Source organism: Labrenzia sp. ATLA3, assembly GCF_057180185.1.
Map to the genome: position 1 here is coordinate 454,958 of NZ_JBXUKV010000007.1, position 52,266 is coordinate 507,223.

46 protein-coding genes and 2 pseudogenes (1 of these 48 running past the window's edge) are annotated in these 52,266 nt (G+C 57.5%); 21 read left to right on the forward strand and 27 right to left on the reverse strand.

The features are described from left to right. The 3 genes in view from AC2A6O_RS21265 to AC2A6O_RS21275 are tightly spaced (at most 1 nt apart) and all read left to right on the forward strand, a layout consistent with a single transcriptional unit that may run on beyond the window. On the forward strand, positions 1 to 186 hold the 3' portion of the coding sequence (locus tag AC2A6O_RS21265; RefSeq protein ID WP_498930055.1) for a tripartite tricarboxylate transporter permease. 1,302 nt of this gene lie to the left of the window's left edge; only the last 186 of its 1,488 coding nucleotides appear in the window; its start codon lies beyond the left edge, outside the window; its stop codon occupies positions 184 to 186. Next, positions 179 to 991, forward strand: coding sequence for an amidohydrolase family protein (locus AC2A6O_RS21270; RefSeq protein ID WP_498930057.1), 813 nt, complete (start codon positions 179 to 181; stop codon positions 989 to 991). Before AC2A6O_RS21265 ends, AC2A6O_RS21270 begins: the two co-directional genes overlap by 8 nt. 1 nt (position 992) lies before the next feature. Continuing rightward, the gene (locus AC2A6O_RS21275) at positions 993 to 2,129 is read left to right on the forward strand and encodes an alpha-hydroxy acid oxidase (protein ID WP_498930059.1); all 1,137 of its coding nucleotides are present in this window, start codon (positions 993 to 995) and stop codon (positions 2,127 to 2,129) included. 5 nt (positions 2,130 to 2,134) lie between these two features. On the opposite strand, the gene AC2A6O_RS21280 is transcribed toward AC2A6O_RS21275, so the two are convergent. The 11 genes from AC2A6O_RS21280 to AC2A6O_RS21330 form a co-directional block, all read right to left on the reverse strand. Continuing rightward, positions 2,135 to 3,088: an SMP-30/gluconolactonase/LRE family protein gene (locus tag AC2A6O_RS21280; RefSeq protein WP_498930061.1), complete on the reverse strand. Its 954-nt coding sequence runs from the start codon at positions 3,086 to 3,088 to the stop codon at positions 2,135 to 2,137. A gap of 5 nt (positions 3,089 to 3,093) precedes the next feature. After that, entirely contained in the window at positions 3,094 to 4,386 is a 1,293-nt protein-coding gene (locus AC2A6O_RS21285; protein WP_498930063.1) for a TRAP transporter large permease, read from the reverse strand. Then, positions 4,386 to 4,904, reverse strand: coding sequence for a TRAP transporter small permease (locus AC2A6O_RS21290; protein ID WP_498930065.1), 519 nt, complete (start codon positions 4,902 to 4,904; stop codon positions 4,386 to 4,388). Before AC2A6O_RS21290 ends, AC2A6O_RS21285 begins: the two co-directional genes overlap by 1 nt. A gap of 1 nt (position 4,905) precedes the next feature. Then, positions 4,906 to 5,880 (reverse strand): TRAP transporter substrate-binding protein DctP, encoded by a 975-nt coding sequence (dctP, locus tag AC2A6O_RS21295; RefSeq protein ID WP_498930067.1) that lies wholly within the window; start codon positions 5,878 to 5,880, stop codon positions 4,906 to 4,908. Positions 5,881 to 5,938: 58 nt separating this feature from the next. Then, entirely contained in the window at positions 5,939 to 6,883 is a 945-nt protein-coding gene (locus tag AC2A6O_RS21300) for a tripartite tricarboxylate transporter substrate binding protein (protein WP_498930069.1), read from the reverse strand. An 18-nt stretch (positions 6,884 to 6,901) separates the two neighbouring features. Next, positions 6,902 to 7,924, reverse strand: a complete 1,023-nt coding sequence (locus AC2A6O_RS21305) for an amidohydrolase family protein (RefSeq protein WP_498930071.1) — start codon at positions 7,922 to 7,924, stop codon at positions 6,902 to 6,904. A gap of 3 nt (positions 7,925 to 7,927) precedes the next feature. Beyond that, the gene (locus AC2A6O_RS21310) at positions 7,928 to 9,436 is read right to left on the reverse strand and encodes a tripartite tricarboxylate transporter permease (protein ID WP_498930073.1); all 1,509 of its coding nucleotides are present in this window, start codon (positions 9,434 to 9,436) and stop codon (positions 7,928 to 7,930) included. 6 nt (positions 9,437 to 9,442) lie between these two features. Next, positions 9,443 to 9,895, reverse strand: coding sequence for a tripartite tricarboxylate transporter TctB family protein (locus tag AC2A6O_RS21315; RefSeq protein ID WP_498930075.1), 453 nt, complete (start codon positions 9,893 to 9,895; stop codon positions 9,443 to 9,445). Positions 9,896 to 9,964: 69 nt separating this feature from the next. After that, positions 9,965 to 10,921, reverse strand: coding sequence for a Bug family tripartite tricarboxylate transporter substrate binding protein (locus AC2A6O_RS21320; protein WP_498930077.1), 957 nt, complete (start codon positions 10,919 to 10,921; stop codon positions 9,965 to 9,967). Between the two features lie 22 nt (positions 10,922 to 10,943). Then, positions 10,944 to 11,624 (reverse strand): RraA family protein, encoded by a 681-nt coding sequence (locus AC2A6O_RS21325; RefSeq protein WP_498930079.1) that lies wholly within the window; start codon positions 11,622 to 11,624, stop codon positions 10,944 to 10,946. Between the two features lie 19 nt (positions 11,625 to 11,643). After that, a complete protein-coding gene (locus AC2A6O_RS21330) occupies positions 11,644 to 12,639 on the reverse strand; it encodes a hydroxyacid dehydrogenase (protein ID WP_498930081.1) in 996 nt (331 codons plus the stop codon). Positions 12,640 to 12,825: 186 nt separating this feature from the next. On the opposite strand from AC2A6O_RS21330, the gene AC2A6O_RS21335 reads away from it, so the two are divergent. Continuing rightward, a complete protein-coding gene (locus AC2A6O_RS21335; RefSeq protein WP_498930083.1) occupies positions 12,826 to 13,722 on the forward strand; it encodes a LysR family transcriptional regulator in 897 nt (298 codons plus the stop codon). 295 nt (positions 13,723 to 14,017) lie between these two features. On the opposite strand, the gene AC2A6O_RS21340 is transcribed toward AC2A6O_RS21335, so the two are convergent. Then, positions 14,018 to 14,974 carry a DMT family transporter gene (locus AC2A6O_RS21340; protein ID WP_498930085.1) on the reverse strand — a complete coding sequence of 319 codons (957 nt, stop codon included), beginning with the start codon at positions 14,972 to 14,974 and terminating at the stop codon, positions 14,018 to 14,020. Between the two features lie 78 nt (positions 14,975 to 15,052). Here AC2A6O_RS21340 and AC2A6O_RS21345 point away from each other — a divergent pair, with 78 nt between their 5' ends. Both AC2A6O_RS21345 and AC2A6O_RS21350 read left to right on the forward strand, forming a co-directional pair. Then, positions 15,053 to 16,447 carry an aminotransferase-like domain-containing protein gene (locus AC2A6O_RS21345; protein WP_498930087.1) on the forward strand — a complete coding sequence of 465 codons (1,395 nt, stop codon included), beginning with the start codon at positions 15,053 to 15,055 and terminating at the stop codon, positions 16,445 to 16,447. A gap of 688 nt (positions 16,448 to 17,135) precedes the next feature. Beyond that, a complete protein-coding gene (locus AC2A6O_RS21350; protein WP_498930089.1) occupies positions 17,136 to 18,284 on the forward strand; it encodes a polysaccharide biosynthesis/export family protein in 1,149 nt (382 codons plus the stop codon). A gap of 7 nt (positions 18,285 to 18,291) precedes the next feature. On the opposite strand, the gene AC2A6O_RS21355 is transcribed toward AC2A6O_RS21350, so the two are convergent. The 14 genes from AC2A6O_RS21355 to tssA form a co-directional block, all read right to left on the reverse strand. Then, positions 18,292 to 19,182, reverse strand: a complete 891-nt coding sequence (locus tag AC2A6O_RS21355; protein WP_498930091.1) for a serine/threonine-protein kinase — start codon at positions 19,180 to 19,182, stop codon at positions 18,292 to 18,294. Continuing rightward, complete coding sequence (gene tagF / locus AC2A6O_RS21360; RefSeq protein ID WP_498930093.1) at positions 19,179 to 20,570, reverse strand: type VI secretion system-associated protein TagF; 1,392 nt, start codon at positions 20,568 to 20,570, stop codon at positions 19,179 to 19,181. Before tagF ends, AC2A6O_RS21355 begins: the two co-directional genes overlap by 4 nt. Before the next feature lie 12 nt (positions 20,571 to 20,582). Then, entirely contained in the window at positions 20,583 to 24,038 is a 3,456-nt protein-coding gene (gene tssM, locus AC2A6O_RS21365) for a type VI secretion system membrane subunit TssM (RefSeq protein WP_498930095.1), read from the reverse strand. After that, positions 24,035 to 25,558 carry a type VI secretion system protein TssL, long form gene (gene tssL, locus AC2A6O_RS21370; RefSeq protein WP_498930097.1) on the reverse strand — a complete coding sequence of 508 codons (1,524 nt, stop codon included), beginning with the start codon at positions 25,556 to 25,558 and terminating at the stop codon, positions 24,035 to 24,037. Before tssL ends, tssM begins: the two co-directional genes overlap by 4 nt. Before the next feature lie 13 nt (positions 25,559 to 25,571). Next, complete coding sequence (gene tssK / locus AC2A6O_RS21375) at positions 25,572 to 26,912, reverse strand: type VI secretion system baseplate subunit TssK (RefSeq protein WP_498930099.1); 1,341 nt, start codon at positions 26,910 to 26,912, stop codon at positions 25,572 to 25,574. Between the two features lie 23 nt (positions 26,913 to 26,935). After that, positions 26,936 to 28,105 carry an FHA domain-containing protein gene (locus AC2A6O_RS21380; RefSeq protein ID WP_498930101.1) on the reverse strand — a complete coding sequence of 390 codons (1,170 nt, stop codon included), beginning with the start codon at positions 28,103 to 28,105 and terminating at the stop codon, positions 26,936 to 26,938. Positions 28,106 to 28,118: 13 nt separating this feature from the next. Next, positions 28,119 to 29,117 carry a type VI secretion system baseplate subunit TssG gene (tssG, locus tag AC2A6O_RS21385; RefSeq protein WP_498930167.1) on the reverse strand — a complete coding sequence of 333 codons (999 nt, stop codon included), beginning with the start codon at positions 29,115 to 29,117 and terminating at the stop codon, positions 28,119 to 28,121. 23 nt (positions 29,118 to 29,140) lie between these two features. Beyond that, positions 29,141 to 30,919, reverse strand: coding sequence for a type VI secretion system baseplate subunit TssF (gene tssF / locus AC2A6O_RS21390; protein ID WP_498930103.1), 1,779 nt, complete (start codon positions 30,917 to 30,919; stop codon positions 29,141 to 29,143). Then, positions 30,912 to 31,421, reverse strand: a complete 510-nt coding sequence (tssE, locus tag AC2A6O_RS21395; RefSeq protein WP_498930105.1) for a type VI secretion system baseplate subunit TssE — start codon at positions 31,419 to 31,421, stop codon at positions 30,912 to 30,914. The genes tssF and tssE overlap by 8 nt, the downstream gene beginning before the upstream one ends. Next, positions 31,414 to 32,241 carry a type VI secretion system accessory protein TagJ gene (locus tag AC2A6O_RS21400; RefSeq protein ID WP_498930107.1) on the reverse strand — a complete coding sequence of 276 codons (828 nt, stop codon included), beginning with the start codon at positions 32,239 to 32,241 and terminating at the stop codon, positions 31,414 to 31,416. The genes tssE and AC2A6O_RS21400 overlap by 8 nt, the downstream gene beginning before the upstream one ends. Before the next feature lie 11 nt (positions 32,242 to 32,252). Next, entirely contained in the window at positions 32,253 to 33,635 is a 1,383-nt protein-coding gene (tssC, locus tag AC2A6O_RS21405; RefSeq protein ID WP_498930109.1) for a type VI secretion system contractile sheath large subunit, read from the reverse strand. Between the two features lie 78 nt (positions 33,636 to 33,713). Beyond that, positions 33,714 to 35,195, reverse strand: a complete 1,482-nt coding sequence (gene tssC, locus AC2A6O_RS21410; RefSeq protein WP_498930111.1) for a type VI secretion system contractile sheath large subunit — start codon at positions 35,193 to 35,195, stop codon at positions 33,714 to 33,716. Between the two features lie 26 nt (positions 35,196 to 35,221). After that, positions 35,222 to 35,737 (reverse strand): type VI secretion system contractile sheath small subunit, encoded by a 516-nt coding sequence (tssB, locus tag AC2A6O_RS21415; protein WP_498930113.1) that lies wholly within the window; start codon positions 35,735 to 35,737, stop codon positions 35,222 to 35,224. Between the two features lie 107 nt (positions 35,738 to 35,844). Continuing rightward, positions 35,845 to 36,945, reverse strand: coding sequence for a type VI secretion system protein TssA (gene tssA, locus AC2A6O_RS21420; protein ID WP_498930115.1), 1,101 nt, complete (start codon positions 36,943 to 36,945; stop codon positions 35,845 to 35,847). A 277-nt stretch (positions 36,946 to 37,222) separates the two neighbouring features. On the opposite strand from tssA, the gene tssH reads away from it, so the two are divergent. From tssH to AC2A6O_RS21475, 11 genes are all read left to right on the forward strand, one after another. Then, positions 37,223 to 39,985 (forward strand): type VI secretion system ATPase TssH, encoded by a 2,763-nt coding sequence (gene tssH / locus AC2A6O_RS21425; protein WP_498930117.1) that lies wholly within the window; start codon positions 37,223 to 37,225, stop codon positions 39,983 to 39,985. A 43-nt stretch (positions 39,986 to 40,028) separates the two neighbouring features. After that, positions 40,029 to 40,505 carry an Hcp family type VI secretion system effector gene (locus AC2A6O_RS21430; RefSeq protein WP_498930119.1) on the forward strand — a complete coding sequence of 159 codons (477 nt, stop codon included), beginning with the start codon at positions 40,029 to 40,031 and terminating at the stop codon, positions 40,503 to 40,505. A 118-nt stretch (positions 40,506 to 40,623) separates the two neighbouring features. Next, positions 40,624 to 41,127, forward strand: a complete 504-nt coding sequence (locus AC2A6O_RS21435; protein WP_498930121.1) for a hypothetical protein — start codon at positions 40,624 to 40,626, stop codon at positions 41,125 to 41,127. Between the two features lie 93 nt (positions 41,128 to 41,220). Beyond that, positions 41,221 to 43,620: a type VI secretion system tip protein TssI/VgrG gene (gene tssI, locus AC2A6O_RS21440; RefSeq protein ID WP_498930123.1), complete on the forward strand. Its 2,400-nt coding sequence runs from the start codon at positions 41,221 to 41,223 to the stop codon at positions 43,618 to 43,620. Positions 43,621 to 43,729: 109 nt separating this feature from the next. Then, on the forward strand, positions 43,730 to 44,749 hold the full coding sequence (locus AC2A6O_RS21445; protein ID WP_498930125.1) for a DUF4123 domain-containing protein: 1,020 nt from the start codon (positions 43,730 to 43,732) through the stop codon (positions 44,747 to 44,749). A 60-nt stretch (positions 44,750 to 44,809) separates the two neighbouring features. Then, positions 44,810 to 45,340: a hypothetical protein gene (locus tag AC2A6O_RS21450; RefSeq protein ID WP_498930127.1), complete on the forward strand. Its 531-nt coding sequence runs from the start codon at positions 44,810 to 44,812 to the stop codon at positions 45,338 to 45,340. Beyond that, complete coding sequence (locus AC2A6O_RS21455; protein ID WP_498930129.1) at positions 45,340 to 46,110, forward strand: hypothetical protein; 771 nt, start codon at positions 45,340 to 45,342, stop codon at positions 46,108 to 46,110. The genes AC2A6O_RS21450 and AC2A6O_RS21455 overlap by 1 nt, the downstream gene beginning before the upstream one ends. After that, positions 46,103 to 46,960, forward strand: a complete 858-nt coding sequence (locus AC2A6O_RS21460; protein ID WP_498930131.1) for a hypothetical protein — start codon at positions 46,103 to 46,105, stop codon at positions 46,958 to 46,960. The genes AC2A6O_RS21455 and AC2A6O_RS21460 overlap by 8 nt, the downstream gene beginning before the upstream one ends. 171 nt (positions 46,961 to 47,131) lie before the next feature. After that, the gene (locus AC2A6O_RS21465; RefSeq protein ID WP_498930133.1) at positions 47,132 to 47,434 is read left to right on the forward strand and encodes a PAAR domain-containing protein; all 303 of its coding nucleotides are present in this window, start codon (positions 47,132 to 47,134) and stop codon (positions 47,432 to 47,434) included. Positions 47,435 to 47,886: 452 nt separating this feature from the next. After that, entirely contained in the window at positions 47,887 to 48,168 is a 282-nt protein-coding gene (locus AC2A6O_RS21470; RefSeq protein WP_498930135.1) for a hypothetical protein, read from the forward strand. Then, on the forward strand, positions 48,165 to 48,335 hold the full coding sequence (locus tag AC2A6O_RS21475) for a hypothetical protein (RefSeq protein ID WP_498930137.1): 171 nt from the start codon (positions 48,165 to 48,167) through the stop codon (positions 48,333 to 48,335). Before AC2A6O_RS21470 ends, AC2A6O_RS21475 begins: the two co-directional genes overlap by 4 nt. Here the strand turns inward: AC2A6O_RS21475 and AC2A6O_RS21480 are convergent. Then, a pseudogene (locus AC2A6O_RS21480) lies at positions 48,274 to 48,471 on the reverse strand (hypothetical protein); the annotation flags it as partial. The gene AC2A6O_RS21475 and the pseudogene AC2A6O_RS21480 overlap by 62 nt on opposite strands. Before the next feature lie 116 nt (positions 48,472 to 48,587). Between AC2A6O_RS21480 and AC2A6O_RS21485 the strand changes: the two are divergent. From AC2A6O_RS21485 to AC2A6O_RS21500, 4 genes and pseudogenes are all read left to right on the forward strand, one after another. Further along, positions 48,588 to 49,268 carry a GAD-like domain-containing protein gene (locus AC2A6O_RS21485; RefSeq protein ID WP_498930139.1) on the forward strand — a complete coding sequence of 227 codons (681 nt, stop codon included), beginning with the start codon at positions 48,588 to 48,590 and terminating at the stop codon, positions 49,266 to 49,268. Positions 49,269 to 49,558: 290 nt separating this feature from the next. Further along, positions 49,559 to 50,239, forward strand: a complete 681-nt coding sequence (locus tag AC2A6O_RS21490) for a GAD-like domain-containing protein (RefSeq protein WP_498930141.1) — start codon at positions 49,559 to 49,561, stop codon at positions 50,237 to 50,239. 191 nt (positions 50,240 to 50,430) lie between these two features. Next, positions 50,431 to 51,255, forward strand: a complete 825-nt coding sequence (locus tag AC2A6O_RS21495) for a hypothetical protein (RefSeq protein WP_498930143.1) — start codon at positions 50,431 to 50,433, stop codon at positions 51,253 to 51,255. Continuing rightward, positions 51,252 to 52,266: pseudogene (locus AC2A6O_RS21500) on the forward strand (hypothetical protein); the annotation flags it as partial. The gene AC2A6O_RS21495 and the pseudogene AC2A6O_RS21500, both read left to right, overlap by 4 nt.

The following is a 52,266-nucleotide window of genomic DNA, read 5'->3' on the forward strand; positions in this document are numbered from 1 at the left end:
ATCGGTCTGATTCTGGGGCATCCTTTTGAACAAAGCGTACGTCAGGCGTTGCTGACCAGCGGCGGAAGCTTCCGGATTTTTGCGGACTCGCCGATTACGCTCATTCTGCTTGCCCTGATCGTGGCCTGCACCGCTGCGAGCACTTTCTTCCATTTTAAAAACGGGACCGACGACAGCAATGGATGAAACGGAAAATCTTGGCATGATCTGTGATTGCCACATCCATTCCTTTTCCAAAGTTCCGGAGCCCACCCGTGGAGCCTATGCACCGCCACCGGTGGACATCACCGACTATGCGCAGGAAGCAACGCCGTTCGGGGTCAGACGCGCAGTCATAATCCAGGCCTCCGTCGACGGAACCGACAACAGCAGACTTGTCGGCACATTGGGACAGAAAACGGACCTTGCGCTGCGCGGTGTTGCAAATGTCGATCCCGGCAACGCCGATCTGCAAGCGCTACATTTGGCAGGCGTCAGGGCCATCAGGATGCAGGATCGGGTCAGACTTGGAAAAAGCGAGCTAGATAAGCTGCAGGATCTTGCCCGGTGTGCCTCATCCGTTGGCTGGCATCTGGAACTGAACACAGAGCCGGCGAGTTTGGACGAAATCTCCAGACAACTGGCTCATCTGCCGGAAACCGTGCAACTGGTTCTCGATCACATCGCGCATATTGACCCGGCCAGGCCGGACGATTTTTTCAGGCTGCGCCGGTTGATGGATTCAGGACGGGTCTGGGTCAAGCTTTCGCCGACACGCGTCAGTCATAGGATCGGGCACTATGATGACCTGACATCCATTGTGGAGCAGATCGCACAAGACTATCCCGCGCAATGCATCTGGGGCAGCGACTGGCCGCATGTGATGACACAATCGCCCCTGCCCGAGATTCCACCCATGCTTGACCTTCTCAGGCGCGCGATGTCCGCGGAGCAGTTTCATGCCTGCACATGGTTGAATCCCGAAAGGCTGTACGGCTTCCAGAGGCCATGACATGTTCCTGAACCTGGATGACTTCGAAGCTGCCGCGCGCCGCCGTCTACCAAGACCATTGTTCGGTTATGTGGCCGGGGCTTCGGAAACATCCTCGGCCTATGCCGACAATCGGGACGTATTTTCCGAGTTTCGGCTGGTGCCACAGGTGCTTCGGGGCGTCGAAGGACGCACGATCGCACGCCCGCTTCTGGGTCAGACATGGCAGGCGCCCTTCGGTATTGCTCCGATGGGTATCTCCGCGTTGATTGCGCTGGACGGCGATGTGGTCCTGGCGCGCGCCGCTGCTGATGCCCAGATACCTTTTGTCCTCAGCGGATCTTCGCTAACGCCCATGGAGCGGGTGCTGGAGGTCAATCCCGAGGCCTGGTTTCAGGCCTACCTCCCCGGTGAGGCGGATCGCATTGGCGCGCTGGTCGGCCGGGTGGCACACGCCGGATACGGGACTCTCGTCCTGACCGCCGACACAGCGGTTCTGGCAAATCGGGAAAACATTCTGCGTGCAGGTTTTTCCACCCCGTTGCGGCCGTCACCGCGCATGATCTGGGATTTCGCCCGGTGCCCACGCTGGGTATTCGGCACGTTCGTGAGAAGCCTGATGGCGCGCGGCATGCCGCATTTCGAGAACTCCTATGCCGAACGCGGAGCGCCAATCATCTCGAAAAAAGCGGTGCGGGATTTTGGCCGCAAGGATCACCTGAACTGGGAGCATGTGAAGCTGATCCGCGACCTCTGGAAAGGCCGGCTGGTGATCAAGGGGCTCCTGGCCGCCTCAGATGTTGCACGCGCCCGCAAGCTCGGCTGCGACGGTGTCATCCTGTCCAATCACGGTGGCAGGCAGCTCGATTTTGCAATCAGTGGCGTGCGGGCGCTGAAGGCCGCCCTGCCGGAAGCAGGCCGCATGGCCCTGATGGTCGACGGCGGTTTCCGGCGCGGTACGGACGTCTTGAAAGCGCTGGCACTGGGGGCAGACTTTGTCTTCGTCGGCCGCCCCATGCTGTTTGCGGCCTCCGTCGGAGGTCAGCAGATGGTCACCAGAGCAATCGACATATTGAAGACCGAGGTCCACCGCGACCTCGGGCTTCTCGGTTTGCGGGCTTTGGACGAGGTCAGCAAAGATATTCTTGACCCGACCTGAGCGCCTTATCCGCAAGCGCCCGAAAACATCGGCGCCCCGGAGATACCCAGTTTTTCGGGAAAATCGACTTTAAGAATGCTCCCGCTATCGGACTCCGTGATGAAGAGCGAGCGGCCGCCAGGTCCGCCGAACGCACAGTTCGTGGTGCCGAGGCCGCGCGGCGAACGCACAACGGCTATCGGCCGCCCAAGAGCGTCGTGTACCCAGACCAACCCCATGCCGGTCTGGCAAACGACGACCCCATTCTGTGAGGTTAGCGCCAAACCGTCCGGCCCGGCCCGGCCACCGGAAAACTGGATGAACAGGCCGGCCTTGTTGACGCGGCCGCTGACCGAAAGCGGCAATCGCCAAACGGCGTTGGCCCGGGTGACAGCCAGAAAGAGCGTGTGTTCAGCGATATCGAGCACCAGCCCGTTGGGGCTCGGCACCTTGTCGATCAGGCAGGTCAGCGCACCGGTTTCGGGCTGCCAGCGATAAACCCGGCCCGTTGGATCCTGCAGCCCGGTTTGACCCTGATCCGTGAAATAGAGCGCCCCATCCTTGCCGAAATGCAGGTCGTTGCAGCCCTTGAAACCTTCCGTATCACAATCGCGCAGCGCATGGGTGACCTTGCCGCTGTTTGGGTCGAGTTGCATGATGCCGTTCTGGAAATCCGCGATGAAAATCCTGCCGTCTTCATGGATCTTCAAGCCGTTCGGCTGGCCGTCATACTCCGCGACCTGGCTGATTTCCCCTTCAGGGGTGGCGCGGAAAATCCGTCCGAAGGGAATATCGACGAACCACAGATTTCCTTCCCGGTCGAAAGACGGCCCTTCCAGAAAGCTGTCCGCCGTCTGCCCCCGGCGATTGCGCTCCGCCCAATAGGACGAAACGCCGGTGCACCGAAGGGTCGGCGGAAGTTCAGTGAAAACCTCGGCGTCAAGGACCGCAGGTTCTGGAAAGGGGTACGTTGCAGCCATGACCTTTATCCGAATGTCAGCGTTGGCAGGAAGAGCGCGATTTGCGGGAACGCGATCATCAGCAGCATGAAGAAGAGAATGATGCCGAAGAAGGGAATTGTGCCCATGATGACATCTTCCACTTTTACCTTCTCCGATGAGCTGGCAACCACAAACAGGATGACGCCCAGGGGCGGCGTGAGCTGCCCGAGTTCCACCAGGATCACAACGAAAACGCCGAACCAGATCGGGTCCACGCCAAGTGCCATCAGTGCCGGAAAGATGACCGGGACAATGATCGCGATCATGCCCAGACCTTCCATGAAGCATCCCAGGATGGCAAAGGTCACCATGATGATGAGCAGGAAGGTTAGCCGCGAAACTTCCGCGTTGTTCAGGGCCTCGACGAGGTCCTCGCCCACACCCGAAAGCGCTGTTGCGTAGGCAAAGATCATCGAGGTGAATACGATAAAGAGGATATTGCCGCTCATGGAGGCAGTGCGGACTAGGGAATCCGAAAGCAGAGACCAGCTCAGCCGCTTGTATATCCCGGCAATGGCGATCGCTCCGACGACACCGACCGCACCGGCTTCCGTGGGCGTTGCAAATCCGCCGTAAATGCTTCCAAGCACAATGAAAATCAGCAAGAGGAACGGCACGATATCAAGAAGAGAACGGACAAGCTCCCCTGGTGTGCTTCGCGTCGTATCCTTTGGTGCGAGGTCGGGGTTGAGCAAGACGCGCAGAATAATGAAGCCCATGTAGAGCCCTGCCAGCACGATGCCCGGTACCAGGCCGGCGGCGAACAAGCGCGCAATCGAGGTTTCCGTAAACGTGGCGTAGATGATCATCGTGATCGAAGGCGGGATGAGAATTCCGAGCGTGCCTCCGGCGGCCAGTGAACCGGCCACGAGCCGCGTGTTGTAGCCGCGCGCGGAGAGCTCGGGCAGCGCGACGGTGGACATGGCTGCTGCCGTCGGTGCGCTTCCCCCTGAAATGGCCGCGAATATGCCGCTGCCGGCAATGTTTGTGTGCAACAGCCCACCGGGCAGACGGCGCATGAAAGGCGCCACACCGTTGTAAAGCCGCGTTGAAAGACCGGAGCCCAGAAGGATTTCAGCCATCAGCACGAAGAGCGGAATAGCCGCCAGCGTGAAGCTGTTGGCCGCGCCCCAGCTTACAATGCCGAGCGCCTTCCATCCGGCGAACCCCTTGAGCAGCCAGATATAATACAGCCCGGCCCCGGCGACAGCGAACTGCACCCACATGCCGCCCACGATGAGGCCGATAAGAAGCCCGAATGCAAGGATCACCTCCATCACTGCCTCGCCTTGAAACTGTCGAATGTAAGAAGAAGTTTTTCCACCAGAAAGACGCTGATGAGCGTGAAACCGGCCGGTATCAGCAGCTGGGGAACCCACAAGGGTGTGCGCAGCACTGTGGGTGCAAATTTGTTCCGGCCGAACGAACTGAGCACCTGATCGCTTGTTTTCCAGATCAGAACCAAACAGATGATCAGGGCCACGGAAACAAAAAGACGCATGATCCAGGTGCGCAAGGTTTCCGGAAAACTGTCGAAGAGAAAATTCACCTGGAACAGCACGCCGAAGCGCAAAGCGAGCGCGGCACCGAAGAAGGTCAGCATCACGACGCTATATCCCGTCAACTCCTCGGCGAAACCCAACGAGTAGTTGAAGACGCTGCGCAGGAACGCCTCCGTGCACACGAGAACGACCAGTGCCGAAAGAACGATACCGGTTGCGATCTTCGTGCCCTGTGCGGCCGCTTCAAATATGGGACCGGCCGAAGCCGATCCCTTGGTTCCATCGTCTCGCATCTTATTTGCCGATTGCCTGGCGCACGGTTTTCAGAGCTTCCACATATTCCGGGCCGTTTTCTTCCGCCCAGGCTTCCCAATAGGGAGCCAGCTTTTCTCGTGCCACGGCCAGGTCGCCGTCAGAAATGTCAACCAGTGTCATTCCGGCTTCAGCCTGTGACTTCTTCTGCACTTCCTCATCTTCGAGGAAAGCGGCGGTCGTCTTCGGGCCTTCTTCGGCAACGATGCTGCGCAGTGTTTCCTGCGTCTCCGGAGAGAGCGCTTCGAAGCTGTCGGCATTGGCGATGATCATCGAGTTCCCGTAGTTCACCGGGAAGCGGTAGTTGTAGGGAAGGAATTCATGCCAGTTCTTGGCACCACCCGCGCTGGCGGTCAGCACGCCCTCGATCACGCCACGCTCCAGGGCGGTCGGCACTTCGCTGCCTGACAGCGTGATCGGCGCACCGCCGAACTCTTCGATGAAATGTCCCTGTTCAGGAGAGGTCACACGGATCTTGTGGCTTTCGAGGTCCGCCAGACTGTTGATCTCGAACGTGGTGAAAATCGTCTGTTCCGGATAACGATAGCCTCCCAGCAACACCACACCCTGTTCCGCGAAAGCCTCGACCAGGGTCGGTTCAATCGCCTCGTAGGCTTTCGCCCATTCTTCATCGTTTTCGATCAGCATCGGCAGGTTGAGAACCCGTGCCACCGGAACGTTGCCGGAAAAGAAGAAATCGGCCCCCATGTCGATGATCCCGTCGCCAACGGCCTGGGTGATGTCTGACGATGCGATCTGCAGGGTCTTGCCAAGGTGCAGATCAATGTTCAGATCACCGTTGGTTTCCGCAGCAGCACGCTCGGTGATACGCTTCATGCCCTTGACGGCGGATGTCGTCGAAACCGACGAATAGGTGTACGCGGTCCAGTCAGTGGCCTGCGCAATCGCCGTGGATGCAAGCAGTGCGGCTGCGGCGGCGAGAGTTGTGAGTTTCATGATTTTACTCCTCCTTCGAGTTCTTATGGGTTCAGGGCGTGCATTCAAGGCAGGCCCGTCATTTCCAGGGGGTTTCGTCCCAGATTGCCTGCGCAACGTCGCCCTGCTTCTTCGCAAGCTGTTCGAAGGCATCTCCGGAAATGAAGGCGATGGGGTTACCCTGTTTGGCCATCATCTTCTGAAAGTCCGGGTTTTCGTTAACGGCATTCAGCGCGGCCCGGAGTTTGTCAGCGGCCTCGGCGTCCAGTCCTGCCGGAGCGACGATGCCGCGCAGTGACGACATCTGGACGTCATAGCCGAGCTCCTTTGCCGTTGGAACTTCGGGGCGGAAAGGCGAACGCTCGTCCGACAAAACGGCAAGGACACGCAAGTCGTCCTTGAATTTTGTGGTCTGGCTCAGCGCCATTGTGCCTGCCGACACGTGTCCGCCGAGCAAAGCTGTCCGTGCCATGGCAGCTCCCTTGAAGGGAACGAGCGTGAACTCAGCCCCGGATGCCGCGGCCATCATGTTGGCAGAGAAGTGGTCATTGCCGCCAAGCGAGGAAAGTCCGAAGGTGGTTGCTCCCGGATTTTCCTTGGCCCACGCCAGGAATTCGTCAAGCGTCTCGAAGTTCGACGAAGCGCTGACAACAACCGTGTTTGGATCTTCCACGAAATTGGCCAGATAGGTAAAGCTCGTGACGTCGTAGTCAGCCTCCCGATCCTTGGTCAGCGCCAGGGCCGCCGGCAGGTTGAAAGTTCCCAGCGTGTAGCCGTCGGGATCGGCCTTGGACACTTCCGTAAAGCCGATCTGCCCCCCTGCCCCCGGCATATTCTTCACGACGACAGATGCGCCGTCACCCAGTTCCTTTTCGAGAAACTGCGCCACCGTGCGGGCCATCACATCCGTTCCGCCGCCGGCCGAGTAACCGACAATGACCTCGATCGGCTTTTCAGGAAATTCGGCAAGAACCGGCGATGCCGTGAATGTCGTCACCACAAGAGCTGCAATTAGTTTCTTCATGACATATTCCTCCCAGTGTCATTTGAAAAAAATCTGTTCGTTGATGCCGTAACAGCGCGCGGCCGTTCGCCAGAACAGGTCGTCGCGCTCCTCCGCGCCAAGACCGCCGGCAAGGCGTTTGAATGCATTCCAGAGCGTCCTGTAGCCGAACTGCCCCTTGTCGACGGGAAAGTTGCTCTCAAACATGGCCCGTTGCGGGCCGAAGCTTTCCAGGCAATGGTCAAAACAAGCGGCCCAATCGGAGGCAAGCATCTGGGATGACGGAGGCATCGGCGCGTCGGCATAGCGATGTCCAAGAACCGTCAGCCCGAAGCCGCCGATCTTGATCCTCGTGTTCGGCAGCTTCGCCAGAGACGTAATATCGTCCCGCCAGCTTGCGAAAACCTCCGGGTCTCCGGGGCGATAGGGCCCGACGCCAAGAGGCCCGCCGCAATGGTCGATGACGACAGTCAGATCCGGCACTGCGGCCGCCAGGTCGAACACCTCACCGAGCTGCGTATGATAGGCCCATATGTCGAGGTTCAGACCGTGGTCCGCGAGTGTCCGTGCACCAGCAAGAAACGCGCTACTTCGAAGCAGCCCGTCGGGTGGCGGCTTCGGGTTGGAGCGGACCGCAGGATGGGCATGATAGGCGGTTGTGTTGCGTATGCCGCAAACCCGGCCTTGTCCGGCTTCGATCAGTCTGTCCAGGACTTTGCGAACGTCGCGACCCAACTGCAGATCTGCGAAAGCAACGATTGCGGCCGGATAATTCGGCTGGCGTTCACACCAGGCCAGTATCGTTTCAACCTCACCGACCGGTTGCAGCGGGGGCTCCAGCTCTGTCCGGTATCCGGTGCGGCACTGAACATAAATGCTGGCCCTGACGTCATGGCCGGACGACACGTCATCCAGCAATTCCCGGGCACCGTAGCGCCCTTCAGGCCTGTCCCACAGGTGGTGGTGTGCATCGAGGATCGGCTGGTCGGGGGAAATGATGTCTTCCTGCACCATTGCCAGCCAATCCTCACGGACCACGAAATGCGGGTTGAGCTGCGTCATCGGTCAGCTCTCTTTGCCGGCATTGTTTTTTCTTTCAAGGCGGCGCTTGATGATCGGACCGATGATCACGGAAACCGTGAGCGCAACAAGAACGAGGCTTGTCTTGTTTGCAAACAGGATCGTCCAGTCACCCCGGCCGATGCGCAGTGCCAGCCGCAGATTTTCTTCGGCAAACCCGCCAAGTATCAGCCCCAGAACGACCGGTGGCAGTGGGAATTTCAGCTTGTCCATGACATAGCCGATCGCCCCGAAACCGAGCATCAGATAGACGTCGAACATCCGCCCGTGGATCGAATAGACGCCGATCAGCATCAGCACGATGATCACGGAGCCGAGAAGCGGGCGCGGCAGGTTCAAAAGCCGCGCAAAGCTGTTGGTTGCCAGCGAACCGCCAAGAAAGATCAGAAGGATCGCGCCGAACAGGAACTGCCACATGAAGCCGAACACGATGTCCGGGTTCTCGCGGAAAAGCATCGGTCCCGGCTGCAGACCGTGAATCAGGAGGCCGCCAAGCATGACAGCGGCAACGGCGGTGCCCGGGATACCGAGCGTCAGCGCAGGGATGAGGGCCGATGCTGTGTCGGCATTGTTGGCCGTCTCGGACGCTGCCACACCTTCCGGCTCACCGTTGCCCCAGGTTTCCGGTGTCTTGGAGGTGCGCCGCGCTTCATTGTACGACATGAAAGCCGCCATCGAGCCGCCGGCCCCCGGCAGGATCCCGATCCATATGCCGATCAGCGAAGAACGGATCCATGTTTTCCAGAACCGTTTCATGCGCGGCAGGGTGCGCCAGATCGGCTCCGTACCCAATTTGCTGCCGCTGACCCCATCGGTTTTCAGCGGCACTTCCAGAAGATCGATTACTGGGGGCAACGCATAAAGCCCGACCAGCAGAATTACGATGCTGATGCCGTCCAGAAGTTCGAGCTGGCCGAACGTAAAGCGGTCGTTGCCATAAATCGGATCGGAGCCGATGACGGAAACGAAGACACCAAAGCAGGCGCTGACGAGACCCTTGATCACATGGCTGCCGAGCAGAAAGATAATGCTGGCAAGGCCGAAAACCGCAACCCAGAACACTTCCGACGGGCCGAAAAGCAGGGTCACCTTGGAGAGCGGCGGGGCCAGAAGCATGAGCGCAAAGGCGCTGGCAATGCCGCCGAATGCTGAAGATACCACAGCCACCTGCAAAGCATATCCGCCCTCACCTTTCTGGGCCATCGGATAGCCGTCAAAGGTGGTGGCAACGGCGGCAGGCGTGCCTGGAATGCGCAGCAGAACAGCCGGGATGGCGCCGCCATACATCGCACCGTTGTAGATACCGGCCATAAGACCAAGTGCGACAAGTGGCTCAAGGCCGAATGTGAAGGGAACCAGAACCGAGATCGCCATCGTAGCGCTCAGACCCGGCATGGCACCCACGATGATGCCGGCTATTACGCCGATGACTACAGCCGCGAAATTGCTGAAATTCAGAACATCGGGCAATGCATGAAGAAGATCGGAATACATGCTGGTTCACCTCAACCCGAAACGGCCGGCCGGAAATTCCTGAGACATGCCAAAGTCGAAGATTAGGTAGATCGTCCCCAGGGCGATCACGGTTGCCACGGCGAGCCCGAGCGGATTGCGAAACCCGAAGATGTAGGCGACGAGCGGAATGGCGACTGCCGTTGACACATAAAAGCCGATGAAATCGGTTGCGACCGCATAAGCCACGATTAACAGAAAGGCACCGGCCACACGCCGAGGCGATTTCGTCATCGGTTCCGCCGGTTCACCCGCGGAGGCTTTTCGCTGGTCGCTGATCAACAAAAACACTGACAGCACGATGAGGCCAACCAGCATGGCAATCGGCAGCAAAGCGGAAATTGCCTTGAGTTCGACCGCAGGGATCATGAAAGCGCCTGCAACCATGATAATGCCAATAGCTGTCAGGGTCTCTGGACGAGTTATGCGGGGTTCGGACATGATTCCGCCATCGGTAAACGGTTGACATATGTGGCGCGAGGACAATGGTCCTCGCGCCATGATCAATGCTCAGTTCCAGGGAGTCTTTTCCCAGACATCCTGCGCAAGAGCGTGGAGGTCTATGGTCAGAGCCTTGAAATCATCGCCGGTGACGACCTCCACAGGGTTCGCCGTTTCCTTCATGGCCTTCAGGAAATCCGGGTCGTCCTTTAACTGCTCGAACGCGGCCAGGAGCTTTTCTTGCACATCCGCCGGCAGCCCCGCCGGAGCAATGAAGCCACGCATGGAGCCGTTCACGAGTTCCAGCCCCTGTTCCTTGAATGTCGGCAGGTCGGGTGCGAATTCTGAACGCTCATTGGTCGCAACGCCGAGAACATTCAGGCTGTCCTGGAATTCCGCAACTTCGGAAATGTTCAAGATGCCCATGGCGACGTGGCCACCCATCAGTGCAGTACGTGCAGGAGCAGAGCCCTTGAACGGGACGATGGTGAATTCGGTTCCGGTCAGGTTCTGCAGCTTGATGAGCGCGAAATGATCGTCGCCGCCAAGGCTGGACATGCCGACGGTGATTGAGCCGGGATTGGCCTTGGCTTCTTCAAGGAGCTTGTCGAGTGTATCCAGGCCGCTCGCCTTGGACGTGACGATCACGTTCGGATCGTTCACCACATTGGCAAGATAGGTGAAGCTGTCAGCATCGTAGTCGGCTTTGCGGTCGATCGTGCGGGCCATCATGCCCGGAAGATTGAACGTGCCGAGCGTGTAACCATCGGGGTCGGCCGACGCCGCCGCGGTGACGCCGATCTGACCACTCGCGCCCGGCATATTCTTGACGACCAGGCTTGCGCCGTCACCGAGATATTTCTCGATGAACGGAGCCGCCGTGCGCGCCATGACATCCGTGCCTCCTCCCGCGGAATAACCGACGATCACTTCAATCGGCTTTTCCGGATAGTCCGCAGCAAAGGCTGTGCCTGCTGCAAGGACCATGGCGCCTGTCAGGGCTGTTTTCCGTAAAAATTTCAACATGTTGTTCCTCCAGTTCATGTTCTTAATTCGCTGGGAGTTCGCAGCCCAGTTTTCTCAAGGCTGCGTCAACCCAGGTGCGGTCGTTGGTACCGTCTTCGATGGCCTGCATTTGCCGCGTCTCCGCGTCCTGCTTGGCCTGAGTCTTTTTGAGTATTTCTTCTGCGTCAGAGATCGGCACTGCCAGCACGCCATCGGAATCGCCGATCATGATGTCGCCCGGTTCGATCACCATCCCGCCGATGCTGATGGGAACATTGATTTCGCCCGGCCCGTCCTTGTAAGGACCGCGGTGGGTAATGCCGGCAGCAAAAGTCGGCAAGTTGACCTGGACAAATGCGTCCGCATCGCGAATGGCGCCGTTCAAGACGAATCCGGCGACACCTTTCTTGACGGCGTAGGCCAGCATCAGTTCGCCCATAAGCGCGTTGCTGAGTTCCCCTCCGGCGTCGACGACGATCACGTCTCCCGGGACCGCCATGTCGATTGCCTTGTGCAGCATCAGGTTGTCACCGGGACGCGCCTTGACCGTCAGGGCAACACCCGCCATTCCGCCTGATTGATGCATGGGCCGAAGCGTCGGCCCCGCTGCCGTCATGCGGAACATGGCGTCGGAGACGTTGGCCACCGGCAATTTGGCGAATTCCCTGACCAGCTCACTGGAAGCCACGTTCACGCGGTTCTTGATACGAAATCCAATTGACATCTTTAGTCCTTTACTTTGATCAGGTGCGGCACTGCTCTGCCTCAAGCAATTTCCAGTTTGCGATCCGCTCCTGCGGAACAGGCTGGCCTGCCAGGATCTGGAAAATCCCCCGGACGGCATCCACACCCACACGGGCTCCGGCTTCGCGTGTGACGCCGCCGATATGCGGTGTCAGGACGATTTCAGGCACGGAAAAGAATGGGTGGTCTTTCTGGGGGGGTTCGACAGCGAAAGTGTCCAGACCGGCACCGGCCAGATGACCGCTTCGAAGGGCAGCAACGAGAGCGTCTTCATCGATCAAACCGCCACGGGCGGTGTTGATGACATATGAGCCTTTCGGCATGCGCGCGATCGTGTCGGCATTCAGAATTTTGCGGGTATGATCATTCAGCGGGCAATGCAGGCTCAACACATGGCTGTGCTCAAGCATTTCCTCAAAGGAGGCGAAACGCCTGACGCCCAATTCGGTGAAAGCGGCATCGTCCGCAAACGGATCATATCCGATAAGCTCCATGCCAAGACCCTTGGCAATGCGCCCGGTCGCCCGGGCTATGGAACCCATCCCCATCAAGGCGAGTGTTCTTCCGGCAATCTCGCTTCCGGAAAATCCCGGCTTTTCCCAGCGCCCGGCACGAAGGCCCGAGTCCAGTGGCAGGATGCGCTTGACGGTGGCCAGAAGCAGGGCAATCGCATGCTCGGCAACAGAAACCGCGTTTGCCCCGGTAGCAACCAACACCGGAATTCCGTGCTTGGCCGCTGCTTCCAGATCAATATTGTCGACACCCACACCGTGTTTGGAAATGACACGGAGCTGAGGCGCAACCTTCATGACCGCTTCGTCCAGCCGCCCCATTCGAGAGATGATTCCGACCGCGCCGGTGGACTTCAGATAGTCCGAGATAACGGCACTATCTGCGTAGGGAGGTGTGTGCACAGCCTCATAACCGTGTTCTGCCATCAATGCAGTTGCGCTCGGATCAAGATCCGGACCGGTTACGAGAATTTGCTTCTTCATTGCAGGCGTCTCCAAACAAGCGCTGTCTTTCAGCGAGTGTCGATCAGGTTCAATTTTTTGGATTTAGATCTGCGCCGGCTCCCAACGGCACACATAAATCCTCCCGTTGGAGCAAGCTAACGAGAAGAATAGCTTCACAAAAGCGAATAATTCTGGTTATTTGATTAAGAAAAACTGGATCAAGTTATGGACACACGCCAACTCAAATCGCTCGTCGCGATCGTCAATCATGGAACTTTCGCCAAGGCCGGCGAAGTGGTGGGCCTTACCCCTTCTGCCATCAGCCAGCAGATCCAGGCGCTCGAGATCGAACTGAACGCGACGTTGTTCGACCGCACTTGTCGCCCGCCCAAACTTACGCCGCAGGGCATGCAGGTTGTTGAAATGGCGAGAAATATTCTCCAGGTCGAGGACGACACCAAGGCAAGTCTGAAGGGGGACAGGATTGCCGGGACGCTCATGCTCGGCTCGGTCCGCTCGAGTGCACTGAACCTGTTGCCGAAAGCTATTGTTCAGATGCGAGACGAATACCCGGAACTGAAAACCAATTTGAGGATTTCTCTTTCCGCGACCCTCATCGCCGATGTCGCGGGAGGCCGTCTGGATGCGGCTGTCGTGGCAGAGCATGTCGCCATTCCGCCGGCGCTGCGCTGGAGCCCCTTTCTGCGGGAACCCCTCTGGCTGATCGCACCGAGCGGGACCGAGATTCAGGATCCGATACGGTTGCTCGTCGAAAAGCCCTATATCCGCTTCCGAAGTGCCGTTCCCCTCGCCAATCTGATCGACACGGAAATCTCGAGGTTGGGAATCAGCACCCTGGACATTGCGGAGATCGACACCATTGGCTCCATCGTCACCTGCGTCCGCCAGGGGTTGGGCGTATCCATCGTGCCGCATGTGGCCCTTCAGGAACCGGAAGACCTTGACCTGATACGCCTTCCATTCGGTCGACCGCAACTGACCCGTCAGATCGGTATCGTTGAAAGAACCATTTCGCCACGCGGTGAGATCATCGCCAAGATGCACGAAACGCTGTCAGCTCTCTGCGGCGAGCACGGCTTACAACGAAAAGAAGCGGAATAAGCAGGATTGAAGAGATTTTATTCGAGAACAGTTCTCAGGACTTCGCCCCGAACCTTGAACCTGCGAAAAGCGAACGCATCGAAGGGGGCTACGCCGACCGATCTCCCGAACGAAAGATCGCAACAATTCTTCTCGCGAAGCCTTTCCTGCGTGGCCTACAGAGTTCAACTGGCCCTGATCGCACGGGTTGATTTGCGTGGCAGCCAAAGCTTCGAGTGTCTTGATGGTCTTTCGTTCCCAAGGGTTCGCAACGGCTCGCCGTCATCATCGCCTGGGCAACAATGTTGAGCATGATCTATGCGTCCGTCGCGGGCGTTTGGAGCCTGTTTTTCCGGAGACTTGCGAGTGTGAGGCCATAGATGCAGGTCACCACGACAGCCAGCGCTCCGACTTGGTACGGTGCGATGGTGTCGCCAAGGAATGGGACAGCAAGCACCATCGTCAGGGCAGGCCAGGGCGTCGTGATCGAACTGGCCAACGATACGTCGATATGACGAACAGCGTAGAACCAGATGATCAGTTCCAAAAAGTAAACCAGCCCCATGAGTGTCGACATGGTTTGGAAGATGGCGCTGATGCCTGAGCTAATCCCTGAAGGGACAGCCACGGTCTGAAAAAGCACCAGAAAGAGCGTCGAAATCGCGACACGGAAGAAGGTCACCTGTATTGGAGTGATAGGCGTCTTGCTCAGTTCCTCCTTGATGATGACATGCGCGATGCTCCAAAGCAGGGGCACGCCGAGAGAGACAAGGAACCAGGGCGACAGGCCGGACATCAGCAACGTGCCGCCCGTGCCGAGATAGTAAAGCGCGCCGATCAGAAGAGCTGTCAGGGCCAGTTCCACAGGCGTCTTGCGCCGTTTCAGGAATAGCGTTTCCCAAAGGATGGCAAACAGGGGATAGGCCTGGATCGCAATGGCCGCATTGGTCGCCCCTGCATTTTCGACACCCAGAACATAAAGATAGGTCGAGAGACCAAAGAGCGCGCCCGTGAAGAGTGCGACGAGGATCATCCGGCGACGTTCACGCCGGGACAGATCAATTCCGAATATCCCCTTCGCACCTCTGCGCAGTTCCCATCCGAATACAGGCGCAGCAAACACCACCTGCCAGACGGAAAGCGCAAAGGCAAAGCTGAGCGCTCCGACATCGGTCGGGCGCAAGTTCGAGATGATCGGCATGATCCCAAGGAGGGTGAGACTGGCGAGGGATAGGGCGATGCCCTTCCCGACTGATGGAGCGACGAGCGCCATGACCGGTGTCCATAATTGAATTGACGCCCACAGCAATTGCATTCATATGAAACTCAGCGCAATAAAAAGATTGATCTGATGGCAATTTGGATTCCTGATCTGTCGAGCCGTGATGGTCCGAAGTATCTGCGCATTGTAGAGGCGATGGCGGAGGACATCGCGACGGGCCGCTTGTCCGCAGGAACACGTCTGCCGCCCCATCGTGAGCTGGCCTATCAACTCGGTGTTTCTGCGAATACGACCAGCCGTGCCTATGCCGAGGCAGTGAAGCGCGCCCTCTTGAAAGGAGAGATTGGCCGTGGAACCTTCGTGCGTTCGAACGATGCTGATCCTGCGCAGGCGGAACCGGAAAACCTGCGTAGACCGGAAAACGGTCCGATTGACCTGTCCCGCAATCTGCCGATGCCGGGATTTTCAGAGCAGCCTATCCGTCGCGTGCTGGCCGAGATCGCGAGGGATGCCAGTCTGCAATCACTTTTGGACTATCAGACCGACGCAGACCTTGGACATCATCGGGCAGCGGGGCAGACATGGCTTGCGAGCTGCGGTCTGTCCGCAGACCAGGCCTGCATCGTTCCTGTTGTCGGCGGGCAGCACGGCATTCTGACGATCCTCATGGCACTTCTGCAGCCCGGCGATCTGTTGCTGGTCGAGGCGTTGACCTACACGCCCGTCCTCACCATGGCCGCGCGCCTCGACCTGCAAACCGGAGCTGTCGCATTGGACGAGGACGGCGTGGTCCCTGAGGCGTTCGAAACATGGTGCCGTGAGGCAAGTCCCAAAGCCTTTTACCTGACACCAACCTTGCAGGCACCAACAACGGTCACGCTATCGGAAGGAAGAAGGTCACAGATCGCGGAGATCGCTGCGCGCTACGGCGTGATCCTGATCGAGGATGATGTGTTCGGGCCGCTCAAGTCCGACAAGCCTGCACCATTGGCGCAGATCGCACCGGAAACGACAATCTACGTGACAAGTCTTTCAAAGTCGGTCGCACCCGGATTGCGCGTTGGTTTTCTGAAGGTGCCGGCCAAGCTGGCCGCCGCACTGCATCAATCGGTCAATCTGGGCGTTTGGATGACCCCTCCGCTGACCCTGGAGGTGGCGAGCCGGTTGATCGAGGATGGCACGGCAGCAAAACTGGCCGACCAGCAAAGGCGCGTCGCGAGACACCGGCAGCAACTCGTCCAACGCGTTCTGGGGGCTGCCGCAATCCCGAAGCTCGCGGATGGTTTTCACGTCTGGCTTCCCTTACCAGACGGCTGGCGTGCGGATGTGTTCAGTTCGGAATGCGCCCGTCTGAGCGTCCAGGTCAGCGAAGCCCGCAGCTTCGCCATCAATGCAGGTCAAGCACCGGAGGCCATTCGCCTCTGCATCAGCCACGAAGCAAACGAAGAGCGGCTGCAGCGTGGCCTGGAAACTGTCGCAGGTGTTCTGCGTCAAAAGCCAAGTGGTTTCTCGATGGTGATGTGACCAATAGGCAGCATCGAACGAAGTGAGTGCGAGATCGACCTGCGACGGAGCAAAAATGATCGCAACGACTAATTTTGCGCCAGCGTCGTTCACGGCCCGCAGCGGTCATTCACTCGCTTAGACTTTGTCGCGGCGCAAACCGCCAAACCTGCCGTTCGTTGACCCGTCGAAGACCACAACCGCAATATGGCGGCTGTGCGATAAAGTGGGCTTTCGCTGAATCTGCTCCGAAGGTAAGAGGAAACATGGTCGACCCCCGGTAGACTGTCACCGTTTCGACAAGCCCCCCGTATTGCCTTGGCGCATTTCTGATTTCCCGAGCAGTTTCATTTCGTCAGCGCCGCCTGTATCAGCTCGAGCTGATTTCCACAGAAATTAACAATTTCATGTTTCGGCGAAACGGCCTCAAAGCCAGGTGGCACTTTCGCCAGTTTTGCAAGAAATGAGCGGAACGTTCTCCGCAAAACTCAGGCAAGACTGACGCTACGTTGCCAGTCCAATCCGAACTATGAAGTTACGATGCGTGACATTCTTTCACATGCGAGCGAATTTCAGCCTTTTTCGGGAAATATCCCTTTGAAGAGACAACGCTCCTCCTATAGACCCTTGGCTGTCCAGATAAGAATCACAACGTCAAATTTACGGTAGCCGGCAGACCTGAGCCGGGCCGGATTTCGAAGTCGAGGATGTGGCAGGACCGATGATTTTGAGGCTATTTCTCCTATTGATCGCCGTTTCGCTCAGCGCATGTGGAACTCCCGCGGATGGACCGAGCGCCCGCAATATCGAGAACGCAACACTCCCCAATTCCAACACGAAGATACAAATCGTCGACTTGGAAGACGCACTCCCCGCCCTGCTGAGTTACGATCAGGTGGACGAGCAATCGTCGGGTCCGGGTCTGTCCCCGCTTCGCTCGCGCGGCGCCTCCACTGAACGGTTGCGCCCGGGCGATGTCATCGAGGTCAAGATCTTTGATACGGGAGAGGAAACGATCCTGTCGACGGCCAGCAGCTCATCGCTTGATCTCGGCCGTTTTACCGTGAGCGACAGTGGTTTTGTTTCGCTTCCCTACGTGGGCCGTCAGCGCGTCATTGAATCAACGCCGCAAGCTTTGGAAGGCCGCATCGTGAATGCCCTGAAAGGGTCTTCGGTAAACCCCCAGGCAGTCGTCACCGTTGTTGAGAAACCTTCCAGTGAAGTCGTTGTGAACGGCTCCGTCCGTTCCCCCGGTCAGTTTCCACTTTCTACCTCCAGGGAACGTATTCTCGATGTTCTGGCCCGGGCGGGAGGCGCTTCCGAAAAGCCGGGGCTGACCAGCGTTACCCTGATCCGCGGCAGCCAGCGGGCAACTGCACGGCTCGACCGTATCATGGCGCAGGAGAGCCAGAACGTTTACGTCTTCCCGGGCGATCGCATCCAGGTCGAAACCGATGCACCGAGCTTCATGGCTTTCGGCGCGTTTAAAAGCGTCGGCGAATTCCAGTTCGAAAAGGACAAGCTGACTCTGGCCCAGGCGCTGGGGCGCGCAGGCGGCCTCCTTGATGACCGGGCTGACGCACGCAAACTGTATGTATTCCGCCCGAATGCGTATTATACGCCCAAGCCAAAGATTGCTTCGGCCGGCGGCCCCACGACGCTTGTCGGTTCGCCGAAACCCATCATCTACCGCGTGAATCTGAGGGACGTCACCAATTACGCCCTGATGCAGCAGTTCAAGATGAAGAACGGCGACATTCTTTATGCCGGAAATGCTGCTCTGGTGGATTTCGCCAAACTCTTCACTGTATTTGAAAAGAGCGTCCCCACAGCCGCCGCCCCACAGCCTCAGTTCTAGGGTGTGATCACGCTGAATGAGGAAGCATCTGGATGACCTGTCCCGCTTTGGCGGGACGCTTCTCCTGATCCTTGTCCAAAAGTTTTTCTGATACTTTTCTAAGGGCAGCGGCAACAGGCGTGTCCGTGCGTCGGTGAAGCAGCAGTTCCATCAGGCGGCCGCAGGCATATAGATCGGTTCTTGCATCCAGTTTGCCGCCCGCCAATTGCTCGGGCGCTGCGAAGTCCGGGTTGGCCGCAACCCGAATGTCAAAATCTCCATGGGCCTCGCCTTTTCGAAGCGCAATGCCGAAATCGGCCAGTTTTGCATTCCCGAAGCCATCGCAATCAAAAAGAATGTTTCCTGGAGCGATATCGCAGTGAACGATGCCCGCGCTGTGTATGGCATCGAGGCCCGTGAGCAAGCCTCTCAGCAGGTCTACCGTGTTCGATGCGCTCAAAGGCGCGGTTTCCAACCGGTCGGTCAAGCTTTCCCGCATGCGATCGATGATCACGGCCGGGCGGCCGTCCGGCAACCGCAACGCCATATGTGTCACGATCACGTTCGGATGCATGACCGACATGCCTAACCGGGCTTCGCGCAGCAGCATGTCTTTCGCCACAACATCGTTGGCACAAGGCACTGGAAGGGTCTTCATCGCAAAGCGAACTCCAAGGTCCCGATGCCGGACGCTGAGCACTTCCACATGCTCGCTTCGATAAATCGTTTCCTCGATCGCAAAGGTGTTCGCCACAAATCGAGGTTCTGACTGGCAGATTTCTTCCAGATGACGGTCGAGCGCATCGCGGACGCGATTTACCAGGAGATGAATTTCTTCATCACTTCGTTGCCGGCCACCCTCCCGGTTCAATACGGCCCAGAGAGCTGCGTATTGCCTGGCCAGCTCCTGGTTTGTCATTCCGGGTTCACCTCAACGACAATCGCGCTGATATTTTCCTCCGCATGTTCGATGAGCGCATCCTGGACAAGCGACATTGCGGCTTCCTCCAGCGGCATATTCAAACTGCTATCGGCAATCGCACGCTCGCCGAGCGCTTTCAGGAGACCGGAACTGCACAGGAGAAAGCGGTCCCCCGGTTGCCAACGACCGGTGACGATTTCCGGTACCAACGGCCCCTGCCCTCCGACACTTCTGGAAAGTGACGTCCGCAATCCCACCTGGGTGTGGTCGCGCGTCAAGGCTCTCATCATGCAGTTCCGCAGAAGATAACAGCGGGCATTGCCGGCCCAAACAACGGAATAAGAACCGGAAGACAGCACCAGTGCTGCGACACTTGCTGAAAGGGAGGTCGATGTCTCAGGCCTGGCGTTCGCCTGGAGGATACTGTGTGCCCGGCCAAGCTTGCCCTTCACGTCCTGCACGACTTGTTCCAGGGTTTCGTGAGCTTCAACCTGTGAAAGGGTATTGGTCGTCACCTTGGCCGCATTTGCCGCCATGGATCCGTTTCCCACGCCATCGGCCACGGCAAAGAGACAAGGCGACCGGGAGACGAGCAGGCTGTCGGCGTTGACATTCAGCCGCGTGCCGGCGTGCGTCGCGAAACTGCGGGCAACGGAGGGAAAGAGCCCCTCATCCGTCTTCTTCTGATCGTCCGCTGCCGCCGGTCCAGCGTGCTCCGGATCGCGCCCGACAGGTTGCGACGCTTGCATCGGGATCGGCGCTCTGGTTCCGGTAAAGGACACCAGCCGCAAGAAATCCTCCGCAGCTGGTTTGCCCAGTGTAGCAAACCCGTCCGCCCGTTTTGTTTCAGCTTCCAGATGCCACCAGAGGGAAACGGGTTTTCCGCCCCCTATCGTGTTACCAGGCTCAGCCCTGACACGCGGCATGCCGAGCCGGTTCAGGCCTTCTCCGAAGGTTGAGGTATCAAAATCCTGATGAAGCGAGGTCTCTGCCAATGCTTCAGCGGCCATGAACCATTTGTCGTCGAAGCACAATTGCGCGGCACTTCCTGCGAAACTCTCGATGGAAGCGGCGATCACAAGAGGGAAATGACGCCCGACGCGATCCCGGCTCGGCAATAGCACTCCAACCATTGCAGCTTCGCTCCAGAGCGAGCGATCGATCACGAACCGCCAGGGCGGCGAATGCTTGAACCGATCCACCCATTCGGGACCCAGTTCCCGTTCGCAACGCTCCAGCCCCGAACCGATCCAGGCGTCCACCTTCGACAGCAGGGAATGGTCGAACCCCATGGAGACAAAATCGCCATGTGTCGGAACCTTCCCGAATAATCCGATTTTGTTGGCTCCTGCAGGAGGCGCATCGACCAGTTCGAGCGTGTTCATTAAGCCTCGCCTTCAGAAATCCGCCGGACAGGAAAAATCCGACAGGGCCGCGAGACTGAACGGGTTCAGGACGGAGCCGAATTGAACATCGAAGTCAGCAACCTCGTCGCCGCTTGAGAACCTTGCCCGGAATGTATCCTCATTTCTGTCCAGGATTTTTGCCCGGTCGAAAAGGCGGAACGCCGACCAGTCGCCGTTCTCCGTCAACGCCGCCTGCCAGCCTCCCGGTTGAAATACAATGCGGGACAAGTTGACCGTTTCTTCCGAGGGCCAGGTGATCGACTTGGATTTGATCGGCCCATGATAATAGACGACCCGCTCGCCTTCGATCTCCAGAATGACCGCATTGGCACTTTCACTTAAGTCGACCGGCTCGATGTTGATCGCAACCGAAGGCTGGCCAGCGCCATTCGGGAAAAAGGCCCTGCGGATCCGGTCCGCATTCTCGAATTGGGCAATGGCGTCGCTTGAAGGCCCTTCCGTACCGAAGGATCCCCGCCAGCGCCAAGGCGTTGTTGTCGTGTCGACGAAGGGTTGAAGATGTTCGGCAAAGAACGTCGGAAACAGCCCCTCCGGACCAAACAACCTTACGAAATCAGCCATGGCGACATCTCTTTTGGAAGATCTGTCGAATGGATACCGGCCGGTTACAGCGCTTGAACACAATTTGGCGCCATCGGCTTTCCAGAGAGCGTTAAATTCGGATCTGGCACTCTTGACCGCGAGACCGTCGATATCGGATGCGAGTTCGGCCATCCAGGCGCCGAGAGGCGCCGGCAGAACGCGCGCCTGCTCCACGAGATCCTGATTGGCCTGTGTGAGATTGCTGTCGACAGCGAAGATCTTGGCAACCGCCGCACTCGATGTGGAAGCCCGCGAAAGCTGGCTGTGCATGGTCTGCAAGGTCTTTTGAAGATTTGCGAAGATGGAAGAGGTTTGCCCCTCGCCAGATGTCTCTTCGTCGCCGGACCTTTCCATAGCCTGCCTGAGACCGGCATAGGGATCGGGCGGACGCACCGCCTCCAGGCCGGTCTTGGTTGCCGCATCCCCAACCGTCAGCGAGGCGGCCTCTCCCAGCAGATCTGTTTCAAATGCAATGGAGCGCGCCATCAATTCAAGGGGATTGGGTTTCCCGGACAGTGCGCGCAGGGTATCGGCTGCGGTCGAGAAAGTCTCCAGTTGGCGCACCTGCAGGTCTGCAAGCACACCCGTCCATTCCTTTTCAAACTGGTCGAAATAGATTTGCCGAGCTGCCACCGTCACGGCTTCAACAGTCGTGCCGTCCGGGCTCCGCTTGTTGCCACGCACCCATTCTTCATCAATCGCTTCGCGTGCGGCATCTCCTAGGCCCGGCAGAACGACAGACCGGAACGCCTCTCCCGTGAAGAGGCCGGGAATGCCATCTTGCATCGACGCGCCGGATTTGCGCGAAAAGGCCTCGGCTCCAAGCGGACCGAGAGCATTCGCAGGAGTCCATTCAGCAAGATCACGGACCGCACGGGTGTCAGCCATGATCGCAAAGGCGCGCCTGGCAACTCCGTAATCCTTGATGGCCTGCCTGGCTTTTTCAATCCTGGCGTCATCAAGGGCAATTGTTGAAAGCGGACCGGCAACCATTGCGTCCACATGCCCCAGGAGCGAGGTCCTCACCTCTTGCCGGCTCTGCCCCGGATAGAGAGCAGCGAACATGTGTTCTGCCTGCCGGGAGACAAAATCGCTGTCGACCGGACCAAGGCCGCCGAGCATTCCGTAGAACTTGAGGGCATTGAAGATCTTGTCCGGGTCGCTTGCTTCATCCAAATCGTTCTGCAACTGCACCAGCAGGCGCGGCAGAAGAAGCGAATTCAGCGCATGGCGGTAGGCATTCCGCTGCCGGCTTTCGATTTTGGATTCCTGGTCGAGACCGAACCCGACCTGCCAATCGGGGCGCTCGGAAAAGCTGGACGTGACGTTCTTCAGGTTCTCAAGCGCGGGAAGTATCCGCAGGAAATCGGCATCTGCCACATCCTCGACAGGCACTCCGCGCAGGGAACGCTCATAGGCGTTGATCCGTTCTTCTGCCTGCGCAATCGCACCGAGATTATGAAAATAGGTCGCTGTCCAACTTGCCAGCACCACGGCAACCAGAGCCGCGGTCGCCGCGATGGAGGCGCGGCGGATGATCATCCGGTGTTGCGACAAGCGCCTGTCACGGGTCACGAGAGCAGCTTCTTCGAAAATGACGCTTTTGAACAGACGGGTCAGGAAGTAGCTCCGGCGTGCCCGAGGCATCGTGCCCACCTGTTCACTCTGCGTTCCGGACGCAAAATAGATACCGCGCAGATAGGGCGGTTCTATCAGCTTCGATCCGGAGCACAATTCGCTTACCACCTCGTGGATCTTGTCCTTGAGCGATCCGAATTCCGCGGGGAACCGAAAGATCCGCCCCCTGATATCCTGCGAGGGTTCCTGCTGCAGCCGCTCAATCATCATCGAGCCGATCTGCTTCTGAAGCAGCGAAAACTCTTCGACAAAGCGATCCGGCAAGCTCTGGCCTGCCTTACTTTCCTCCAATGTGAAGGTTGTTCCCAGTACCTGCTCCCGGTCGGTCCTGCTGAGCCCGTCGAAGAATTCGACGAACCCGTCCAGAAGGTCGGCTTTGGTGAAAACCAGATAGACCGGAATTCGCGCCTGAAGGAATCCGTCAAGATCGGCCAGACGCTGGCGAAGCGCGCGTGTTTCCAGACGTTGTTCTTCCGTGTCGCGCGTTAGAAGATCCTCGATCGAAATCGTGATCAAAGCGCCGTTGATCGGCTGTGAGCGGCGGTGCTTTTTCAGAAGCGCCAGAAACCCTTCCCAACCGGCCTTGGATGCGCCGTTCAAGTCGTCCTGGGTCGTATAACGGCCGGCCGTATCGATCAGGATGGCTTCCTCGGTGAACCACCAATTGCAGTGACGTGTCCCGCCGGCACCCTGGACCGAATTGGCCCCCATCGCATCGCCGAGCGGAAAGGTCAGGCCCGAGTTTGTCAGTGCCGTCGTCTTGCCCGAGCCCGGCGCGCCGAAAATCGCATACCATGGAAGCTCATAGACATAACCGAACCGTTTCCGGGTCACCCTGCGCAAAAGCTGAAGGGCTTCCTTCAACCGTTCGCGGATTTCACCGACTTCGGCCCGCTGGCTGGCGGAGGCGTCGGCTTCGGCATCGTTTTCAAGATCGTCGACAAGCGCCTTGTCGCGTCGCCGCGCGCGAATGATCGTAAAAACGAGATAGGCTGCCCACAGCAGAAGAACGGCGCCGATCGCGATCAGCCGGGCGCTGACGCTCGTCAGCGGCTTGAAGTCACCATAGCCGACGAGCGATCCGTAGAACCATATGACGACACAAATCGCGACAACCCAAAGGATCGAGATGAACCGCCTGCCGAGAAATCCTGCATAAGCTTCGACGTAAGAACGGATGGAATAGAAGTAGCTCAGCGGGTTCAAGGGTTTGGATCTCCCGTATCATCAGCGCCGCTTGAAGTGGAATAGCCTGCCGGGGCAATACCCGCGGCTTCAAGATCCGGTCCGGCATCCGTCAGCACGAGGATCTCGGTTCGACGGTTCGCTTCCCTGCCCTCTGGCGTATCGTTGCCGGCAACCGGATTACTCTCGGCTCGTCCCTGCGTCAGGATTGCGTTTGGACCGGTATAGGCGGCCAGGATGTCTCCTACAGCCCGGGCCCGGGCTTCGGAAAGGTGCCAGTTGGACGGAAATTCAATTGTCCGGATGGGACGGTCGTCGGTGTAGCCCACGACGAGCGCACGGAAATTCTCGGAAGCCAATGCCCCGCCGATACGCTGAATGAGGTCTTTGAAATCCTCGTCGACCTCGGCGCTGCCCGCATCGAACAGGCCCGAATTGTTGATACGGATCAGCAAGCGGCCATCCGAATTGAACAGCTTGATCAGATTGCGTTCGACTTCGGGCTGCAGGAAGGCCAGCAGGTTGTCAATCGGCTTCGGTTCAGGTGGCAAAGCGGGCTCGGCCTCCGGCGGGTGCGGCGTTACCACGGGCTCTTCCGCAGCAGGCGTGACCAGCGCAGGTTGGGGCTCTGGCGAAGGCACAAAAATGCTTGCAGTCCCGTGCGGCGGCAGGCCTGCCAGACGTTTGAAGGTGCCGTCAGATGCTTCGTTCAGTGAGAATGTGAACAGAAGATAGCTGAGCGCAAAAAGCAGGATCATGACAGCCAGCTGGCTCCACAACGCCAGCGAGGTCCGCATCGGCTGATGGCGGGCGGAGACGCCGCGCCAATGGGGAGAAAGTTCTCTTTCCACAATGCCGTATTGCCCGAGCAGCGTTTTGTAGAGACTGTCGCGGATGCGGGAGAGCTCAAGCCCACCACGCGGAGAAACCCGCGTGCGGCCCTCGAAGGCGAGCGAAAGGCAGAGATAGATGAGAAGGAGAAGATCCTTGTTCGCGCCTGGGCTTTGATGGAAATGGTCGAGCAAATCGAAAACCCGGTCACCGCCCGTCACATCCATATGGAACGTGGACACCAGCCCGGACTGCGCCCAGCCGCTTCGCACGCCCCAGGGCTTGCTCAGGACGACATCGTCGACGGTGGCACAGACAATATAATGCGCCGCACGCGCCCTTTCCGGGCTGATACGGGCGGCAGCCAGATCACGTTCGTAGCGTGCAACCGAATTGATGGTGGCGCGCCGGAGCAGTTCGATATCCGGTTTGTCATCGCGAAGCCGCAGCTCGTGCGCCAGATTGAGAAGCCCCGCTGATGCAGCAACCAGCGTTGGCATGCCGTCGCCGTCGAAGCGAAAGTTCTGGAGAAGGTTTTCGACAGACCATCCGCCTTCCTGTTCGGGCACATCGGCTTCGCCGCGGTTTTCGAAGGACGTGTCAAGAAGATCCGCCACTTCCTGCGCTTCACGGTTCTTGCGCTCTCCCTCCTGGGTGAGTTCCACAACCGTCGGCAGCTTCTGCCAGGAAACATGCGATTCTTTGTTCATTCCTCGGCCCCTCTCATTCTTTCAAGGCCCACAGCTCCATCTCCAGTCCCGGAAAATCGGCTGCCAGATGAAGGGCAATCGCTCCGGAAGTATCGAGCTGCTTCCAGAGGGAATGTTTGGTATCGAGTTCGAAATAGACAGTGCCGGAGCGGTAAGGCAGCTGCCGCGGCAGAACCGGCAGCGGACGGACGGGAATGCCCGGCAGCGCGACATTGACGAGCTCGGCAATCCGCTCCACCGGGCCGACCTTGATCTGCGCAGGCAACCGGCGGCGGATATCTTCCGCCGACATATCGGCACGCACGGCCAGAACATAACCGGCATCTGCAAGGAGGGACCGGTCGTGTATGGTGCCAACCTTGACGCCATGACGCCGCTCCACGAGATCGATGGCAATCGCCGTCTGTTCCAGAACCGCCGAGAGAGACGCGCGCAAATCGTCGAAGACGGCCGCGAACGTAGCCTTCAGATCCTCGTGCCGGTAAGGCGGAAATTCCGTCGCGAGCTTCGTATCAGCGGTGTAAGTCGCAAGTTCCCCCGCAAGTCCCAGGCAGTGCTCGAAGAACATGAGGGGATGAAGACGGGTTGCATTCGCGGACAGGTGCCGAAGCTTGGGATGGGCCTGGTTCAGGATTTGCAGCAGAAGGTAATCGCCCACTTCCGCAGTACCACGGATGGTCGGGTCGCCGATGCGCTCGGCGATCGCCTCCGCACGATGGCGCACGATGCCGACCAGTTCCGTGATCAGCTCGGCAAGGCGCGGTTCGGCAGTGCAATTGAGGCACGGAGCAATATATTCCTTGTCCAGGATCACGGACTTGTCCGACCTGACCTCGACCACCCGGGCCACATTGAGCAATTCGTAGCCAGCAAGCTCGTCACCCGTCTTGAGAAAACGGAGATTGAGACGGCCGACATCGATCTGGGCAGTGAAATCCGTCCCAAGTGTCGAATCCGGGGTCTCGAAGGGAGAGGCCAGGACCCGCGCCGTGTCGTATGAGGCATTGCCGTTGATGGCGATGTCCGCCCTGCCCGGACGCCGGCCCGGGAGAGCGATGTAGATCGTCGCGTTCTTGACCGTTTCATCGAGAACAAGCGGCGGTGGCAATTCTGCATCGACCGGGGCCTCGAAGGATGTTCCGTCCGGCAATATTCCGCGAACGGCGGACAGGGCGAACTGACCGATCTTAAGTGCGCTCCGGTCGATCTCGATTTCCGATATGCCCCAGGGATAGGCCGAGATCTCCCGTGCGGTCGTGCGCACCAGACGCTCCGTCCAGCGGTCTGCCTGCTGAAAATGTTGAACGCGAAGGAACATGCCTTCGCTCCATGCAACACGATTTTCGGTTCTCATAACGTCAAATACGCTCTCACTTGTCAGCCCGGCCGACCGTTTCCGGTTTCGTCGAGCACTTGCTGTATCGTTTGTCTGAAGAGATCACGCACGGACACATGCGCACCGTCCCTCTCGAAGGTGCGGCAATAGGCCTGCCAGTAGGATCTGTCCGCGCTCCAGGGCGGCCGCCAGCCTTCCGCATCGACAGCCGCTTCGATAAGGCGCGGTTCTAGAAACGGGCTCACCTTTCGCACCAGGCCGTCAAGCGCCGATGCAAGCAGCGCCTGCTGCGCCGCGAGCCTGTCCAGCCGGGAGGTCGGAGCATCATCCTGCCCTGTCCCCAGGAAGCCGGAAGCTGTATCTGTCTGGAACTGGTCCAGGTCGAACACGTCCAGGATCGCCTGGAAAGCAATCTCGCACCGCTCGATATGGCTCTCGAGCCGGGCTTGTTCGGCAGCGTTCTGCGACCCCAGACCGGGAATATCCGGCAGCTCAGGCTCTCGGGGCTCCGCACTGTCGGCGGCCCGGTCCATGCTGCCATCCGCCTCGATTTTCCCGGGCGCTTTCACGGTCCTGACCGGGATGGAAGCTCGTGTCGCAGAAGCATGTTCAAGCTGACTGCCATAGTCGAAACTGTCGTTCCAATCTTCCGGCAGAATCGGACCTCTGGCACTCGGTTCAGGAGGGCCCGCCCACCCAATTTCAACATTCCGGGAGGGACCGCCTGCATCTGTTGCGGACTTCCCGCCTGCCGGCCATGTCGGTTCAGCGTCCCGGCGGCCGAGGATCCCGTTGGCCATGCTCCCGCCGGGGGCAATGTCTGCGAGGATGGACGTGACCGTGACGGTCTCATCGCCGAGCGCGAGATTTGCCTCCGGGTCGTCCAGTACGCGTCTCTCTTCACCTGAGATCGAGACCTCGAAGACAAAACTTCCAAATTCAATTCGGTCGCCATTCCGCAGCCGGGCGGTTTCACCTTCAAGCAAAAGGATATCCCCGACGCGCGTCCCGTTGGCGCTTTCATCACGCAGAACAAAACCTTGATGGTCCCACGAAATCGTACAATGCAGCTTGGAAACCTTGCAGCCCGTGTCGGGGACTTGCCAGTCGCATTCGGGCGCACGGCCGATCATCCGGCGGCCTTCTTCCATAGACCAGCGTTCTGCTGCCGCAGGGGCCTGACCATCGGTCTGGATCAAAGTCAGTCTCATCGCGCCCCTCCTCTCAAGACGCTTTTTGCGCGAAAACGTGGTTGGAAGTGATCAGCACATCGTCACTGTCGGCGCCCGCAGGTGCCACGCGCGCCCAGCTATTCCAGCCGAGACGCGGCAGTTCTCCGGCGCGGCCAAGCTGGCAGAACGGGATCTGTTCCTTCTTGAGGACAATCTGCACATCGAAATCCAGGCCGGGGCCGACGAAAAGCCGGATCAGCGAGAACAGTTCCCGCGTTCTCGGGCCGTCCGGCGTGAACGACAGGTAGTCGGCATAGTCGAGCGGGCCGATCACGACCCGGAAGCCACCGCTGTAGTCCCGCACGGCAATGCCTGCTGTGGCGTTGACACCGAGTTGTACCGGGTTCGCCCGTGTCATATGGCTTCTTTCCGTTTCGGGTATTGTCAGCCATCTCCCGCGGAAAAACTCTATGTCGACCGGCAGACCAGTCAGATCGCGCAGCATCGCCCCGAGACTTTCCGCGTTCCGGGTGCGATCGGCGAAAAAGCCGCTGAACTTGAGCACGATCTCGTCGTCGATCCCGCTCCGCTCCCGAAGCTTCGCGGTCCCCATGCCTGTCAGCGAATAGAGGGTTTGAAGAAACGCGTTGCGCGTGCCGGATGCATCCCAGCGCAACAGCCGCGCCAGCCGGTACTTTTCCGCTGCGCTAACGAAAAGTTCGGCCATCCGGGCGCTGAAAAGGTCCAGAAACGAGGCTAACGCATGCGATTTCGACCGCTTTTCGCGCAGGGCAATTTCATTATAGGCAGGCGGCAGAGATCCGAGAGGGCCAAGCATGCCGCCGAGTGCCGTTTCCACGGTCGCAGTAGCCCCTTGCCGTTTAAGTTTCGCTACGGGAAGCGGCAACGTGGAAACGCCGACATTGGACGAGGCGGTCAGTTCATCGGCTGCGGACTGGGCAACCCGAAACGCCGTGGCCGCTTCAAAGCGGCCCGGATCGCGCTCAAGAAGAGCAACGAGATCCTCGTCGGTTCTGTTGTCCTGATCCAAGCTCATAAGCTGTCGGTCTTCCTTCAGATAAGAGGGCGATGCCCCGCACTTGCGGGCCAGGTGGCAACCGGCTGTGACCTTCCTTTCAGCGTAACGGTCAAGCGCGTGAAACTGTTGATGGAGGCGTACAGACTGAAAAACCGGTTGAGCACGCTGCCAAACAGGAAGGCTGAAGGCCGATCGATGGCGGCCGCGTCGAATTCCACGGTGATGTCGGTCCCCGGAACCATGCCGCCGTCCGCAAGTCGTGCCGTCGAGCTTTTTGCCGTCACTCCGGCAATCGCATCGACAAGCTGCTTGGTTTCCGGCGCATCCTTGAAGGCGTAAAGAGACAGGATGTCTTTCAGCGCTGCCCCGTCATTGTCGAAGATCGACAGATGGTTCAACAGAAGGTGGGACATCAGACGCCAGTGCCGCCCTTGCTGTTCGCTATGCCGCACCGGCGCAGTCGGCGGGATCAAGGCTTCCACCTTGCCGACGGATTCTACCCCCGTGGCGAGTTGCAGCTTCGGATGTCCTCCGCCGTAGGGGAGTTTCTCTGGCAGATCACGGTTGAGGCACAAGGCATCGACGCTGGCCACCGCTCCAGCAAGACCACGGCTACGGTGCCTGCCGTCGACAAAAACGATGTCCATGTCGCAAGTGCCATCGTCCTCATCGAACCGCCGCGAGGCCTGCCAGAAGGCCGAGACTTTTTCATATTGGGATCGGGTGAAAAAGGGACGGCAGCTTTGCTCTTCACCGTTGCGGCCGGTCAGAAGCACCCGCTGGACCGAGTGAACCTCCCGCGTTTTCTGGCGCCGCGAATCCGGAACCAGCCGATATTCGGTCCGTGCTCCGTCAATGTTGACCGGTTCGCAGGTCTGCTCGAAGAGATTCACGACAGGCGTGACATGAAGTTCAAAATCACGCGTGGACACAGACTGTTCCAGCTTGGTGTCCGTCTCGTTCAGGTAGATGAAAATCTCCAGCTCCTCGCTCGACCAGGCTTCGAGCCCGTCGATTTCGAAGAACATGAATTTATGCGGCAAGGCGAAAAATTCGGTCAGCAGGCGATACCCGGAAAAGCTGTTTGCCGGATAAGGCAGCATGGCTTCATCGGCCGAAAATCCAGCCGGTTTCAGGTTGTCCGCGCGCAGGAAGACGGGCGCCGTGTCGCTGCTGTGGCGCGCCAGCGCGATACCGACGGTGTGATTGACGAGAAGTTCATAAAGGCTGCAGGCTTGGCGCCACGGGGCGGACAGATAGAACCGAAGACGCTTGAGCCCGATATCGCGCAAGCTCCCTTCCGCAACATGCGGTTTGAGGGAAATGCGCAGGCAGGCGGCCGCACTTGAAAAGGACGAGGCTGGCGCAGTGATCGGCTGACCGTCGAGCGAGGCGCCGGAGATCCTGACTGGAGCGACGTCAACCTGCTGGGTCGTGCGGAAACGGCAGATTTCCCCTGCCACCGGTTCTGCGAGTACTTCTGTATGCCGCGGCACACTCTGCACCGACGACAGGGTTTCACTCGGCGACAGGCGAACCATGCACATGGAGGGAAGAGGAGCCAGGTAATGCGGATAGAGAGTTTCCAGAAGCGCGTCGCTGAGTTCAGGAAATTCGTCGTCCAGCTTCTGCCGGACACGCGCCGCCGAATAGGCGAAACTCTGAATGAGCCGCTCCACATGCGGGTCGTCGGCGACTTCGCCGGTCATGCGCAAGCGGCCCGCAATTTTCGGGAACGCAGCCGCAAAACGGGAGGCCCGGTTCCGAAGTGCAGAGATTTCCTCATTATAACGCTGCAGGAAACCCTCAGTCATTTTCGGCCTCGATCAGGAAGCGCTGCGTCGCCGCATCGATCTTGGATTCGAACGTGATGGGCGGCATGCCCTCGTAGACCCGGAACGAGGCACGAATGCGCATGCGCAGCGCCCGCTCGCCCTGAACGCGGTTCTTGAGGATCCTGACCTCAACGTCGGAAAGCCTGGTTTCAAAAAGCGCGATACGCCGCTCGATCGCACGGGCCAGACGCAGCTTCGATTCATCGGTCACCAGATTGCTGGAAACCACATTGTCGAGACCATAGGAAACCAGGGCGTCCTTGAGTTCGCGCAGCTCCGCTGGCGGTGTGTCCGGGCAGCGGCGGGTGTTGAGCAAGGCTTCGAGATCGCGCCGGATGGCTTCACGGATGTCGCGCACCTGGTCACCCATGGTCGACGGCATATCGTGCGAGGCAGCCGGATTGTCATCCAGCAATCTGTCGAGCACGGAGCGCGACAGAAGCCTTTCCCTGGGCATATAGCGTTCAAGCGGGTCAGCCATGGACTGCCATCCTGCTTGGCGAATTGCCAGCACTCAGAGTTTCAATCTCGTGGAAGGGGACTAAATCGTCTCCTGCCAGAAAACAGCGCTGACCGCGGCCGGTGGTCAAGCCATTCTCTTCCTGGACCCAGTCTGTCTCCCGGCCGAGCGCATGGCCTTCGCTTATGCTCGAACCGAAGTAGAGCGCGGGCAACAGTACTGGGGCTGACGCGTTGTCAAGAAGGCGCAGCTCCGCCTGCCGGAAAGCCAGGTCGCGTGGACGGCACATCGGCAAGAGCGTGATTTCCGCGATCTTCGAAAAATCGACCCAGAGATAAGTCCCGCCCGTCGTGATAACTTCCAGAGCGTGGGGAATAAGATCATCCAGATCCCGGAAATCCTCCACAGGCGTCCCGTTCCATTGCATCGGCTGTTCCGCGCGGCAGGCTTCCAGAGCCTCCAGCGCTGAAGCCGCTTCATCGGCACTTGCTTGCTCGCGGCGCGCGATGTTGAGTTGCAGGGCTGCCTTGTCAGCAGCACTCGGTCCTTGAGGAAAATCCGGTACGGCGCCGGAAAGAAACCATTCCCTGCGTGCAGCCATTGCCCGCAGGTGTCCGCGCAGGAGCGCAAATCCGATGGCCTCTTCAGGCGCGAAGTTGGCCGCCAGATCGCACTGTGCATCCGCCTTTTCATAGTCTTCGTTGAGGACCAGAAGATCTATGTAGAGATGACGGGCAGTCGCGTCCTGTGGATTGGATTTGAGCTCACTTTTGGCCTGATCCAGCGCCTCTGCAAGTTTGTTGTCGTTCAGGCTTTGTGTGATGCGGTCTGAAAGTGTCATCGGAATATCCTTCAAGCAACGGCTGCCGTGCCGGGAATCGCTTCCCGGTGTGTAGGCGACGTTTCGGCGAGCAACTGGAAACTGGTGGAAACATCATCGAGCTGGAAATGAGGTTGCAGCCGGACGGTGCACGCAAACTGGCCCGGTTTTCCGGGGATCGGATTGACGTCAATTCCGGCTGAACGCAGTGGAAACCGTGCTCTCAATGCCTGATCGGCATCGTCGTTACCCAGCGTGTACCGTGCGAGCCACTGTTCCATCTTGTGCTGGATGGCCGACGTGTCCGCCAGACTGCCGATCTCATCGCGCATGATGACCTTGAGGTAATGCGAAAAACGGGAAGCGCACAGAACATACTGAAGCATCGCGGCCAGCCGTGCGTTCTGCCTGGCGTTCTCGCTCGAATAGTGCTGCGGCGCATGGAGCGACTGATTGGAATTGAAGATCACTGCGGACGAGAGATAAGTGGTCGCAATCGGGATGAGCCCAAGATTGCAGAATTGTTGCTCCTGCCGGCTCGTAAGCCGTATTTCGACCGGTGGCTGGGCCGACAGTCCCTGACTTTCAGTACCGAAATCAAAGGGTTGAAGCTCGCCGCCTCCAAGGAACCCGCCATCCGAGGCGTCCTGGGTGACCCCGCGAATGTCCGCAAACCATCCGGTCGCGATGAAGGTGCGAATAACGACTGCGGCAAATGCGAAGGCACCATTGCCCCAAAGCAGCGAACTTCCATCCTGGTGGACTTCTTCGAAGAACGGAAATCCATCTTCCCGCCGTCTGGAACAGGACTCATATGGCTGACGCATCAGAATGCGCGGAGCAACCAGTCCGGTGAACCGCATGTCGTCCTGGGTCCGAAGCCTGTTCCAGCGCAAGCGCGTGGGATCACTCTCGAGCCAGGAAAAGTCGTGGACCCGGTCCAGCTCATGGAAGTCCTCCAGTCCGGCACTTCCAGGTGCAGCGCCAGCAACAAAGGGACAGAACGCTGCCGCAGCGACGGTACTGATGTCAGACAATGTGCTGACGGTGTCTCCTGCAGGCTCTTCGGGGCCGAGGTAATAGTCACCGACCATCAAGCCGTAGGGCTCGCCTCCCGGCATACCGAATTCCCGGTTATAGATCAGTTCGAACAGGGCGCTCTGGTCGAAATCGCTGGCGCGCTGCATGCTGCGGGAAAGTTCCTTCCAGCTTGCATTCAGGATCTTGATCTTCACGTCCGCACCGCCACGCCGACCCACCCGCACAAGCATTGCAAGCCCGCGCCAACGAGCCTCCATTGCCTGAAAATCCGGGTGATGCAAAATGGCGTTGAGCTGCTGATTGAGCGCGACATCGATCATCGCGATCAGCCTGTCAGCCTTGCGTCGCCAGTCTGTGTTCTGAGAAGTGGTCATCGTATCGCCGGGGGCTTGGACGGCGGTCAGGGAAGCACCTGAGGATCAGCTGCTCCCCCGACCGGTTTGCAACAAACGTCAGTTCTTCGTCGGAATGCGCGCCACCATCCTGAGCGAGGTGGTCAGCTCCTCCATCTGCAGCCATGGCCGCATCCAGGCAACGGCGTTGTAGGAGCCAGGCTTTCCGGGGATTTCCTGAACGGTCACCTTGGCATCGCGCAGAGGATATTTCGCGCGTGCCTCTTCCCCCGCTTCGTCATTGGCGTTGACGTAATTTGAAATCCAGCGGTTGAGCCAGGTTTCGCAGTCCTTTGCTTCCATGAAGGAGCCGATCTTATCCCGGCCCATGACTTTGAGGTAATGCGCGAAGCGGGACGTCGCCATCATGTAGGGCAACCGCGCGGAAACTGCAGCGTTGGCAGTCGCTTCGGGCTTGTCATACATCTTCGGCTTGTGTGTCGTTTGTGCGCCGAAGAAAACCGCGTAGTCGGTGTTCTTGTAATGGCACAACGGCAGGAAGCCCAGTTTGCCGAGTTCGGCGTCACGCCGGTCGGTAATCCCCACTTCCGTCGGGCATTTGAGATCGAGATCGCCATCGTCGCTGGAGAAAATGTGCATCGGCAGATTTTCAACCTTGCCACCGTTTTCCGCGCCGCGGATTGCGGTGCACCAGCCGCTCTTGGCAAAGGCTTCGGTCAGACGCGTGCCCATGACATAGGAGGCATTCATCCAACAGTAGCTTTCGTGATCCAGTTCACCGGACGCCGAACCCAAGGTTTCGTCGTAGTTGAACTCGTCGATCGGGTTGGTTTTTTCCCCATACGGCATACGCGCCAGAACGCGTGGCAGGGCGAGCGTCACGAAGCGGCTATCATCGCTGTCCCTCAAAGAGCGCCACTTGGCGTATTCTACCGTTTCGAAGATCTTTTCCAGGTCGCGCGGACGGGACAGTTCGCGATAATCGTCGAAGCCAAACATGCGTGGGCTTGCTGCCGAAATGAAGGGCGCGAATGCAGCCGCGGCGATGGACGAAACGCCTTGCAGAAGCTGAACGTCTTCAAAGGAATTGTCGAATTCGTAGTCCCCGATCAGAGCACCCATCGGTTCGCCGCCGGGTGTTCCGAACTCGTTCTCGTAAATGGACTTGAACAGGCGGGATTGATCGAATTCGACCGCCTTGGCCAGGTCCCGCGACAGCTCGCGCTTGGACGCGTTGATGACCCTGATTTTCAGGTTCGCGCTGGTTTCCGAGTTCTTGACGAGATAGTTCAATCCCCGCCAGGTTCCCTCGAGCTTGGTGAACTCCGGGGACTGCATGATCGCCGCAAGCTGCTTCGAAATCATGTTGTCGATTTCCGAGATCGCCTTGTTCAAGGTGATCGTCAGGTTGCGGTCATAGGTCACCGTTCCTTTCAAGGCCTGGTCGGTGAGCGTCCGCAAAAGATCCTGAGCTCTGTCAGGCTCGGTTTGCCGTGTTGCGGCGACAACCCTGGAAAGAAGGCTTCCTTCGTGGGTGATTTCCGTGTGTGCTTCTTGCGCAAATTCGGTTTCGGTTGCCATTTGTCGATCCTATTTCGTTTCTGCGCTCAGTTTTTGGGCTCGGACTGGCCGCCGCCATCGAGTTCACCGACGAGCTTCGTCAGATCGGATTGGTTTTGCAGAATGTCTTCAAGCAGATGTTCCAGATCTTCCGACCGGTCAGCCTTGCTCATGAGGTCACGCAACTGGTTGCGCGCGTCGAGCAGCGCATTCAGGGCAGGAACCTGCTTCACCACAGCGCCCGGCTCGAAATCTTCCATCTTGTTGAACTTGAGCGAGACAGGAAGCTCACTGCCGTCGTTCTGCAGAACGTTGTCGACGGAAAGATTGAGGCCAGGCGCCATACGGCGCATGACATCATCGAAGTTGTCCCTGTCAATCTGAACGAATTTTCGTTCGCCGAATGGCTTCAAGGGCTCCGTCGGGTCGCCGGAGAAATCTCCCAGGACTCCCACGACGAACGGCAATTCCTTGATTACCATCGCGCCTTCGGTTTCAACTTCGTATTTGATGTGAACGCGAGGCTTCCGCACCCGCTCCAGCTTCTCGTGAACACTCGCCATAGATACTCTCCTTTGTATCCGGAACCCCTTGCATCCCTTAGGCTGTCGAGGTGGCTCCAATCGAATTCAAACGCTTTCAGTTCCCGCGACTTTCGCCCTTGAGACGATCATCCCTGTTGTGTCTCTTGTTCCGGCTGGATGCCTGCGGCCGTCAGGACCGACTTTCTCATGTCAGCTTGCGGCAGGAGTTCTGCGAGCAACGCCGAAAAGTCCATCCGGCCGCGGCGCACCAGGGTTTCAAGCGCAAGGGACATCGGTGAATGAGGTTCTGTTCGCCTGAAGTATCGGGCAACCGTAAGCAGCAGTTCGAAGGCCTCTTCCCGGGACCCGATCTGGCCGCTCAGGACCTGGTCCGACAGGCGCACGGCATCTCCGCGGCCCCCGTCGCGGTCGCGATGCTCATCATCAGAGGTCTCAGCCCCGTTCGCAGCAGGCTCCGAGGGCTCTTCGGAAGTCTTCAGGCCCGCAAGGTCACGGATCGCAGCGGCGGATTCCAGCAGCAGGTTGCGGATGTTTGACATCGACGGCGCCTCGCGCCCGCAGCGGTCTTCCAGCGTCGCGGCGATGTCATCCAGCGCCGCAACCGCCTGCTCGACCGAAGCCAAATGCTCGGCCATCGCGGAAACTCCAGCGGCGTCGCATGCCTTCTGCAGCTCTTCACGCATCCGGCTTTCACCCGCTCTCTGGGAAAGCTGGTAATTCCAGAGCGAATAATTTCCAAAACGAAAACCGGGCACCAGCGGAGCCAGCCTCAGCGGCTGAATGAGCGCTCCCTCACCCCCCATGCCGTTCAGTCCAGCAAGGGGCGCCAACTTGTCCTCGACCGTCTCGTCGTCTACGGAATGAAGCTCGTCCCAGGACGATTTCAAGAGAGACGAAATAGCCGCAAAGACATCTTTCAGCCCGTTGAAACCCTGCAATCTGAGCTGTGCTTCACACAGCCAGGCAAGCACTTCGATATCTTTACTTTTTGAGTAAAGTATACTCAACCCAAGGTTGTTGACCTCTTCCCAGTAAGAAGACAGCCGAACCGTTTCGTCAGTATTTCCGTCTTCCGCGTCTTCCGGAAGAGTTCGCTCTTCATTGCGGGCGAAATTTCTTTTATCTTTTAAATCGAAATATAAACTCTTAAAATCCTCGCTATATCGAATATTTACTCCGCATTTTTCTGCCAAGCTAATTGATTCGATAACTTTATTACAGTCCAACTAAAAGTATCCTTCATGCACAAAGCCGATTGATGCCGTTTTTACTATAAAATAGCTCGACATCAATTTGACTGCTGGAATTTCGCGGCATGTTGCTTCATATATTGTGTCAAATTAATGGCAATCGATCATATTTCGGGAGGGTGGCACCACGACCCGCAGATACGTTTTGGATAATTTCCCTGACGTCACACTGCCTTCACAGATTTGCCTTATTTGCAATCAACGATTGTTCCGCACTTCAATTCTTGATTTCGAACCCTCCGGAATTTTCTCAATGAGTCGTATCGACCTAGCCCGCCTCGTAAGGACGCTGGAACCCGAACTGCGGGTTTCTCTCGAAGCTGCGGCTTCCCTGGCTGCGCGCAACGCCCATGAGACCGTCGACATTGCTCATTGGCTTCGGGCTGCTCTCGACACGAGCGCCTTTGCAACGCAGCTGGAAGACGCGGGCGCCTCTTGCACCGCCCTTCGCCTGGAACTTGATGCCGCGATCTCCGCTGTCCCCGTGGCCGGCCAAACGGACCTGTCGCTGTCACAGAACGTGTTATCGGCGGCCCGTGAGGCCTGGCTCATCGCCTCGCTGCAATACGGACGTCAGCACGTCACCTTCGGCGATCTGCTGATCGCCCTGTCGACCGTCCAATCGCTCCGGCTCGTCGTGCGAGCCGTCGCGCCGACCTTGCGGGAAGTCGATCTGGCGGCAATCGAGGCCAATCTCGAAAACCTTCTGGAAAATTCCGCCCCGCAGGAGCTGCCGTCCTCGTCCGTCTTGCCCGGCGGTTCACGGCAGGACGACGAATTTCTTCGCCTCTATACCCAGGACATGACCGCAGACGCCCGCGCCGGACGGATTGACCCCGTCATCGGACGGGAAAAGGAACTGCGGCAGGTCATTCACGTGCTGATGCGCAGGCGCCAGAACAACCCCATCCTTGTGGGCGAGGCCGGCGTCGGCAAAACGGCGATCGCTGAAGCTCTTGCACTGGAGATCATATCCGGCAACGTTCCGGACAAACTGAAAGATGTACGCCTTCTGTCGCTCGATCTCGGCCTGCTTCAGGCCGGTGCCGGCGTAAAAGGTGAGTTTGAACGCCGCTTGCATGGTGTCATTGACGCTGTGAAATCCTCTCCCGTGCCGGTCATTCTGTTCGTCGACGAGGCGCATACGCTGATAGGCGCCGGAGGACAGGGGAGCGGCGATGCGGCCAATATTCTCAAGCCCTCGCTTGCGCGCGGCGAATTGCGGACCGTCGCGGCCACCACCTGGGGAGAATACAAACGCTACATCGAAAAGGATGCGGCCCTGACCCGCCGGTTCCAGACGGTGAAAGTCGATGAACCGGATGAAGACACGGCGATTCGGATGATGCGCGGCGTCGTTGGCGCGTTTAAAGCCCACCACAAGGTCCGGATCCGGGACGAAGCCCTTGTTGCGGCGGTCAAGATGTCCGCCCGCTACATTCCTGAGCGCCAGCTTCCGGACAAGGCCATAAGCCTCATCGACACGGCGGCGGCGACAGTCACGCTTGGCCGGCAGACCATGCCGGAAGAGCTCAAGGCTCTGCACAGCGAAGAAGCGCTTCTGCTTGCGGAAGCCGAGGAACTTGCCGGCGAACCCGGCAGTCCGGAGACCACCGAACGTCTCGCCCGGATTACGGAACGCAGGGACCAAATCGCGGCGAAGCGCACCGAACTTGAGGACAAGTTCCAGCACCAGCTCAATCTGGTGCGGGAAATAGATCGGCTGGACGCCCTCTTGGGAACGGAGGCCCGGTCACCTTCTGCCGAAGCGGACGCGAAGCTGCAGCCCTTCCCCTTGACCGAGCAGACCCGTGCACATTCCCGCGAAGCCCTTGCCGATGCGGAACAGAAGCTTGTGAACATTGCAGGTGAAACACCGCTCATCCCAGTCTCCGTTGATCGCGAAGTGATTGCCGGCGTGGTGGCGAGATGGACCGGCATACCGGTCGGCAAGCTTTTGTCCGATCAGGTGGCTACCGTTCAATCGCTGAACGACAGACTGAAGGAGCGCGTTGTCGGACAGGACGCCGTGCTGGCTCGGCTGTCCTCCGCCATGCGCATTTCGCGCGCGGGTCTGTCTGACCCGCGACGTCCCCCGGCCGTCTTTCTGCTCATCGGCATGTCCGGAACTGGCAAGACGGAAACGGCGCTCGCATTGGCGGACCTCCTTTACGGCGGCAGCCAGTATCTCACCACCATAAACATGTCGGAATTCAAGGAGGAGCATAAGGTTTCCATGCTTCTCGGGTCGCCCCCCGGCTATGTCGGCTACGGTGAAGGCGGCGTTCTGACGGAAGCTGTCCGCCGCCGACCCTATGGCGTGTTGCTGCTTGACGAGATCGACAAGGCCCATCCAGGCGTCCAGGACATTTTCTACCAGATGTTCGACAAGGGAACCGTTCGCGACAGCGAAGGCCGGGACGTCGATTTCAAGAACACCACAATCATCATGACCGCCAATGCGGGGTCGGAACTGTTGCACACGCTCAGCCAGGATCCGGATACGATGCCGGAAGGTGAAGCGCTCGAGAAATTGCTCTTTCCCGAATTGAAGAAACAGTTCAAGCCCGCCTTCCTCGGCCGCACGATCATTCTCCCCTATCAGCCGTTGAGCAGCGAAGCCCTGTCGGGGATCATCGACCTTCAGATCGGCCGTGTCCGCGACCGTGTCGCCGCAAGTTATGGCGCAGGGGTCACCCTCTCTGATGCTGCCCGCAAAGCGCTGATTTCGCGAGCCAAGAACAGCGAGATGGGAGCACGCGCGATCGAAACCATGATTGCGCGCGACCTTCTGCCCGCACTGGCGGGGCACTTCCTGGAAAACATCTCGGGAAGCCACCGGGACGAAACCATTCTCATCGAATTCAAGGACAACCGCTTCACGGTCGAGCCAAAGCCGGCCGAGGGCGATCAGAAGTTCGCCCCTCCGAAAAGGCAAAGGGCGAAAAAGGCGGCTTCGGCGAGGAAAACATCCCGACCGGCAAAAGCCGCAAACAGCAAGTCGATAGCGAGTTGATTCGACTTGATAATTTTTCTTGGACAATAGGAGAGTTCAAAGCATGCCGATTTATCTTCAGATCGACGGAATTCAGGGCGACGCCACCCATGATCAGCACAAACAGTGGATGGACATAGAATCCCTTCACTGGAACGTTGCGCGCAACATGAACACCTCCGCAGGTTCCGCCGCGAACCGCGAAGCCTCGGAACCGACCGTATCGGAAGTTATTCTGACAAAAGTCAGCGATTCGTCCTCCACCAAACTGTTCCAGGAAGCTTGCTCCGGACGGACCGGCAAACAGGCCGTCATCCATTTGGTAACCACCGGCAACCCGGGTGACACCTATATCGAATACTCGCTGACCAACACCTTGATCGCCAGTTATTCCGTTGATTCCAGCGGCGACCGTCCTGTGGAAACGATCAAGCTGAACTTCACCAAAATGGAAGTGAAGTACACGCCTTACGACGACATGCATTCCCCGCAGTCTCCGATGATCGCGTCCTACGACCTCGCCACCACGAAGGCCGCCTAACACCGCCCTTGGAGGCGCCGTGCCGTTGCTCGGCGTCTCCCGAAAGTCGTGAATTGGAAAATCAGACTGGGATCACAACCCACCGGCGGTGGTCCCGGTTTTTCGAAAGAGGGTTTTCGTGCCAAATTTCAATGTCTCCTCCGTAAAGCTTCATGTCCGACCGATCAATGAGACGGAGCTGCCGCCACATCCGCGCATGGGACGCGGGCCGAGTTTCGAATATCTGACCTACCGGCGCGGCCCGCGTGAAGTCGGCGTCCGTGGCGCTGCCGGCGCTGGAGCTGCCGCCTTGTTCCGGATGGGTGCCGAAGCCGTTAACGAATACTCCCTCACGCCATGGCTTCGAAACTGGCTGAAGAACAACGAAAGCGACATCATCGCGGAGCTGGATGAAAAGCAGCATTCCGTCTTCATCGTGCAGGTCAATTATGCGGTGGCCTACACCTTTGAAACCCGCGCCTTCCTGGCCAGGGACATCTACCTCCTGGGAACCGTGCCCACGCTCGACAATGTGAATGACATTCTCTCGGCGGACCTTCTCTACGGTCCGAAAGTCGATGCCATACCGCCAAACAATGCCACCCGGTTTCAATACGCCTATCTGGTCGGCGTCAGAAACTGACGCGGCTGACGGCAAACCACAACAAGAGTTCCACTGAGAAGAACCGGATAAAACCGGTGCCGGAAGGCACCGGGTTCAAGATGAGGCAATGTGATGAACGACCTGCCGGGTGCCGGTGAATTTATTCAGGCCAGTCGCGTGCTTCGCGTTTCATCTCCGCTCGGCGAAGATCAGCTGCTTGCGGAACGGATGACACTGGAAGAAGGCGTCTCGCGGCTTTTCGAGCTACGCCTGAATGTGCGCGCCAAGAAATCCGACGTCAAACCGGAAGAGCTGATCGGCAAGCTGGCGGATGTCTCCCTGGAAATCGAACAGGGCGGAGAGGACGGCGGCACCCGCCGTCCCTTCAACGGTCTCGTGACCGAGCTGAACGAGGGCCCGCCTGTCACCCGCGGGCTGCGCTCCTACGCGCTGGTGCTGCGTCCGCAAATGTGGCTGCTCTCCCGCCGCACCGACTGCCGCATCTGGATGGACAAGACCTCCCTCGATATCGTCGAGACCCTCTTTTCCGAACATGGCCTGCCCGCTCCGGATGTTTCCGGTGTCGTGACAGCCCCTCCCCCACAGCATTACTCAGTCCAATGGAACGAGACCGACCTGGACTACCTGACCCGCCGGTTTGAGGAGGACGGTCTCTTCTTCTGGTTCAGCCACGAGGAAGGCAGCCACAAGCTGCATGTTGCCGACAGCGCAGGTTCCTGGTTGGAGCCCTCGCCAAGCGCGAAGGGTGAGGCCCGTGTGCGGCTGGCGCAGGGCTCTTCGGACCGCAACCACATCAACGAGTGGGCCCGGCACTATTCCTATGTCCCGGGTCAGCGCGCCGGGGCCGACTGGAACTTCGAAACGCCCCGCATGGTGCCGGGCGCGGCGACGCCCTCGCTGGTGCAGATGCCCGAAGCTGGCAAGCGCGAGCTTTATGAATACCCGGCCCGCGCCCAGACGGTGGAAGCGGCGGAACGGGCAACCAAGCTCAGGATGCAGGCGGTCGAGGCGGATCACGAGCGCATCTTCGGCCGCTCCAACTCCCGCGTTCTGGAGGCCGGTCGCCGGTTCACGCCCTATGAGGTAGCCCATCCGGACCATAGTTACGAAGAACATGTCATCGTCTCGATCCGCCACGAGATCGTTGACCGCTCCTATGAGACCAACACCAGCGATCCGGAATACCGCAACAGCTTCGAGGCGCTCCCCTCCCGCGTGCCGTTGACCCCGCACCGCATGGCACGGCGTCCGCGCATCGAGGGCAACCAGGTGGCGATCGTCGCCGGGCCGTCGGGCGAGGAAATCCACCCGGACGAATACGGCCGCATCAAGGTGTGGTTTCCCTGGGACCGGCGGGCGAAGAAGGACGGTACGGACACCTGCTGGGTGCGCGTCGCACAGAACTGGGCGGGTGGCGGTTGGGGCGGCCAGATCATCCCGCGCATCGGCATGGAAGTGATGATCGCCTATATCGACGGCGACCCGGACAGGCCGCTCGTCGCCGGTGTCGTGCCCAACCCGCAGCAGCATGTTCCCTACAAGCTGCCGGAGAACAAGACACGTTCCACCTTCCGGTCCGACAGCCACAAGAAGGAAGGCTTCAACGAGTTCACCTTCGAGGACAAAACGGGCGAGGAGAACATGTTCTTCCACGCCCAGAAGGACCAGACCACCCGCGTCCTGAACAACCGCACTGCCCGTGTGGACAGCCATGATGTCTATTCTGTCGGCGGCAACCGCTCGGTGGAGGTGGCGCAGAACCAGAAGCACGAGGTCGGCGGCTCGATGAACGTGACCGTCGGCGGCACGGGTCTGTCCGCACTCGGTGCGCTGGCGGGCGTTGCCGGGCTGGCGGGCAACACGGCCGGGCTTCTGCAGCAGGCGGGCCAGATCGCGGGTGGCGGCGGCGCGGCGCTCGCGGGCTTTGCCGGAACGCTCGCCTCCTCGGCGCTCGGCTTCCTGTCGGCCGGCGGCCTCGGAAGCCGCGACGGCGTCGTCTCCGGCCCCAACCCGCGCGCGGACGCCGGCACCGACCTCGCCTCCTCCGGCACCGGCGTCGGCGAAGCCGCCGCCAGCCTCTTCCCCATGGGCGGCATCATGAACACCGTCGTCGGCTCCTTCCAGTCCACCTCTGTCGGCGTCGCCCAGGTTGATCAGGTCGGCTTGAGCAAGGTGACGAACGTGGGTGCGACCCAGATGGTGAATGTCGGTAAAGAGCAGCACACGAAGGTTGGGCAGAAGATTAATGTCGAAGTCGGTGAACTATACCGGATTGTTGCTGGCAAGGCATTCTATGGCGAGACAAAGGTTTGGCAGATTTTTGCTGACGACACGATCCTGCTTTCGACTCCCGGCGGTTATATCGAGCTCAACAAGGAAGGGATTCGCATTCGAGGCAAAAAGGTGGATATCGAAGGCAACCAGATCAATTTTGCCCGTGGAGGGCCGGGAGAAGGCGCGAGTTGCCTCCGTGACATGGCGAAGTCCGCAACACCGTTCGTAAAAGCATGAAAATTAGAAAGGCAGGATTCGCAGTAGTTCAACTTGGCGCAATTCAGACAATTATGACAACTACTTTCCGGACCGCAGCAAAAAGTGATGGCTTTCAAGGACGAAGCTAGTGCAGCAAGATCTTCCAAACGATGACAACCATGCAACCTCTGCAAGATCTCTATTGCGTGTTGAAAAAACGGCTGAAATGTCAAAGCTCTGCGAAATGCTCGCTGCCGCGAACTCGCCCGCCTTTGCTATCGTCGATGGCGCAAAATATGATGATTTGCCCAACGCACTGATTAGAGCCCGTTTCGTAAGCCGTCCTCTTTATTCTGACCGCGGTGGGCAGGTAAAAGACTTCGATCATACATCGCCACAATTTGTCTATTTGGACCGGACGCGGGACACTGATGCAAGTGCAAAGGACGAGCCTTGTAACGAGCAAATTGTTCGCAGCCTTTTCGATTTAATCGAGGATTGCTCGGCGGCCGTATTTTGGTCATGCCGCCAAGGCGGAGAGACTCTTTTTCGCCACTTAAGGAAAATCAACCGGGTACAAATCGAGGCTGGCCATCTTCCATCGTCGGGTGAACTCCCAACCGCTAATTTTAAGGACGATATCCTTCTTTTTCGGCACGCAGACGCTAACGTTATGGCCCAGGTTCTTCCAGCCCTATCGCCTGAATTGTTGAAGCGCTTAATAGGCCCAGCTGAAGCTATAAGCTTCGTCCCCGATATAGTTTGGACGTTGGAAGATGAATATGTTTTTCAATCTCCGCAAAGCATTTCTGGCATGCAAACCGCTGGCATGATCCGGTTCGATAGCGCGGTTATGAAACGTATAGAAGCCAGACGTGCGGTTGGTGTGCTTCGTCATTTGCTGCTGACGTTTTCAAGTTATCGAGAACGCATGGGTGACGATTACAAGCGCCTTGTGGCTGCGGCGCATAAGCGCGCTACACATTACGGCATCGAAACCTTGGAAGACTTGGAACTATTTACCCTGACGGAATGCGAATACGGACCTAAATTCGAATTCCGTCCCGGACATGAAGAGGCCCGCTACATGCTGGCGCAATCCAGCAAGTCGGCTGCTGAACGTGTCTATTACGCGCGGCGCGCGTGTCTGGATGCTCTTCAAGAATGAATACACGCGGGCTCAATTGAACCTGTCGAGGCCGATATTTGAGAAACGAGGAGTTTTGAAATGAGCGAAATCTGGAATGTCCATCCGAAAAATGGTCTAGGCCCATTGGAATTCGGGATGACACATGTGGAGGTCGCAGCGTTCGAACATATCATGGGGCCGCTGGACGAGACGACGGAAGAAACCCTGCCCAACGGACGCGTGGTCCAAAACGAATTTCGTGATCGCGGTTCACCGCTCTGCTCGTTTGAGAACGGGGTTCTCACGTACATTTCGATTCGTAAATCCGACATCATCGAGGTCAAGTTCCAGGATGTCTCCATCTTCAACGATGATCCGCAACATGTCTATTCCACTCTGGGGCGAGCCGCTGGGGCGGTCTTCTGGCACCATTCCAGCGTCGTCATGCCTTCCTTGTGCCTGGAGTTAATCGGGTTCGTCATGGAGTACAGCCCGAAGGGAAAACCACCGATTTTCAAGAGTAAGACAGCTGGATTTACTTGGCCAAGATTGATTTTATTTAAACCGGGATGTCTAACATTTGAAGAGAAAGATCTCATAGAGATATCGCACGAGGCAAAAGAAACCTAATGGTGCGCGCATGTAATACGTGTAACAACGGCTGCGGAAACGGTGTCGCGCAAACGCGCCGTCCAGATCCCGTCTTTCGGGAAATGTGCGCCATTTTATGCAAAGTTCGCAGCGAGGCCTGTCAGGGCATATTGAAACCCGAGCCGGGGAAAAAGAAGGTTCAACTGTCGCGTATCGCTGAAGAGCGGGCTAGGGCTTCCGGAGATTTAGCTGAAGCGATCGAACGCAAATACGGCCGCAGTGCGCGAGGACTTGTTGCGCAGCAGCGCCTGATCCCGTTTCGCAACAAAATTGCCGGACGCGCAGCCGCCTCTGCTAACAAAATCAAGCGGTATCTCGCGCCGATCCGCGACAAAATCATGCGTGAAGCCCGCAATGCTATAGGACGCAAGGCAGCGAAAAAGGTTGCGACAGCTTGGATGAAGTTTGTGCCGGTTCTCAATGTTCTGTCAACGGCATATGATATTTATGATCTCGCCAGCACAGGCTATGACATCTACAAAATGATCGATGAACAACTCGGCAAGTTCAAGGGAAACGTCTATGAAACCTTCCCCGACCTCGCTGTCGAAGGACCTGACGGGAAGCTTCAGGACATCTACGATTTCAAGTTCGACGGCGACCGCTATCGCAACAGGCAAGATGAACTTTATGACGAAGCGATGCGCAGTGAAGGTGTTAAAGACCCAAATGTCAAAGAAAACGGAACAGTAAGTCCAAAAACTTGCCAATGCGACGGTGCAAAGTCGCCGACACAGGCGATTGGCTGAAGATAAACTTGAAAGAATTCCTCTGATGAGAAAGTACAATTTCCCGATTTCGTTCACAGCAAATTCAGACGATATATTTTGCCGTGTCGTTTTAAATGAGCGTTTTACACCACGCGAGTTAATCAATGATTTTCCGAAGAATATTACTTCACGCTATCTCAACGACGTGATGGGTCGGGGCAAAACGATTGCTACCTATAAAGAGAGCAGGGGAAATGCCATTGATATCGGTGTTGACAAGGAGACCGATATTTCTGACGTCGACCGTGCAATCGTTCTAAATCTTCTTGATTTTGGACAAGATCACGAGTCCTCCAGATCTACGACAATCGAGGAAGTTACCTTTTTCGTCGATGCCCCTGAAACAATGTCAGCTGAAAAACTTTTAACAGCTCTGGAAGCAGCTAATACTGAGGCAGGCTTGTTCATGACTGAACGTCTGGCGGAGTTTCCACCTGATGATGACTATCTGGAAAAAAAGTGGCCACAAGATTGGATTGACGAACAAAAATATGACTGGCCCGGATATCACTTCTTCAACTTCGCGCTGACCTACACGCACGTTTTACCGCAAAACGAACTCAACTTTGCACACCGCCTCATGGACGCATCACACGACGTCAACATGTGGGACGGTTACAACCCTGGTCAGAGTGCCTCCGACTCGGTCACCTCTGGCCGCCATGGAACGAGTTTTGAAATTGAAACAGAGGGCGACACAATAACATATGCAGTAGAACGTACCCCTTGCGACCCCGCTCTAAGCGTAAAGCGACTTGCCGATGCTATTCACGAGAGAACTGGTGAACGCCCTATACGTTGGCACATCGGCGTAGAAGAAGAAGACTAGGGAGACAACCAAACATGGATTCCGGAAGATAAACTAAGCGCAGCGTGGATTGAAGAAGCGTCCTAAAAGCATCTTACAGTAATTAGATTTGTTTCCTGTACTTCGCTTTGACAATGGTGAACCTCAAAAGTCTACTTTGTTGGGCTGACTATCTATGGAAGGAAGATTGCAATGACATCTTCACCGGTCGTTCTCAAAGGTCATATGCATGTTTGCCCCGCAGTCGATCCCGGCCCCAAACCGCATGTCGGCGGGCCGGTAACGTCGACTTCGCAGAACTTTGTCACTGTTGAAGGTGTTCCCATCGCGACCGTCAGCGACAAGACCCTCTGTTCCGGCGTCCCGACAAGTGCGGCAATCACCAGCGGGTCTTCTATCGCCAATATTGAGGGCAAGAAGATCGCCCGCATTGGCGACAGTTGCGAACACGGCGGCAAACTGGTTCAGGGCGTGCCGTGGATCACGTTCGAGTAGTTAGGTCACTTAACTTTCATACCACATGGAACTTCGAGACGCCCCTCATGGTACCGGTGACGCGACGCCCTCGCTGGTGCAGATGGCCGAGGCTGGGAATTTTGCGACCCGGATCTTCTTGCGGAAGTAGATAAGAAAAAGGACGAAGCCTCCCCTCCGCCAACCGGCCCAATCCGCATCTGCCTGAATTCATTCCCGATACCTCGGAGGCAATCGCAGTCTGTACGGCGCCCGACGTTTGCCGTGCTCCCGATAAAAAGGGACAGTATCGCGGCGGTTCGTACGCAGGAACAAAAAGTGTCGGCGACCTTGGTATGGAGTCGAAGCACATGCCCCCCAAATCAGTTTCACCTTTAGGCGAGCTCCCCAGCCCGTCGCTACTAATGGATAAAGCAGACCACCGATTGGCAATGTCCACAGGTTCGAGTTTCGAAAGCCAGGAATGGCGAGTAATGGAATGGGAAATTCGCCCTTTCGAAGGAATGGGACCAATTAAATTTGGAATGACTAAAAGTGATGTAGCTGCCGTTTTAGGCGAAGTTCAGCGGACCCGGCGAGGTTTACGACCTAATACTTTTTCAGAATACAGATCTGCAGACACCCCCATCATAAAGTACATTGATGATCAAGTTACTGAAATAGAGGCGTTTTATGGAGTAAATAATGTAAAAATTCGGGAATTTCCTTTTTTGATCAGAGAGGAATTTCAGTGTTACGTTCCCTGGAAAGATTGAACAACGAGGTGCTGATTAGCCATGGAATTGTTTTGTTTAAAAATATTGGCATCACAACGGGGCAATTAGATGAACTTGTTCCCGGAGAACATTCGGTAACGGCATTCATATCTGGCATCTGGGAGAGTAAAATTGGCCAGTTTGAAAAGATTTCCTTTTTGGGCTGACCTGCTTTTGGATGTTTAGGCCCGGGATTTGGCAGAGCGAATTTACCATGAACCGCTTCGGTTCTTCTGTCCAGCATTTGCAAATGAACTGGCCTGGGGTGAGACCTTTGAGTGTCTTCAATCGCCGACCGAAACTCTAGGTCACGCGCTCATAAACGGGTAGCCAAATCAGGCTTTATTTGCTTCAAGCTCCGAAAGGATTTTTGTCAAGAACATTTGGCAAATGCATTTCAGTCAGGCACGTGGAAAAACATGAACGAGAATTTTGCCTTCAGAGTTGAAGAGTTCGGAATGCCGCGCGACGCCATACAGCTCACGTCCGAACAGGAAAGCCGGTTTAAAGACATTCTTCCGAACCCAATCGTTGAGTTCCTTCAAGAATGCGGCTTGGGGACTTATTTCGATGGCCTGTTCAGGTTTTGTGACCCTAAAGACTTCAGAAGCATCCTGGCGCTGGTATTCAAAACAGATGCTGAATTCAATCACAACAATGTCCATGTCGTCGCACACACGGCCTTTGGGGTTTTGTGGTGCTGGTCGGAGGACTATGGGATTCTGGAAATCAATTTACCAACCGGCATGATCCTCTGCACGCTTCTGACGGAGGGAATGGGAAAATTGGCAGACCACGAGAAGGACCGGCAATCCTCAGGCATAATCCCACTTTATGAGGATGACGCCGAATACTCCGACTTCATGGATGAACCGATGTATGAACGCTGCGTCTCCCGATTGGGCGCGGTTGATCGAACCGAATGCTTTGGTTTTTTCCCCGCACTTGCCGTCGCCGGATGGAACAGTCCCGGCAGATCAGTCGAGAACGTGAAAAAGGTCAAAGCCCTGGAGCACTACGCACTCCTTGCTCAATTCTCTGAGTTTGTGATCGTGTCGGCAAAACCTTCCGGCTATGAAGTCTTTCGCCCGATCGGCTAGCGAATATGGTTGGTTATTAAACTGTCGAGTTGCGAAACGTGCCTGAAGGTGATTTGCCGTATTGCACCATTGCCATCAAGAGGTTTACCCCCTCGAGATCGGTTTGTTTCTTTTCTTTCTGAAAAGATGTGCGGCAAAGACTGGTTTAATGAACTCGACACTTTGGGAGCACACTTACCTGCTAGATTTAAACAGAAAGAGTGCGTTGTTTGGACTTTCCTCAAACAAAGTAATTGAACAAGTTCGCTTCAAGTACATTTGGCAACTGCGTCTCAATCCGGAACAACAGGATGAATGAAAACTTTGCGTACCGTGTGAAGAAATTTGGAATGCCGCGCGCCCCCATACAGCTCACTTCGGAGCAGGAAAGCCGGTTTAAAGACATTCTTCCCTATCCAATCGTCGAGTTCCTTCAAGAATGCGGTTTGGGGACTTATTTCGACGGCCTGTTCAGGTTTTGCGATCCTAAAGACTTGAAAAGCATCCTGGCGCTCGTATTCAAAACAGATGCTGAATTCAACCATGACAACGTCCATGTCGTTGCGCACACGGCGTTCGGGGATTTGTGGTGCTGGAACGATGATTATGGGATGATGAGGATCGATTTATCGACAGGCATGATTTTATGTATTCAGCTCACTTCAGGATACGGAAAGTTGACGGACGGTGAGCGAGAGCGGAACTCCTCCGACGTCATTCCACTCTATGAAGACGACGCCGATTTTCCCGATTTCATGGATGAACCGATGTATGAACGCTGCGTCTCCCGATTGGGCGCGGTCGATCGAACCGAATGCTTTGGTTTTTTCCCCGCACTTGCCGTCGCCGGATGGAACAGTCCCGGCAGGTCCGTCGAGCACGTGAAGAAGGTCAAAGCGCTGGAACACTACGCAATCCTTGCTCAATTCTCTGAGTTTTCAATAGTCTCGGTAGGGCGCTCGGGCTATGAAGTCTTCCGCCCGATAGGATAGATGAAAAATGCCATTCTGTTGGCTGCCCAAGAAAATACAATCAAGATAACTTACACCAACCAACCTCCGGCAAACCCGGTGTGGTTCAGTACGGCTATCCAATGCCAGGCGCTGCGCCGGGGACGCAACCACCCCGACCAGGCGTCGGCGGTCCAAACAACGTCATCCAAGGGCCGTGGCAGTCCCGCCCGATGCCAACACCACCATCGACCGAAAACATGTCGCCACTTGTGCGTTACGGCCGCTGGGGGCTTATACCGCTCATACTAATGCTGGGAGGCGATACCCCGCTCATTCCGCACTTGGGACCGGATGCCGACGAAATCGAAGGCGATCTCAATCGACGAGCACGGGAAGCGCTCGACCCCATCGACCACAGTTACAATGAGCGTGTCCGTGACTGGTACTTCGAAGAGTTGCAGGCCTACCGGGAGCAAAGAAGCCAACAAGAGCAGCAGGCAGAAGAGAATGATAAGCCTCAGTCTTTACCGCAATCTGAAACTGTGCGGGTCACCGAGCGCGAAAAATTCCGGAAAAAATGTCAGGTGGACCGCTATGCGAAGATGAAAAACATCTCCGGCCAATATGGCATGCAGGCCCATCATATCGTGCCAGACTGGACCTTGCGATATGGCGCGCGCAATGAAAGCGATAAGCGCATACCCAATATGCCCAGCTTGAACGACGGTCAGGCGATTTGTGTTATGGGGAATGCTCGCGAAGAGGAGACAGAGCACTGGAGTGGCCATTTGGCGGACAAAGCGATCGAGAACATTGGTAAGAACTCAACTCCAAGATTCACCGCGCCGTTGTCAAAGGTCGCGCAGAAGTCGGCAGAGGCTATGATAAAGGTCCGTCCGGATTGCGCAAAGCAGATTATGACTGCGCTGGCGAAGCAATTTGCAGGCAATAATCCCAATCAACTATTACGGGCAAAGCAATATCCGCCGCTTCCAACAGAAACCGTGGCCGCTTTAAAAGCGGGCGCTGTGGCAGGAGCTAACGTCAAACCATGAAAACAAAATTGCCTATTGAATTGACGCGGGCTTGCGCGCGCTCCGATCTGACGCTTGCGCTCGTTGCTGTTCGAGATACCGCCGAGGCTTTCGATCCAGACGGCCGCTTCTATCGCTATGATCGCGATGACACGCCGCCGCAAAACTGGACTTATGCGGATTTTCAATTCCACATCCAATCAATGACAGTCTTTCATAGTGACGAACACCCGACACCTGATGGCTATTTTGTTCTGATGTCCTCGGAAGGAGACGTCTATCATACTTACTGGCAGGAAAATTTTCAGGAGAAGATCAAGGGGGCCGGTAGTTGGAGTGACGACGCCAGAGGTTATGGTCGCCTGACGAAAATCAAGCAAATCGGATCACGCCTTTATGCTTGTGGAGAAGGCGGACAAGTCTACGTTAGGCAGAGCCGTGACGATTGGAAGTTTTTGACAGATAGCCTGCTTTTTGATCCCGATGCGGAGGAGGCACGAAAACCTGAAGTTGAACCGGAGTTTCTTTCGCCTGAATGGCAAGAATGGGTTACGAAGTCGGCACTTAATCCTGCCTCCCGTGATATCATCTTCTTCGCCATCAACGGATTAACAGAAGACGCCATTTATCTTTGTGGCGAAGTCGGTCCAGGCACAAAACCAGTTCTCTGTTTCTGGGATGGCGAGGCTCTGGAAGAGCTGAACGTGCCCCTGGAAGAGGCCGCACTGACGGGTATCCACATCGAGAATGAGGACAGTGTCTGGATCTGCGGCCGCGAAGGCGTCATCCTGCATGGCAGCCGAAACCGCGGTTTTTCGCCCGTCACTGCCGACACCCGGCATAATCTTTTTCACATGATAGTGCCCTACCGGGGCAAGCTTGTGCTTCCCGCCAGCGTACGCCCTGGCGGCCTTTACGAACTCGACCCCAAGACCGGCGATTTCGGCAGGTTCGATCCTCCGCTCCCCCGCCTCACAACTCGGGACGATCCGGACAGCATCGAAGGCGGTCCTTTCTTTGCCCAGGCTCACG

Bases quoted from the DNA above. Each gene is read 5' to 3' on its own strand.
- AC2A6O_RS21270 (WP_498930057.1), top strand. From the start codon at position 179: ATGGATGAAACGGAAAATCTTGGCATGATCTGTGATTGCCACATCCAT.
- AC2A6O_RS21275 (WP_498930059.1), top strand. From the start codon at position 993: ATGTTCCTGAACCTGGATGACTTCGAAGCTGCCGCGCGCCGCCGTCTA.
- AC2A6O_RS21280 (WP_498930061.1), bottom strand. From the start codon at position 3,088: ATGGCTGCAACGTACCCCTTTCCAGAACCTGCGGTCCTTGACGCCGAG.
- AC2A6O_RS21285 (WP_498930063.1), bottom strand. From the start codon at position 4,386: ATGGAGGTGATCCTTGCATTCGGGCTTCTTATCGGCCTCATCGTGGGC.
- AC2A6O_RS21290 (WP_498930065.1), bottom strand. From the start codon at position 4,904: ATGCGAGACGATGGAACCAAGGGATCGGCTTCGGCCGGTCCCATATTT.
- dctP (WP_498930067.1), bottom strand. From the start codon at position 5,880: ATGAAACTCACAACTCTCGCCGCCGCAGCCGCACTGCTTGCATCCACG.
- AC2A6O_RS21300 (WP_498930069.1), bottom strand. From the start codon at position 6,883: ATGAAGAAACTAATTGCAGCTCTTGTGGTGACGACATTCACGGCATCG.
- AC2A6O_RS21305 (WP_498930071.1), bottom strand. From the start codon at position 7,924: ATGACGCAGCTCAACCCGCATTTCGTGGTCCGTGAGGATTGGCTGGCA.
- AC2A6O_RS21310 (WP_498930073.1), bottom strand. From the start codon at position 9,436: ATGTATTCCGATCTTCTTCATGCATTGCCCGATGTTCTGAATTTCAGC.
- AC2A6O_RS21315 (WP_498930075.1), bottom strand. From the start codon at position 9,895: ATGTCCGAACCCCGCATAACTCGTCCAGAGACCCTGACAGCTATTGGC.
- AC2A6O_RS21320 (WP_498930077.1), bottom strand. From the start codon at position 10,921: ATGTTGAAATTTTTACGGAAAACAGCCCTGACAGGCGCCATGGTCCTT.
- AC2A6O_RS21325 (WP_498930079.1), bottom strand. From the start codon at position 11,624: ATGTCAATTGGATTTCGTATCAAGAACCGCGTGAACGTGGCTTCCAGT.
- AC2A6O_RS21330 (WP_498930081.1), bottom strand. From the start codon at position 12,639: ATGAAGAAGCAAATTCTCGTAACCGGTCCGGATCTTGATCCGAGCGCA.
- AC2A6O_RS21335 (WP_498930083.1), top strand. From the start codon at position 12,826: ATGGACACACGCCAACTCAAATCGCTCGTCGCGATCGTCAATCATGGA.
- AC2A6O_RS21340 (WP_498930085.1), bottom strand. From the start codon at position 14,974: ATGGCGCTCGTCGCTCCATCAGTCGGGAAGGGCATCGCCCTATCCCTC.
- AC2A6O_RS21345 (WP_498930087.1), top strand. From the start codon at position 15,053: ATGGCAATTTGGATTCCTGATCTGTCGAGCCGTGATGGTCCGAAGTAT.
- AC2A6O_RS21355 (WP_498930091.1), bottom strand. From the start codon at position 19,182: ATGACAAACCAGGAGCTGGCCAGGCAATACGCAGCTCTCTGGGCCGTA.
- tagF (WP_498930093.1), bottom strand. From the start codon at position 20,570: ATGAACACGCTCGAACTGGTCGATGCGCCTCCTGCAGGAGCCAACAAA.
- tssL (WP_498930097.1), bottom strand. From the start codon at position 25,558: ATGAACAAAGAATCGCATGTTTCCTGGCAGAAGCTGCCGACGGTTGTG.
- tssK (WP_498930099.1), bottom strand. From the start codon at position 26,912: ATGAGAACCGAAAATCGTGTTGCATGGAGCGAAGGCATGTTCCTTCGC.
- AC2A6O_RS21380 (WP_498930101.1), bottom strand. From the start codon at position 28,105: ATGAGACTGACTTTGATCCAGACCGATGGTCAGGCCCCTGCGGCAGCA.
- tssF (WP_498930103.1), bottom strand. From the start codon at position 30,919: ATGACTGAGGGTTTCCTGCAGCGTTATAATGAGGAAATCTCTGCACTT.
- tssE (WP_498930105.1), bottom strand. From the start codon at position 31,421: ATGGCTGACCCGCTTGAACGCTATATGCCCAGGGAAAGGCTTCTGTCG.
- AC2A6O_RS21400 (WP_498930107.1), bottom strand. From the start codon at position 32,241: ATGACACTTTCAGACCGCATCACACAAAGCCTGAACGACAACAAACTT.
- tssC (WP_498930109.1), bottom strand. From the start codon at position 33,635: ATGACCACTTCTCAGAACACAGACTGGCGACGCAAGGCTGACAGGCTG.
- tssC (WP_498930111.1), bottom strand. From the start codon at position 35,195: ATGGCAACCGAAACCGAATTTGCGCAAGAAGCACACACGGAAATCACC.
- tssB (WP_498930113.1), bottom strand. From the start codon at position 35,737: ATGGCGAGTGTTCACGAGAAGCTGGAGCGGGTGCGGAAGCCTCGCGTT.
- tssH (WP_498930117.1), top strand. From the start codon at position 37,223: ATGAGTCGTATCGACCTAGCCCGCCTCGTAAGGACGCTGGAACCCGAA.
- AC2A6O_RS21430 (WP_498930119.1), top strand. From the start codon at position 40,029: ATGCCGATTTATCTTCAGATCGACGGAATTCAGGGCGACGCCACCCAT.
- tssI (WP_498930123.1), top strand. From the start codon at position 41,221: ATGAACGACCTGCCGGGTGCCGGTGAATTTATTCAGGCCAGTCGCGTG.
- AC2A6O_RS21450 (WP_498930127.1), top strand. From the start codon at position 44,810: ATGAGCGAAATCTGGAATGTCCATCCGAAAAATGGTCTAGGCCCATTG.
- AC2A6O_RS21455 (WP_498930129.1), top strand. From the start codon at position 45,340: ATGGTGCGCGCATGTAATACGTGTAACAACGGCTGCGGAAACGGTGTC.
- AC2A6O_RS21465 (WP_498930133.1), top strand. From the start codon at position 47,132: ATGACATCTTCACCGGTCGTTCTCAAAGGTCATATGCATGTTTGCCCC.
- AC2A6O_RS21470 (WP_498930135.1), top strand. From the start codon at position 47,887: ATGGAATGGGAAATTCGCCCTTTCGAAGGAATGGGACCAATTAAATTT.
- AC2A6O_RS21485 (WP_498930139.1), top strand. From the start codon at position 48,588: ATGAACGAGAATTTTGCCTTCAGAGTTGAAGAGTTCGGAATGCCGCGC.
- AC2A6O_RS21490 (WP_498930141.1), top strand. From the start codon at position 49,559: ATGAATGAAAACTTTGCGTACCGTGTGAAGAAATTTGGAATGCCGCGC.
- AC2A6O_RS21495 (WP_498930143.1), top strand. From the start codon at position 50,431: ATGCCAACACCACCATCGACCGAAAACATGTCGCCACTTGTGCGTTAC.